Source organism: Pseudomonas eutrophicaquae (assembly GCF_023544715.1).
GTDB lineage: Bacteria > Pseudomonadota > Gammaproteobacteria > Pseudomonadales > Pseudomonadaceae > Geopseudomonas.
This window is the reverse complement of record NZ_JAMJEZ010000010.1, coordinates 56,732-105,336: the sequence shown is the minus strand read 5'-3', so window position 1 is coordinate 105,336 and position 48,605 is coordinate 56,732. Positions and strand designations below refer to the sequence as shown.

42 protein-coding genes, 2 tRNA genes and 1 pseudogene (1 of these 45 cut by a window edge) are annotated in these 48,605 nt (G+C 65.5%); 24 read left to right on the top strand and 21 right to left on the bottom strand.

Annotated elements, in window-relative coordinates; all coding sequences use genetic code 11:
* Positions 1-123: 123 nt before the first annotated feature.
* The 8 genes and pseudogenes from MXC11_RS06880 (at position 124) to MXC11_RS06845 (ending at position 5,222) form a co-directional block, all read left to right on the top strand.
* Positions 124-199: transfer RNA gene (locus MXC11_RS06880), tRNA-Gln, on the top strand.
* A 97-nt stretch (positions 200-296) separates the two neighbouring features.
* Complete coding sequence (locus MXC11_RS06875) at positions 297-1,238, top strand: ribose-phosphate pyrophosphokinase (protein WP_250006918.1); 942 nt, start codon at positions 297-299, stop codon at positions 1,236-1,238.
* A gap of 105 nt (positions 1,239-1,343) precedes the next feature.
* Positions 1,344-1,631, top strand: a pseudogene (gene rplY, locus MXC11_RS06870) (50S ribosomal protein L25); the annotation flags it as partial.
* 42 nt (positions 1,632-1,673) lie between these two features.
* A complete protein-coding gene (gene pth / locus MXC11_RS06865; RefSeq protein WP_250006916.1) occupies positions 1,674-2,258 on the top strand; it encodes an aminoacyl-tRNA hydrolase in 585 nt (194 codons plus the stop codon).
* Between the two features lie 45 nt (positions 2,259-2,303).
* A complete protein-coding gene (gene ychF, locus MXC11_RS06860) occupies positions 2,304-3,404 on the top strand; it encodes a redox-regulated ATPase YchF (protein WP_250006914.1) in 1,101 nt (366 codons plus the stop codon).
* Between the two features lie 137 nt (positions 3,405-3,541).
* Positions 3,542-4,081, top strand: coding sequence for a deoxyribodipyrimidine photo-lyase (locus MXC11_RS06855; protein ID WP_250006912.1), 540 nt, complete (start codon positions 3,542-3,544; stop codon positions 4,079-4,081).
* A gap of 42 nt (positions 4,082-4,123) precedes the next feature.
* Positions 4,124-5,056 (top strand): FAD-binding domain-containing protein, encoded by a 933-nt coding sequence (locus tag MXC11_RS06850; RefSeq protein ID WP_250006910.1) that lies wholly within the window; start codon positions 4,124-4,126, stop codon positions 5,054-5,056.
* 89 nt (positions 5,057-5,145) lie between these two features.
* Positions 5,146-5,222 (top strand) — tRNA-Met (locus MXC11_RS06845).
* 309 nt (positions 5,223-5,531) lie between these two features.
* Here the strand turns inward: MXC11_RS06845 and MXC11_RS06840 are convergent.
* The 6 genes from MXC11_RS06840 to bioB form a co-directional block, all read right to left on the bottom strand.
* The gene (locus tag MXC11_RS06840; protein ID WP_250006908.1) at positions 5,532-7,337 is read right to left on the bottom strand and encodes an acyl-CoA dehydrogenase C-terminal domain-containing protein; all 1,806 of its coding nucleotides are present in this window, start codon (positions 7,335-7,337) and stop codon (positions 5,532-5,534) included.
* Positions 7,338-7,426: 89 nt separating this feature from the next.
* Complete coding sequence (bioD, locus tag MXC11_RS06835; RefSeq protein ID WP_250006906.1) at positions 7,427-8,110, bottom strand: dethiobiotin synthase; 684 nt, start codon at positions 8,108-8,110, stop codon at positions 7,427-7,429.
* A 50-nt stretch (positions 8,111-8,160) separates the two neighbouring features.
* Positions 8,161-8,958: a malonyl-ACP O-methyltransferase BioC gene (gene bioC / locus MXC11_RS06830; protein WP_250006904.1), complete on the bottom strand. Its 798-nt coding sequence runs from the start codon at positions 8,956-8,958 to the stop codon at positions 8,161-8,163.
* 68 nt (positions 8,959-9,026) lie between these two features.
* Positions 9,027-9,749, bottom strand: a complete 723-nt coding sequence (locus MXC11_RS06825; protein ID WP_250006902.1) for an alpha/beta fold hydrolase — start codon at positions 9,747-9,749, stop codon at positions 9,027-9,029.
* A gap of 2 nt (positions 9,750-9,751) precedes the next feature.
* A complete protein-coding gene (gene bioF / locus MXC11_RS06820) occupies positions 9,752-10,924 on the bottom strand; it encodes an 8-amino-7-oxononanoate synthase (RefSeq protein WP_250006900.1) in 1,173 nt (390 codons plus the stop codon).
* 126 nt (positions 10,925-11,050) lie between these two features.
* Complete coding sequence (gene bioB, locus MXC11_RS06815) at positions 11,051-12,106, bottom strand: biotin synthase BioB (protein ID WP_250006898.1); 1,056 nt, start codon at positions 12,104-12,106, stop codon at positions 11,051-11,053.
* Positions 12,107-12,207: 101 nt separating this feature from the next.
* Here bioB and MXC11_RS06810 point away from each other — a divergent pair, with 101 nt between their 5' ends.
* From MXC11_RS06810 to MXC11_RS06780, 7 genes are all read left to right on the top strand, one after another.
* The gene (locus MXC11_RS06810; protein ID WP_284060420.1) at positions 12,208-12,969 is read left to right on the top strand and encodes a ComF family protein; all 762 of its coding nucleotides are present in this window, start codon (positions 12,208-12,210) and stop codon (positions 12,967-12,969) included.
* Positions 12,970-13,042: 73 nt separating this feature from the next.
* Complete coding sequence (locus tag MXC11_RS06805) at positions 13,043-14,023, top strand: serine/threonine protein kinase (protein ID WP_250006896.1); 981 nt, start codon at positions 13,043-13,045, stop codon at positions 14,021-14,023.
* 52 nt (positions 14,024-14,075) lie between these two features.
* Complete coding sequence (gene rarD / locus MXC11_RS06800) at positions 14,076-14,960, top strand: EamA family transporter RarD (protein ID WP_250006894.1); 885 nt, start codon at positions 14,076-14,078, stop codon at positions 14,958-14,960.
* Positions 14,961-15,631: 671 nt separating this feature from the next.
* A complete protein-coding gene (locus MXC11_RS06795) occupies positions 15,632-17,809 on the top strand; it encodes a malate synthase G (RefSeq protein ID WP_250006892.1) in 2,178 nt (725 codons plus the stop codon).
* Between the two features lie 195 nt (positions 17,810-18,004).
* Positions 18,005-18,553, top strand: coding sequence for a glutathione peroxidase (locus MXC11_RS06790; RefSeq protein ID WP_250006890.1), 549 nt, complete (start codon positions 18,005-18,007; stop codon positions 18,551-18,553).
* Between the two features lie 90 nt (positions 18,554-18,643).
* Positions 18,644-20,578 (top strand): putative nucleotidyltransferase substrate binding domain-containing protein, encoded by a 1,935-nt coding sequence (locus tag MXC11_RS06785; protein WP_250006889.1) that lies wholly within the window; start codon positions 18,644-18,646, stop codon positions 20,576-20,578.
* 14 nt (positions 20,579-20,592) lie between these two features.
* A complete protein-coding gene (locus tag MXC11_RS06780; protein WP_250006922.1) occupies positions 20,593-21,294 on the top strand; it encodes a 3'-5' exonuclease in 702 nt (233 codons plus the stop codon).
* A 41-nt stretch (positions 21,295-21,335) separates the two neighbouring features.
* On the opposite strand, the gene MXC11_RS06775 is transcribed toward MXC11_RS06780, so the two are convergent.
* The 4 genes from MXC11_RS06775 to MXC11_RS06760 form a co-directional block, all read right to left on the bottom strand.
* Positions 21,336-23,156, bottom strand: coding sequence for a DUF294 nucleotidyltransferase-like domain-containing protein (locus MXC11_RS06775; RefSeq protein WP_250006887.1), 1,821 nt, complete (start codon positions 23,154-23,156; stop codon positions 21,336-21,338).
* A 146-nt stretch (positions 23,157-23,302) separates the two neighbouring features.
* Entirely contained in the window at positions 23,303-23,827 is a 525-nt protein-coding gene (locus MXC11_RS06770; RefSeq protein ID WP_250006885.1) for a hypothetical protein, read from the bottom strand.
* A gap of 98 nt (positions 23,828-23,925) precedes the next feature.
* Positions 23,926-25,695, bottom strand: coding sequence for a sodium:solute symporter family protein (locus MXC11_RS06765; RefSeq protein ID WP_250006883.1), 1,770 nt, complete (start codon positions 25,693-25,695; stop codon positions 23,926-23,928).
* Between the two features lie 6 nt (positions 25,696-25,701).
* The gene (locus tag MXC11_RS06760) at positions 25,702-25,962 is read right to left on the bottom strand and encodes a DUF4212 domain-containing protein (RefSeq protein ID WP_250006881.1); all 261 of its coding nucleotides are present in this window, start codon (positions 25,960-25,962) and stop codon (positions 25,702-25,704) included.
* Between the two features lie 477 nt (positions 25,963-26,439).
* Between MXC11_RS06760 and dbpA the strand changes: the two genes are divergently transcribed.
* Positions 26,440-27,825, top strand: a complete 1,386-nt coding sequence (gene dbpA, locus MXC11_RS06755) for an ATP-dependent RNA helicase DbpA (protein WP_250006920.1) — start codon at positions 26,440-26,442, stop codon at positions 27,823-27,825.
* 134 nt (positions 27,826-27,959) lie between these two features.
* Positions 27,960-28,886, top strand: a complete 927-nt coding sequence (locus MXC11_RS06750; RefSeq protein ID WP_250006878.1) for a p-hydroxyphenylacetate 3-hydroxylase reductase component — start codon at positions 27,960-27,962, stop codon at positions 28,884-28,886.
* A 45-nt stretch (positions 28,887-28,931) separates the two neighbouring features.
* On the opposite strand, the gene MXC11_RS06745 is transcribed toward MXC11_RS06750, so the two are convergent.
* Positions 28,932-29,435 carry a M48 metallopeptidase family protein gene (locus tag MXC11_RS06745; protein WP_250006870.1) on the bottom strand — a complete coding sequence of 168 codons (504 nt, stop codon included), beginning with the start codon at positions 29,433-29,435 and terminating at the stop codon, positions 28,932-28,934.
* A gap of 170 nt (positions 29,436-29,605) precedes the next feature.
* Here MXC11_RS06745 and MXC11_RS06740 point away from each other — a divergent pair, with 170 nt between their 5' ends.
* Positions 29,606-31,378 carry a sensor domain-containing diguanylate cyclase gene (locus tag MXC11_RS06740; protein WP_250006868.1) on the top strand — a complete coding sequence of 591 codons (1,773 nt, stop codon included), beginning with the start codon at positions 29,606-29,608 and terminating at the stop codon, positions 31,376-31,378.
* A 108-nt stretch (positions 31,379-31,486) separates the two neighbouring features.
* On the opposite strand, the gene fba is transcribed toward MXC11_RS06740, so the two are convergent.
* From fba to tkt, 4 genes are all read right to left on the bottom strand, one after another.
* A complete protein-coding gene (fba, locus tag MXC11_RS06735) occupies positions 31,487-32,551 on the bottom strand; it encodes a class II fructose-bisphosphate aldolase (protein WP_250006866.1) in 1,065 nt (354 codons plus the stop codon).
* Positions 32,552-32,626: 75 nt separating this feature from the next.
* Positions 32,627-33,787, bottom strand: a complete 1,161-nt coding sequence (locus MXC11_RS06730) for a phosphoglycerate kinase (protein ID WP_250006864.1) — start codon at positions 33,785-33,787, stop codon at positions 32,627-32,629.
* A 25-nt stretch (positions 33,788-33,812) separates the two neighbouring features.
* Positions 33,813-34,859 (bottom strand): erythrose-4-phosphate dehydrogenase, encoded by a 1,047-nt coding sequence (epd, locus tag MXC11_RS06725; protein ID WP_250006862.1) that lies wholly within the window; start codon positions 34,857-34,859, stop codon positions 33,813-33,815.
* Positions 34,860-34,997: 138 nt separating this feature from the next.
* Positions 34,998-36,998, bottom strand: a complete 2,001-nt coding sequence (tkt, locus tag MXC11_RS06720; RefSeq protein ID WP_250006860.1) for a transketolase — start codon at positions 36,996-36,998, stop codon at positions 34,998-35,000.
* Positions 36,999-37,209: 211 nt separating this feature from the next.
* On the opposite strand from tkt, the gene MXC11_RS06715 reads away from it, so the two are divergent.
* From MXC11_RS06715 to katG, 3 genes are all read left to right on the top strand, one after another.
* On the top strand, positions 37,210-38,211 hold the full coding sequence (locus MXC11_RS06715; protein ID WP_250006858.1) for an ArsR/SmtB family transcription factor: 1,002 nt from the start codon (positions 37,210-37,212) through the stop codon (positions 38,209-38,211).
* 47 nt (positions 38,212-38,258) lie between these two features.
* Entirely contained in the window at positions 38,259-39,449 is a 1,191-nt protein-coding gene (metK, locus tag MXC11_RS06710) for a methionine adenosyltransferase (protein ID WP_250006856.1), read from the top strand.
* 289 nt (positions 39,450-39,738) lie between these two features.
* Positions 39,739-41,910 carry a catalase/peroxidase HPI gene (gene katG, locus MXC11_RS06705; RefSeq protein WP_250006854.1) on the top strand — a complete coding sequence of 724 codons (2,172 nt, stop codon included), beginning with the start codon at positions 39,739-39,741 and terminating at the stop codon, positions 41,908-41,910.
* Between the two features lie 100 nt (positions 41,911-42,010).
* On the opposite strand, the gene MXC11_RS06700 is transcribed toward katG, so the two are convergent.
* Both MXC11_RS06700 and MXC11_RS06695 read right to left on the bottom strand, forming a co-directional pair.
* Entirely contained in the window at positions 42,011-42,817 is an 807-nt protein-coding gene (locus tag MXC11_RS06700; RefSeq protein WP_250006852.1) for a TlpA family protein disulfide reductase, read from the bottom strand.
* A gap of 142 nt (positions 42,818-42,959) precedes the next feature.
* Positions 42,960-43,151: a hypothetical protein gene (locus MXC11_RS06695; protein ID WP_250006850.1), complete on the bottom strand. Its 192-nt coding sequence runs from the start codon at positions 43,149-43,151 to the stop codon at positions 42,960-42,962.
* A 182-nt stretch (positions 43,152-43,333) separates the two neighbouring features.
* Here MXC11_RS06695 and MXC11_RS06690 point away from each other — a divergent pair, with 182 nt between their 5' ends.
* Positions 43,334-43,801 (top strand): YiiD C-terminal domain-containing protein, encoded by a 468-nt coding sequence (locus MXC11_RS06690; protein WP_250006848.1) that lies wholly within the window; start codon positions 43,334-43,336, stop codon positions 43,799-43,801.
* Between the two features lies 1 nt (position 43,802).
* Here the strand turns inward: MXC11_RS06690 and cysQ are convergent, their stop codons facing one another.
* Together cysQ and nudE are read right to left on the bottom strand one after the other, a co-directional pair.
* Positions 43,803-44,630: a 3'(2'),5'-bisphosphate nucleotidase CysQ gene (gene cysQ, locus MXC11_RS06685; protein ID WP_250006846.1), complete on the bottom strand. Its 828-nt coding sequence runs from the start codon at positions 44,628-44,630 to the stop codon at positions 43,803-43,805.
* The gene (nudE, locus tag MXC11_RS06680) at positions 44,627-45,193 is read right to left on the bottom strand and encodes an ADP compounds hydrolase NudE (protein ID WP_250006845.1); all 567 of its coding nucleotides are present in this window, start codon (positions 45,191-45,193) and stop codon (positions 44,627-44,629) included. The genes cysQ and nudE overlap by 4 nt, the downstream gene beginning before the upstream one ends.
* Positions 45,194-45,289: 96 nt before the next feature.
* Between nudE and yrfG the strand changes: the two genes are divergently transcribed.
* Positions 45,290-46,012, top strand: a complete 723-nt coding sequence (gene yrfG, locus MXC11_RS06675) for a GMP/IMP nucleotidase (RefSeq protein WP_250006843.1) — start codon at positions 45,290-45,292, stop codon at positions 46,010-46,012.
* 85 nt (positions 46,013-46,097) lie between these two features.
* Positions 46,098-46,520, top strand: a complete 423-nt coding sequence (locus MXC11_RS06670) for a hypothetical protein (protein WP_250006841.1) — start codon at positions 46,098-46,100, stop codon at positions 46,518-46,520.
* A 66-nt stretch (positions 46,521-46,586) separates the two neighbouring features.
* On the opposite strand, the gene MXC11_RS06665 is transcribed toward MXC11_RS06670, so the two are convergent.
* Positions 46,587-47,189, bottom strand: a complete 603-nt coding sequence (locus MXC11_RS06665) for a nitroreductase family protein (protein ID WP_250006839.1) — start codon at positions 47,187-47,189, stop codon at positions 46,587-46,589.
* A 71-nt stretch (positions 47,190-47,260) separates the two neighbouring features.
* Positions 47,261-48,605: the 3' portion of a phosphoenolpyruvate carboxykinase gene (locus MXC11_RS06660; RefSeq protein ID WP_250006837.1), read on the bottom strand. 200 nt of this gene lie beyond the right edge of the window; the window shows 1,345 of its 1,545 coding nt (coding positions 201-1,545); its start codon lies beyond the right edge, outside the window; its stop codon occupies positions 47,261-47,263.

Below are 48,605 nucleotides of genomic sequence, written 5' to 3'. Positions count from 1 at the left end.
GGGGCGTCGCCAAGTTGGTAAGGCAGCAGGTTTTGATCCTGCCATGCGTTGGTTCGAGTCCAGCCGCCCCTGCCATAACCCTCACTTGAGGGCCCGTACAGCACATGCAGCACCCAACATCACAGGGGCGTCGCCAAGTTGGTAAGGCAGCAGGTTTTGATCCTGCCATGCGTTGGTTCGAGTCCAGCCGCCCCTGCCATATTTCATAAAAACCTTTGTGGTTTTGCGATACAGATCGCGAGGTCACAAAGGTTTTTGTTCATCCAGGGTTCACCCTCAGCCGGCAGGAACTGCGCGTGTCCAAGATGATGGTCTTCACGGGGAACGCCAACCCCGATCTCGCTCGCCGTGTCGTGCGTCAGTTGCACATCCCCCTCGGCGACGTCTCTGTCGGCAAATTCTCCGACGGCGAAATCAGTGTCGAAATCAACGAAAACGTCCGCGGCAAGGACGTTTTTCTGATTCAGCCGACCTGTGCACCGACCAATGACAACCTGATGGAGCTGGTGGTGATGGCCGATGCCTTCCGCCGCTCCTCGGCCAGCCGGATCACCGCGGTGATCCCCTACTTCGGCTATGCCCGTCAGGATCGTCGCCCGCGCTCCGCCCGTGTGGCGATCAGCGCCAAGGTGGTAGCTGACATGCTGACCGTGGTCGGCGTTGACCGCGTACTCACTGTCGATCTGCATGCCGACCAGATCCAGGGCTTCTTCGATGTGCCGGTAGACAACATCTACGGCTCGCCGACCCTGGTGGACGACATCCAAGATCAGCGCTTTGAGAACCTGATCGTGGTCTCCCCCGATATCGGCGGCGTGGTGCGCGCCCGCGCCGTGGCCAAGAGCCTCGGAGTGGATCTGGCCATCATCGACAAGCGCCGCCCGAAGGCCAATGTCTCCGAGGTGATGCACATCATCGGTGACGTCGAAGGCCGCACCTGCGTGCTGGTTGATGACATGGTCGATACCGCTGGCACCCTGTGCCAGGCTGCCAGCGCCCTGAAAAAGCATGGCGCCTCGCGCGTCTACGCCTACTGCACCCACCCGGTGCTGTCGGGCCGCGCCATCGAAAACATCGAAAACTCCGAGCTGGACGAGCTGGTGGTGACCAACACCATCCCGCTGTCAGCCGCAGCACAGGCCTGCGAGCGTATCCGCCAGCTGGATATCGGCCCGATGGTGGCTGAAGCGGTGCGCCGGATCAGCAACGAAGAATCCATCAGCGCGATGTTCCGTTAAGGAATACGCGCCGATACCTGCACCCGGCACCCGCCGGGTGCGCAACAACCGTCTGCCGCCTGGTCGCAAGTGCGACAGATGCGATTGTCACTCTGGAGAAAAACCATGACCAACTTCACCATGAATGCCCAAGCGCGTTCCGACCTGGGGAAAGGTGCGAGCCGCCGCCTGCGTCGTAACGCCAACCTGGTTCCGGCCGTTGTCTACGGCGGCGAGCAGGCTCCCCAGTCCATCAGCATGGAAGCCCGCGAAGTCGTCAAGCTGCTGGACGACCAGGCCGTGTTCGCCAACACCGTGGCCCTGAACATCGACGGCACCGTGCAGAACGTACGCATCAAGGCTGTGCAGCGTCACCCGTCCAAGGGTTTCGCCATGCACATGGACTTCGTCCGCGCCTGATCCGGGCACGCTGACGCGCCCGCGAGAGCCCCTGTCGTGACCGCCCTGCAACTGATCGTTGGCCTCGGTAACCCCGGCCCCGAATACGCGCAGACCCGGCATAACGCAGGGGCTCTTTTCGTTGAACGCCTGGCCGCGCGCGAAGGTGCGCGCCTGGCGCTCGACAAGAAATACTTCGGCCTGACCGGCAGCTTTCGCCATCAGGGCCGCGATGTTCGCCTGCTGATCCCCACCACCTACATGAACCGCAGTGGTCAGGCGGTGGCGGCACTGGCCAACTTCTTCCGTATCGAGCCTGCGGCCATTCTGGTGGCCCACGATGAGCTCGACATGCCCCCCGGCATCGCCAAGCTCAAGCAGGGCGGCGGGCACGGCGGGCACAACGGGCTCAGGGACATCATCGCCCAGCTCGGCAACCAGAACACCTTCCATCGCCTGCGCCTTGGCATCGGCCACCCCGGGGACAAGAACTTGGTCTCAGGCTTTGTGCTCGGCCGGGCGCCGCGCAGCGAACAGGACAAGCTCGAGACCAGCATCGACTTCGCCCTCGATGTGCTGCCGGACATGCTGGCCGGCGACTGGATCAAGGCGATGCAGAAGCTGCACAGCCAGAAGGCCTGACGCCTTCCCCTTTTTGATCGACTTCATCTGCGCGAGGGATACACCATGGGATTCAACTGCGGCATCGTCGGCCTGCCCAACGTCGGCAAGTCCACCCTGTTCAACGCCCTGACCAAGTCTGGCATCGCCGCGGAGAACTTCCCGTTCTGCACCATCGAGCCGAACAGCGGCATCGTGCCGATGCCCGACCCGCGCCTCGATGCGCTGGCGGCCATCGTCAAGCCGGAGAAGGTCATCCCGACCACCATGGAGTTCGTCGACATCGCCGGTCTGGTCGCCGGTGCTTCCAAGGGCGAGGGCCTGGGCAACAAGTTCTTGGCCAACATCCGCGAAACCGATGCCATCGCCCATGTGGTGCGCTGCTTCGAGGACGATAACGTCATCCACGTTGCCAACAGCGTCGATCCCAAGCGCGACATCGAGATCATCGATCTTGAGTTGATCATGGCCGACCTCGACAGCTGCGAGAAGCAGCTGCAGAAAGTCACCCGCAACGCCAAGGGCGGCGACAAAGAGGCGCTGGCGCAGAAGGCGATCCTGGAACAGCTGATTCCGCACTTCACAGAAGGCAAGCCGGCGCGCTCGCTGATGAAGGGCATGGACAGCGAGCAGAAGCGCGTGGTCCGCGGCTTCCACCTGCTGACCAGCAAGCCGGTGATGTACATCGCCAACGTCGCCGAGGATGGCTTTGACAACAACCCGCATCTGGATGTGGTCAAGGCGATTGCCGAGGAAGAAGGCGCGATCGTGGTGCCGGTGTGCAACAAGATCGAGGCCGAGATCGCCGAATTGGATGATCTGGAAGAGATGCAGATGTTCCTCGAAACCATGGGCATGGATGAACCCGGCCTCAACCGGGTGATCCGCGCTGGCTACGCCCTCCTCAACCTGCAGACCTACTTCACTGCCGGGGTCAAGGAAGTGCGCGCCTGGACCGTCAAGGTCGGCGCTACCGCGCCGCAGGCGGCCGGGGTGATCCATACCGACTTCGAGAAAGGTTTCATCCGCGCCGAAGTCGTCGCCTATGAAGACTTTATCCAGTTCAAGGGCGAGTCCGGCGCCAAAGAAGCCGGCAAATGGCGTCTCGAAGGGAAAGAGTACATCGTCAAAGATGGCGATGTGATGCACTTCCGCTTCAACGTCTAAGCCAGCGCGCTGCTCACTGCGCTGCTCTGCCAAGCCCTCCCCTCGCGGAGGGCTTTTTCGTGGTGGCGTACCAGCCTCTCCCCGGCACGGGATCGTTCATGGCAGGATAGGCCTTCCTCTCCCGCCTCCGTCCTGCCATGCAACTGCTGTGGTTCAAGCGCGACCTGCGTCTGCACGATCACCCGGCCCTGCACAGCGCCTGTATGCAGGGGCCGGTGCTGCCGCTGTATGTGATCGAGCCGGAATACTGGCAGCAGCCGGACACCTCCCAGCGTCAGTGGGCATTCATTGCCGAGTCGCTGCTGGAGCTAGACCGCGACCTGCGCGCCCGTGGCCAGGGCCTGCTGCTGCAGCGCGGTGACATGCTGAGCGTACTGACGCACCTGCACCGGCGCTTTGCCTTCACCGCCCTGCATGCCCATGAGGAGACCGGCAATCACTGGACCTGGCAGCGCGACAAGGCAGTCGCCCGCTGGTGCTGCGAGCATGGCGTGGCGTTTATCGAGCATCGCCAGTTCGGCGTCTTCCGCCCCCTGAGCAACCGCGATCACTGGGCCGCCCAATGGGAAGCACTGATGGCGCAGCCCTGCCTGCCGGCACCCGCACGCCTGGAAACGATCTGCCGCCCCGCACCACTGCCCGCCGATCTGCCGAGCCACCCTTACGGGCAGGATTAGAGACTCTGTCCGCGTCGCCAAACCGGTGGACGACGCAGCGGCGTGCGTCTGCTGGCCAGTTTTCTCGGTGAGCGCGGCCGGCGCTATCACGGCAGCCGCGGCGCTCCGGATGCCGCCAGCCAGCATGGCACACGCCTGTCCGCACACCTGGCCTACGGCTGCCTGAGCCTGCGCGAGGTGGTACAGGCCACCCGCCGGGTGCGTCAGCAGGCCAGTGATCCACGCTGGATACGCAGCCTCGAGGCGTTTCTGTCGCGCCTGTACTGGCACTGCCATTTCATGCAGAAACTGGAGGATCAGCCGGATATCGAATGGCGCAACCTGCAGCGCAGTCTGGACGGCCTGCGTGAGGATCCGCCCAATCCACAGCGCCTGGCGGCCTGGCGCGAGGGGCGTACCGGCTATCCGTTGGTGGATGCCTGCATGCGCAGCCTGACGGCCTGCGGCTGGCTGAACTTTCGCATGCGGGCGCTGCTGATGTCGTTCGCCAGCTACTTGCTCAACCTGCACTGGCAGCAACCCGGTCAGCATCTGGCGCGGCTGTTTACCGATTACGAGCCGGGCATCCACTGGAGTCAGGTGCAGATGCAGTCCGGCACCACCGGCATCAACGCCTGGCGCATCTACAACCCGCTGCGCCAGTCGCTGAGCCATGATCCGCACGGGCATTTCATCCGCCGCTGGGTACCGGAGCTGCGCCGGGTGCCCGATGCCTGGATCCATGAGCCGTGGAAGATGCCCAAGGCCGTGCAGACCCAGCATGGCTGCCGGATCGGTACGGACTACCCGGCGCCGCTCATAGATCATCAGCAGGCAGCACGCCAGGCGCGGCAGGCACTGCGCGAGCACCTGGCGAAACATCGGCTAGAAGCGGGCGAGGAGCGCCAGCAGATTCGCCAGCGCCACGCCAGTCGCAGCCGCAAACCTAGACTCCGACGGCCGCCGAACACGCAGCAGCTGCACTTCGAATTCTGACGCAGGGCAGCAAGGCGTTGAATGGCCTGAATATTTTTACCTCAAGCGGTTGACAGCACCCACGACCAAGAGAATAATGCGCGCCACTTGGCTACGTAGCTCAGTTGGTTAGAGCACGGCATTCATAATGCTGGGGTCCGGGGTTCAAGTCCCTGCGTAGCCACCATTTTCATAGCCCCCGTCAGATGACGGGGGCTTTTTTTCGTCTGCAAAAAACCGATTACTGACGGCAGCTACACGAGCAGTACCGGGCATAAAAAAAGCCCCGCATCCAAGATGCGGGGCTTTGCAGATCGTGTCCTGAGGTCCTTTTCACTCCACCTTCCTGGTGGATTCCCTGTTTTCCGTTCTCTGCCCCTGAGCGTCCTGCGTCGTGACCAGATGCACACAGACTACGCACTCCCCCTCAGGGAGAACAGAGCGTTTCTCCACCTCTCGTTGTAAGCCGTGACTTACAACAAGGTCGCTTGCTGACTCAGTTCCCAAGATCAAATTCATCCGCCGCCAGCGCCATCAGACTGCCAGCGCCGGCCTGGATGCAGGCCAAGTGCGTGCGGGTGCGCGGCAAGATGCGCTGGAAGTAGAAGCGCGCGGTGTGCAGCTTGGCGCGGTAGAAGGCCTGCTCGCCGCTGCCAGCAGCCAATTTCTCTTGCGCCAGACGCGCCATGTCGGCCCAGAAGTAGGCCAGGCAGGCGTAGCCGGAGTACATCAGGTAATCCACCGCCGCGGCGCCGACCTCCTCGCGATCCTGCATGGCCTGCATGCCGATCTGCAGGGTCAGCTCGCCCCACTCCTTGTTGAGCTGCGCCAGCGGCGCGACGAACTCGGCAAGCGCCGCGTCGCCCTCGTGGGCCTTGCAGAAGCGGTGCACCACCTTGGTGAAGGTCTTGAGCGTCTCGCCCTGGGTCATCAGTACCTTGCGGCCGAGCAGGTCGAGGGCCTGGATGCCGGTGGTGCCCTCGTAGATGGTGGCGATGCGGCTGTCGCGGGCGTTCTGCTCCATACCCCATTCGGCGATGTAGCCGTGGCCGCCGAACACCTGCATGCCCAGATTGGCACTCTCCACCCCCGTCTCGGTGGCGAACGCCTTGGCGATCGGAGTAATGAAGGCCAGCAAAGTGTCAGCCTCCTGCTTCGCCGCCTCGTCGTCGCTGTAGCGCACCACGTCGACCAGCTTGGCCGCGTAGTAGATCAGCGCGCGATTGCCCTCGGCGAAGGCCTTGATGGTCAGCAGCATGCGCCGCACATCGGGGTGGATGATGATCGGATCGGCCGGTTTGTCCGGCGCCTTCGGCCCGCTCAGCGCGCGCATCTGCAGGCGCTCGCGGGCGTAGCGCACCGCGCCCTGCAGGGCCACCTCGGCATGCGCCAGCCCCTGCAGCGCAGTACCGATGCGTGCGGTGTTCATGAAGGTGAACATGCACTTGAGGCCTTCGTTGGCCGGGCCGATCAGGAAGCCTGTGGCGCCGTCGAAGTTCATCACGCAGGTGGTGTTGCCGTGGATGCCCATCTTGTGTTCCAGCGAACCGCAGGACAGCGCGTTGCGCGCGCCGAGGCCGCCGTTAGCCGCCGGCAGGAATTTGGGTACGATGAACAGCGAGATTCCCTTGGTGCCAGGCGGTGCGTCGGGCAGGCGGGCGAGGACGATATGCACGATATTCTCCGCCAGATCGTGCTCGCCAGCGGAGATGAAGATCTTGGTGCCGCTGACTGTGTAACTACCATCCATCTGCGGCTCGGCGCGGGTGCGCAGCAGACCGAGGTCGGAGCCGCAGTGCGGCTCGGTCAGGCACATGGTGCCAGTCCACTCGCCGCTGACCAGTTTGGGCAGATAGGTGGCCTTCTGCGCTTGCGTGCCGTGCGCCGACAGGGTGTTCATCGCACCGTGGGCCAGCCCCGGATACATGCCCCAAGCCCAGTTGGCCTCTCCAACCAGCTCGCTGACCACCAGGCCCAGCGACTCCGGCAGACCCTGGCCGCCGTGCTCCGGTTCGTGGGCAAGGCTCGGCATGCCCAGCTCGACGTACTGGCGATAGGCCTCCTTGAAGCCGGTCGGAGTCTTCACCCCCTCAGCTGACCAGCTGCAGCCCTCGCGGTCGCCGACCGGATTCAGCGGCGCCAGCACCTCAGCGCAGAACTGCGCGGTCTGCTCGAGGATCGCATCGACCACGTCGGGGGTGGCGTCCTGACAGGCCGCCAGGCTCTGGTAGTGCTCCTGGTAGCCGAGCAGCTCGTCGCGCACGAAGCGCAGGTCGCGCAGGGGTGCCTTGTAGTCGGGCATGGTCATCATCCTCTGAGTCCGCGTAAGCCATGTCCTGACAGTAGGACTGATCCGCCCTGACGGCAAGCCGGTGAAGGTGTAGGCGTGTTTCAGCCCAGCAGCGCCGCCAGATCCAGATGTGTCGCCACCGCCGCAGGCGTGGCCGCAGCCAGATGTGGCACCTGGCCCAGACAGGGCGCCGGCAGGCGTTCGGCCAGGGTGGCGAGATTGTCGTCGAGCCGCGAGGTGGCCGGATCGACCACATTGGCCACCCAGCCGGTCAGCTGCAGGCCGTCGCGCACGATCGCCTCGGCGCTCAGCAGTGCATGGTTGATGCAGCCCAGACGCACGCCGACCACCAAAATCACCGGCAAGCGCAGGGCCACGGCCAGATCAGCCAGACTCTCACTGCCGGCCAGCGGCACCCGCCAGCCGCCGGCGCCCTCGACCAGCGTGAACTCGGCGCCACGCGCCAGCACCTGCTGCACAGGCGGCAGCAGGCGGGCGACCGTCAGCTCGACGCCAACCTCGCGCGCCGCCAGGTGCGGGGCGATCGCCGGGGCGAAGGCGAACGGATTGACCTCGGCGTAGTCCAGCGTCAGCGAGCACTCGCCAAGCAGCGCCAGGGCGTCGCCGTTGCGCAGACCCTCGGCGGTCATGACGCAGTCGGAAGCCACCGGCTTGGCCGCTGCGGTGGACAGCCCGCGCCTCCGCGCAGCGTGCAGCAGGCCAGCGGCCACGGTGGTCTTGCCGATCTCGGTGTCGGTGCCGGTGATGAAAAAGGCGGCGCTCATGCGGACGCTCCACGTCTTGAAAGTCGTAGGGTGGATAACGGCGCAGCCTTTCAGGCACGGCGCCGCAGCACCCCATACACCACCTGCCAGCTGGCTGGCAGGCCGTGAGGGTTGCGAAAGTGCTCGTAAGCTGCGACTAGCGCCTTCACCCGCGCGCGGCCGGTGAGTCCGCCGGGGCGGCCGGGGTTGAGGTTGTGCGCGCCGAGCGCCTTGAGTTCATGGGTCAGCTGGCGCAGGTCAGCGTAGTGCAGCATGCGGCGCTCCGTAGTCAGCTCCAGCACCTCAAGGCCGCTGGCGGCACACAGCGCCTGATAATCCACGAAGTGGCGGAAGCGGTTGACGTGGACCAACCCGTCCACCGCCTGCCAGCTGTCACGCAGCTCCTGCAGGGTGCCGACGCACAGGCTGCTGAAGGCGAATACCCCGCCCGGCTGCAGGACGCGGCGCGCCTCGGCAAGCACCGCGGCGAAGTCCGCACACCACTGCAGGGCCAGGCTGGAGAAGATCAGCTGCTGGCTGTTGCAGGCCAGCGGCAGGTGCTCGGCATCGCCGCAGACGAACTGGCTGGCGCCGCCCAGCGGCCGGGCGTGGCGCAGCATGCCTTCGGCGATGTCCACGGCGGTGCCGCACCCCTCGGGGAAGCGTGCGGCCAGGGCGCGGCTGAAATGCCCGGTGCCGCTGCCGAGATCGAGCCAGCGCGCCGGCGCCAGCTCGGCCGGCAGGCGCGCCAGCAGCTCGGCGCCGACCGCGCGCTGCAGCGCGGCGACGCTGTCATAGCTGGCCGCGGCGCGCGAGAAGGAAGCGGCGACCTGGCGCTTGTCGGGCAGCACGGCCTGCGGGTCAGTCATGGTCCATCCTCGCGACCGTGGACAGCGCCCTGCACGCTAAAGGGCTGCCCATTCGGGAGCCTGCAATATCAGTCATCCCCGGCCTCGCGGACGAATTCGCCGATCAGCGCGGCCAGTGCCTGCGGCTGCTCAAGCACCAAGGCATGGCCGCAGCCTTCCAGCACATCCACTTCACCGGCCGGCAGCAGCGCCAGCAGGTCTGCGGCAGCGCTGGCCGGCAGCAGCTGGTCGTGTTCGGCGAGCAGGTGCAGCTGTGGCCCAGTGAAGCCGGCCAGCGCGGCACGGTTGTCCAGCGCGGCGAGCAGGTCGAGGCCAGCGAGCAGCCGCGCCGGCTCGGCCTCCGGCAGGCCGCGCTGCAGCTGGCGACCCAGCGCACGGGGGTCGGCGCTGCCTTCGGCGCAGAGGATGGCGAAGCGCTTGAGGGTGGTGGTGGCATTCACCGAGCAGCCGGTGCGGAAGGCGGCGAAGGTCAGCGGGTCCATGGCCTGCGGCCAGTCGTCGCGGGCGACAAAGCAGGCGTTGCTGGCCAGGGTCAGCAGGCCCCGGCAGCGCGCGCCACGCCGTGCGGCCAGCGCGGTGGCGAGCATGCCGCCCAGCGACCAGCCGCCCAGCCAGCCGTCGGCGGGCAGGCGCGCATCCAGCTCGTTTAGCCAGGCCTCGGGATCGGCGGAGTCCAGCGCCGGCAGCTCGGCCAGCTCGGTGGGCAGGCCCTGGGCGTTGAGCGCCTCGACCAGCGGTTGCAGGGCGGCCGGGCCGAGGCCCCAGCCGGGCAGCAGGATCAGTCGGTTCATGGTCATTCCTCGGCAGGGGGCAACAGCGCCTGGCACTCGCCCAGCGCCTCGAGCAGTCGCTCGAGCTGGGCGAAGCTGTGTGCGGCGGACAGGGTGATGCGCAGCCGCGCAGTGCCGGCCGGTACGGTCGGCGGGCGGATCGCGCCCACCAGCAGGCCGCGCGCGCGCAGCAGGCGGGAAAACTCCACGGCGCGCGCGCTGTCGCCGATCAGCAGCGGCTGGATCGGCGTCGGGCTGTCCATCAGACTCAGACCCCGCTCGGCGGCACCGGCGCGAAAACGCGCAATCAGCGCATTCAGATGCTCGCGGCGCCAGCCTTCGCTGCGCAGCAGCTCGAGACTCTTCAGCGTGGCGCAGGCCAGCGCCGGCGGCTGGCTGGTGGTGTAGATGTACGGGCGGGCGAACTGGATCAGCGTCTCGATCAGCGCCTCGCTGCCGGCAACGAAGGCACCGGCAGTGCCGAACGCCTTGCCGAGGGTGCCGACCAGCACCGGCACCTCGTCGATACCCAAGCCAAAGTGCTCGACGATGCCGCCGCCGGTCGCGCCCAGCGCGCCGCAGCCGTGGGCGTCGTCGACCATCAGCCAGGCGCCCTTCTGCTGCGCCGCAGCGCACAGCGCCGGCAGGTCGGCGAGGTCACCGTCCATGCTGAACACGCCGTCGGTGACCACCAGGCTGTTGCCGCTGGCCTTGACCAGGCGGCTGGCGAGACTCGCCGCGTCGTTGTGCAGGTAACGCGAGAAGCGCGCGCCGCAGAGCAGACCAGCATCCAGCAGCGAGGCGTGGTTGAGGCGGTCCTCCAGCACGCTGTCGCCCTGGCCGACCAGCGCGGTGACCGCGGCGAGGTTGGCCATGTAGCCGGTGGAGAACAGCAGCGCGCGCGGCCGGCCGGTGAACTCGGCGAGCGCCTCCTCGAGTTCATGGTGCGGCTGGCTGTGGCCGACCACCAGGTGCGAGGCGCCGCCGCCGACGCCCCATTGTTCCGCGCCCTGCTGCAGCGCACGGATCACCTCGGGGTGGCTGGCCAGGCCGAGGTAGTCGTTGGAGCAGAAGGCCAGCAGCGGCTGGCCGTCGACCACCACCTCGGGGCCCTGCGGGCTCTGCAGCAGCGGGCGCTGGCGGAACAGGTTGTCGGCGCGGCGGGTGGCGAGACGGGCGGCGAGGTCGAAGGTCATGGGCATTCGCAGGGCTGGATGGGCGTCTCCCCTCTCCCCGCTGGGGAGAGGGGCCGGGGGTGAGGGGCATGACACACCACCCTCACCCCAACCCTCTCCCGCCGGCGGGAGAGGGCGTGTCGTGCATCAGGCCGAAGCGGCGGCGTCGTGGAACAGCGCGCTGTTGCGCTGCTCGACCAGCGCCTGCTCGATGGCGGCCTGGTGTACCTCGTCGGCGTGCTCCTCGCGCGCTTCCGGCTTGATGCCGAGGCGCTGGAACAGGCGCATGTCGCGCTCGGCCTCGGGGTTGCCGGTGGTCAAGAGCTTCTCGCCGTAGAAGATCGAGTTGGCGCCGGCGAGAAAAGCCAGCGCCTGCATCTGCTCGTTCATCTGCTCGCGGCCGGCGGACAGGCGCACGTGCGACTGCGGCATGAGGATGCGCGCCACCGCCAGGGTGCGAATGAAGTCGAACGGATCGACGTCCTCGGCGTTCGCCAGCGGGGTACCCTCGACCTTGACCAGCATGTTGATCGGCACCGACTCCGGGTGCTCGGGCAGGTTGGCCAGCTGGATCAAGAGGCCCAGACGGTCGTCCAGCGACTCGCCCATGCCGAGGATGCCGCCGGAGCAGATCTTCATCCCCGCCTCGCGCACGTAGCCGAGGGTCTGCAGGCGTTCCGCATACGTCCGCGTGGTGATGATGTTGCCGTAGAACTCCGGCGAGGTGTCGAGGTTGTGGTTGTAGTAGTCGAGGCCGGCGTCGGCCAGCGCCATGGTCTGCTCGGCGTCGAGGGTGCCGAGGGTCATGCAGGTCTCAAGCCCCAGCGCCTTGACGCCCCTGACCATCTCCAGCACGTAGGGCATGTCCTTGGCCGACGGATGCTTCCAGGCGGCGCCCATGCAGAAGCGCGTCGAGCCGATGGCCTTGGCCTCGGCGGCGGCCTTGAGCACCTTCTGCACCTCCATCAACTTTTCCTTGTCGAGGCCGGTGTTGTAGTGGCCGGACTGCGGGCAGTACTTGCAGTCTTCCGGGCAGGCGCCGGTCTTGATCGACAGCAGGGTGGAGACCTGCACTTCGTTGGCGTTGAAGTGCTGGCGATGCACACCTTGGGCCTGGAAGATCAGGTCGTTGAACGGCTGATTGAACAGAGCGCGGACCTCGTCGAGGGTCCAGTCGTGACGCAGAGCAAGACGTGCATTCATCGGGCGGGTTCCTGAAGTGGCGGGCTGCTAGAGTGGCCGGCAGCCGCAATGCCGGCATCTTTGAAAGACGACCGCTCATTTGTCAACGCAGGGACAGCACATTGGTCAACAGGTGGTTAAAAAGCATTCAATCAAGCCACTGGCCACGCTGGATTCGCCCACCACGCTGCCTGCTCTGCGCCCTGCCCGCCGACACCGCGCACGCGCTGTGCACCGGCTGCCAGCATGATTTGCCCTGGCTCGGTCGACACTGTGCGATCTGCGCCGAACCGCTGGCCGATACCCCCGATACGCCGACCCTGTGCGGCCGCTGCCAGCTGCGCACCCCGGCCTTCAGCCGGGTCGAAACGCCCTGGCGCTATGCCTTTCCGCTCGACAGCCTGATCATCCGCTTCAAGCATCAGCAGGCTTGGCCGCTGGGCCGCCTGCTGGCCATGCAGCTCGCTGAGCACCTGCAACATGCCTGGCAGAACGGCCTGCCCCGCCCAGAGTGCCTGCTGCCGGTGCCGCTGGCCGAGGCCCGCCTGCGCCGGCGCGGCTTCAATCAGGCCGCACTGCTTGCCCAGTGGCTGGGCACGGCTTGCGCGCTGCCGGTGGACACCGACAACCTGCAACGGGTCCGCGACACCACCGCCCAGCAGCAACTGGATGCCGCCGCGCGCCAGCTCAACCTGCGCCAGGCCTTTCGTCTGCAACGCCCGGCGGCCGTGGCCGGCGCTCATCTGGCGCTGGTCGATGACGTACTGACCACTGGTGCCACCGCCGACACGCTGGCAAGTCTGCTGCGCGCGGCCGGCGCGGCGCGGGTCGATGTCTACTGCCTGGCACGCACGCCCGCCAACCCGGCCCGCACCGCGGACTGAGCCGGCCACACAAGAACCTCCGCGCAGGGCACGGAACATGGCAGACTCGCCCACCGTGCCGAGGAGCCTTGCCATGTCCCACCCCTTCGATCTGCTCACCCCCGACTGTGTCCTCGATGCGGTAGAACGCCTTGGATTGTGCACCGATGCACGGATCATGGCGCTCAACAGCTTTGAAAATCGGGTCTATCAGGTGGGCATCGAAGATCAGGCACCGCTGATCGCCAAGTTCTACCGCCCAGGCCGCTGGAGTGCGGCGGCGATCCGCGAGGAGCACGCCTTCGCCTTCGAGCTGGCCGAGCAGGAAATCCCCGTGGTGGCGCCGATCCAGCGCGATGGCGAGAGCCTGTTCGAGCACGCGGGCTTCTACTTCGCGCTGTTCCCGCGCCGCGGCGGGCACGCCCCGGAGCCGGGTGATCTGGAGCAGCTGTACCGCTTCGGCCAGCTGCTCGGCCGCCTGCATGCGGTGGGGCGCCGCCGGCCGTTTGTGCAGCGCGAGACACTGAATGTGGCCGGTTTCGGCCATGCCGCGCTGGCCGCCGTAGCGGCGAGCGGCTTTCTCCCCGAACGCCTGCATGCAGCCTACCGCGCGCGCGCGGGCGAGCTGCTGGCGCGTCTGGATGCGCTGTTTGCGCGCGTTGACTACACGCCGATCCGCCTGCATGGCGACTGCCATCCCGGCAACCTGCTGCTGCGCGACGGGCAATTTCATATTGTCGATCTGGACGACTGCCGGATGGGGCCGGCGGTGCAGGATCTGTGGATGCTGCTGAGCGGCAACCGCGAGGAGCGCACCCGCCAGCTCGGCGAACTGCTCGAGGGCTATCAGGAGTTCAACGATTTTGCGCCCCGCGAGCTGGCGCTGATCGAAGGGTTGCGCAGCCTGCGCCTGCTCCACTACAGCGCGTGGCTCGCGCAGCGCTGGGATGATCCGGCCTTCCCGGCCAGCTTCCCCTGGTTCACCGCTGCAGGCTACTGGGACGAGCAGATCAATCTGCTCGATGAACAGCTCGCCGCCCTCGAGCAGCCGCCGCTGCAGCTACAGCCGTGGTGAAGGCTCTAGAATGCTGCATCGATGCGTTGCGCATCCTGTATCTGGAGTCCGCATGAGCAGCACCAATACCCACCGGGGCCTGGTCCTCGGCTTGATGGCCTACGTCATCTGGGGTCTGTTTCCGTTGTATTTCAAGGCGCTTGCGGCGATCCCGGCGCTGGAAATCATTGTCCACCGGGTCATCTGGTCGGCGCTGTTTGCCAGCCTGTTGCTGCTGGTCTGGAAGCATCCGGGCTGGTGGCAGGCGCTGCGCGCCCATCCGCGCCGGCTGGCCATTCTCGCCGCCAGCGGGGCGCTGATCGCGCTGAACTGGCTGATCTATGTCTGGGCGGTGAACAACGGCCGGATGCTGGAGACCAGCCTCGGCTACTACATCAACCCGCTGCTCAATGTGCTGCTGGCCATGCTGCTGCTCGGTGAGCGGCTGCGCCCGCTGCAGTGGGTCGCCGTGTTGCTGGCGGGGGCCGGGGTGGCTCAGCAGGTCTGGCAGCTGGGCAGCCTGCCGTGGGTCTCGCTGCTGCTGGCGCTGAGCTTCAGCTGTTATGGCCTGATCCGCAAACAGGCACCGGTGGCGGCCCTGCCGGGGCTGGCGGTGGAGACCTGGCTGATGTTGCCAGCGGCACTGGCCTGGCTCGCGCTACAGCCCTCATCCCCAGGCAACGTGGCGGGTTTCTGGGACAGCCAAGAGGCGCTCTGGCTGATCGCCGCAGGCCCGGTAACACTGATTCCGCTGATCTGCTTCAACGCCGCCGCCCGCCACCTGCCGTATGCCACGCTGGGCTTTTTGCAGTACCTGACGCCGACCCTGGTGCTGCTGCAGGCGGTGCTGCTGTTCGGTGAAGCGCTGCAGGGGCCGCAATTGCTGGCGTTTGCCTGCATCTGGCTGGGTCTGCTGGTGTTCAGCCTCGACAGCCTGCGCCTGCTGCGCCGCACTTGATCATTTATTGAGCAGAGCGCTGCAGACCATGCAGGACGCGGCCTGCAGCGCTCTGCCCCGAGCTTGTCCACAGGCTGATCCCCCAGGGCGGTGGAAAAGCGCGTGTTTTTCGCCCGCCGCCTAACTGATCATATTTTGCACAATCGTCTGCAGACCAGACAGTCCGTGGCCTGCAGCCAGCTACGCGCAGTTTGTCCACACCCTCATCCATCCGGGCAGTGGACAACTGCATCTCGCCACCGCGCACTTACCCACAGCAGATGACCGGCAAACTGCGCAATAAATGATCAATCATCGGCAAGCCGCGCCCCGCCTGAGCTGCAGCCAAGGCTCCAGAGCTTATCCACAACCCCATGCAGTGCCTGCGTGCATAACCCGGGCAAGGCTGTTCATTTTTCGCACAAAAGCCTGCAGACCACGCGGCACTAAGGCTGCAGCCAACTGCCCAAGGCTTGTCCACAGCCCGCTCCACGCCAAACGGGGACAAAATCGGGCGCGATTCTGCCGGCTGTGCATAACCCATCAACCTCGCCGACAGTCCACGACTTTTGTCGAAGGCCGCCGGCCACCGCGTACCTTTGTCATGGAGCATCATGTAGTATGCAAAAGTCCAGACTACATAAAAGGGTAATCGCGCGCAGGCGCGCCGCCCAAGCAGAGTGAGGCAAGCAATGACCGAACGCGTACAAGTCGGTGGCCTGCAGGTCGCCAAAGCCCTCTATGACTTCGTCAGCAACGAAGCCATTCCCGGCACCGGTGTCAGTGCCGAGGCATTCTGGAGCGGCGCTGATGCCGTGATCCACGATCTGGCGCCGAAGAACCGTGCCCTGCTGGCCAAGCGCGACGACCTGCAAGCCAAGATCGACGCCTGGCACCAGGCCCGCGCCGGTCAGGCTCACGATGCCGTGAGCTATAAAGCCTTCCTGCAGGAAATCGGCTACCTGCTGCCGGAGCCGGAAGACTTCCAGGCCACTACCGAGAACGTCGACGACGAGATCGCCCGCATGGCCGGCCCGCAGTTGGTGGTGCCGGTGATGAACGCGCGCTTCGCCCTCAACGCCGCTAACGCCCGCTGGGGCTCGCTATACGACGCCCTGTATGGCACCGACGCCATCCCGGAAACCGACGGCGCCGAGAAAGGCGCCGGCTACAACCCGGTCCGCGGCGCCAAGGTCATCACCTTCGCCCGCGCCTTCCTCGACGAAGCAGCGCCGCTGGCCGGCGCTTCCCATACTGACGCCACCGGCTACGCCATCGACGGCGGCAAGCTGGTCGTCAGCCTGGCAAACGGCAGCAGCACCGGCCTGAAGAATCCGGCCCAGCTGATCGGCTTCCAGGGTGACGCCGCCGCGCCGAAGGCCGTGCTGCTGAAGAACCACGGCATCCACTTCGAGATCCAGATCGACCCGAGCAGCATGATCGGCAAGACCGACAAGGCCGGTGTGAAGGACGTGCTGATGGAAGCCGCGCTGACCACCATCATGGACTGCGAGGACTCGGTCGCCGCGGTCGATGCCGAAGACAAGGTCATCGCCTACAAGAACTGGCTGGGCCTGATGAAGGGCGACCTGGCCGAGGAAGTGGCCAAGGGCGGCACCACCTTCACCCGCACCATGAACCCGGACCGTGTCTACACTGCGGCCAATGGCGGCGAGCTGACCCTGCACGGTCGTTCCCTGCTGTTCGTGCGTAACGTCGGTCACCTGATGACCAACGACGCCATCCTCGACAAGGACGGCAACGAGGTGCCGGAAGGCATCATGGACGGCCTGGTCACCAGCCTGATCGCCATCCATAACCTGAGCGGCAACACCAGCCGCAAGAACAGCCGCACCGGCAGCGTCTACATCGTCAAGCCGAAGATGCACGGCCCGGAAGAAGTCGCCTTCGCCAACGAGCTGTTCGACCGCGTCGAGGACGTGCTGGGCCTGGCCCGCAACACCCTCAAGGTCGGCATCATGGACGAGGAGCGCCGCACCACCGTCAACCTCAAGGCGTGCATCAAGGCCGCCCGCGAGCGCGTGGTGTTCATCAACACCGGCTTCCTCGACCGTACCGGTGACGAGCTGCACACCTCGATGGAAGCCGGCGCGTTCATTCGCAAGGGCGACATCAAGAACGCCGCCTGGATCAAGGCCTACGAGAACTGGAACGTCGACAATGGCCTCTCCACCGGCCTGTCCGGTCGCGCGCAGATCGGCAAGGGCATGTGGGCCATGCCCGACCTGATGGCCGGCATGCTCGAGCAGAAGATCGTCCACCCGATGGCCGGCGCCAACACCGCCTGGGTACCGTCGCCGACCGCTGCTGCCCTGCACGCCCTGCACTACCACAAGGTCGACGTGTTCGCCCGCCAGCAGGAGCTGGCCAAGCGCGAGCGCGCCTCGCTGGACGACATTCTGACCATCCCGCTGGCGCCGAGCACCGACTGGTCGGCCACCGAGATCCAGAACGAGCTGGACAACAACGCCCAGGGCATCCTCGGCTACGTGGTGCGCTGGATCGACCAGGGCGTCGGCTGCTCCAAGGTGCCGGACATCAACGACATCGGCCTGATGGAAGACCGCGCCACCCTGCGCATCTCCAGCCAGCACATCGCCAACTGGCTGCGCCACGGCGTGTGCAGCGCCGAGCAGGTCGTCGAGACCTTCAAGCGCATGGCCCTGGTGGTGGATCGTCAGAACGCCAATGACCCGCTGTACAAGCCGATGGCGCCGAACTTCGACGACAACATCGCCTTCCAGGCGGCGCTGGAGCTGTGCCTTGAAGGCACCAAGCAGCCCAATGGCTACACCGAGCCGGTGCTGCACCGCCGTCGCCGCGAATTCAAGGCGCGCAACGCCCAGTAAGACGATCGGCTCTGCTGATCCGGGAGCGCCCTGCGCTCCCACCCCACAACGCGCTGCTCTCCCCCGGGAGGCAGCGCGTTGTCCGTTATGCGCCAGCCCATGCCGGACTTGCCCAATCGCCGATTGCCAGCCTCGCCACAGAGGGTTAGCGTGGCGGGATGGGTACCTGACAGCCCCATCCTTGCGGAGACCGCCATGCGTCGCTTACGTTTTCTTCTCGGCCTGCCCCTGCTGTTCGCCGGTATCGGCACCCTGCAGGCCGCCGACACCCTGAGCCTTGAGGGCAGCCTGCCCCCGCTGCGCGGCAAGCAGCCAATCGATCTGCAACAGTTCGCCGGCAAGCCGCTGGTGGTGGTCAACACCGCCAGTCACTGCGGCTTCACCGGCCAGTTCGAGGGCCTGGAAGCGCTCTATCAGCGCTACAAGGGCCAGGGACTCGAGATCCTCGGCGTCCCCTCCGACGACTTCCGCCAGGAAGCGGACAGCGCCGAGGAGACGGCCACCGTCTGCTTCGTCAATTACGGCGTCACCTTCACTATGGCCGCCGCCCAGCCGGTAACCGGCATGACGGCCATTCCGCTGTTTCGCGAGCTGGCGGCCCAGAGCGGCCCGCCGCGCTGGAACTTCTACAAGTACGTGATCGACCGCAATGGCAAGGTGATCGGCAGCTTCTCCAGCCTGACCCGCCCGGACGACGCCAAGCTGATTGCCGCCGTGGAGCAGGCCATCGCCTCAAAGCCCTGACCCTGACGCATGGCCGACCTGTCGCAGATCCGCGCCTGCGGCAGGTCTTGCCGCTACACTGCTCACAAGGCATTTGCAGAGAATAAAAGCATGAGCAAACACGACGGCTTTGCAGAAGTCGGCAAGACAGCCGTGATGCAGAACATTCAGGGCACCATGCAGTTTTTGCTGCGCTACGCGCCCTTCAACCAGATGGAGCTCAGCCATCTGGCGCAGATGGTCGAACAGTGCCGGCTGCGCTTCTATGCCGCCGGCGATCCGGTGATCGGCCCGGATGATGGGCGCATCGAATACATCTACATCGTCAAGCAGGGGCTGGTGCTCGGCCAGCGGCCCAGCCTGACCGGCGAGGGCATGGAAACCACCCAGGAAATCGCCCCCGGCGAGTGCTTCCCGGTGGCGGCGATGGTCAGCGAGCGGGCGACCCGTACCCACTACATGGCAGCCGAGGACACCTTCTGCCTGCTGCTCAGCCGCAGCGCCTTTGCGCACACCTACCGCCAGTCCGAGGCGTTTCGCGACTTTGCCCTGCGCGGGGTCAGCAGCCTGATGGGCCAGGTGCAGCAACAGGTACAGCTGCAGGCCGCCGAGACACTCGGCGCGCAGTATTCGCTGGAAACCCGTCTGAACATCCTCGCCGCGCCCAACCCGATCACCTGCCGGCGCGGCATCCGCCTGCGCGAGGCGGTCAGGCTGATGCACGAGCATCACATCGGCAGCCTGGTGATGGTCGATGAGCGCCAGTATCCGATCGGCATCTTCACCTTGCGCGACCTGCGCCGGGTGATTGCCGATGGAAGCGGCGACCTAGAGCAGCCACTCGATGAGCTGATGACCCGCGACCCGGTGCATCTGCCCCCCACCGCCACCGCGTTCGATGCCGCGCTGACCATGACCCAGCGCCAGATCGCGCATATCTGCGTGGTGGAAATGGGCCGTCTGGTCGGCGTGCTGTCCGAGCGGGATCTGTTCTCGCTGCAGCGGGTCGATCTGGTGCATCTGGCGCGCACCATCAGCTCGGCCAGCCGGGTCGAGGTGCTGGTCGGACTGCGCGAACAGATCGCCCACCTGATCGACAACATGCTGGCCCACGGCGCCAACCCGGCGCAGCTGACCAACATCATCACCCTGCTTAATGATCAGACCGTGGTCCGGGTGATCGAGCTGATGATTGCCGAACACGGCGATCCCGGCGTGCCGTTCACCTGGCTGGTGTTCGGCAGCGAGGGACGCTGCGAGCAGACCCTCTACACCGATCAGGACAACGGCATCCTCTTTGAAGCCGACTCGGTCGAGGAAGCGGAAAAGATCCGCCAGCGACTGCTGCCACTAGCGCGCAAGATCAACGAGGCACTGGATCGCTGCGGTTTTTCGCTGTGCAAGGGCAACATCATGGCCAGCAACCCGGACCTGTGCCTGTCACGCCGCGAATGGCTACGCCGCTTCAGCGGCATCATCCAGAGTCCGACGGCGGAAAACCTGCTGCACTCGACCATCTACTTTGACCTGCGCCCGGCCTGGGGGCCGACCGAGGGCTATCAGCAGCTCAGCGAGGCGCTGCTGAAGATGATTGCCGACAACCCGCTGTTCCAGCGCATGATGGCCAGCAATGCCCTGCGGCATCCGCCGCCCATCGGTCGCCTGCGCGACTTCATCGTCGCCAGCCGCGGCGCCGACAAGGACACCCTCGATCTCAAGGTCGAAGGTGTGATGCCCTTTGTCGAGGGACTGCGCATCCTGGCGCTGGCCAACGGCATCCAGGAAAGCAACACCCTGGAGCGGCTCAAGCTGCTGGGTGAGCGCGATGTGCTCAAGGCCAAGGATGTCGGCTCATATGAAGAGGCTTATCACTTCATTCAGCTGATGCGCATGCAGCTGCATCAGCGCCAGCAGCGGGACGGGCAGCCCCTGAGCAACCGCCTCGACCCCGACACCCTCAATGAACTGGACCGGCGCATCCTGCGCGAATCCTTCCGTCAGGCCCAGCGTCTGCAATCGATCCTGAGCGTGCGGTATCAACTATGAGCCTGTTCAGTCATATGCTCGACCATCTGCGGCGTCACAGCCTGGAGCTCGACGAGCCGCAGCGCCGGCGTCTGGCGGCGCTGCCGGAGGCCCCCGCACTGGACGGCCTGCTGCGCGAGCAGCGCTTCGTGGTGCTGGACCTTGAGACCACCGGCCTCAACCTCAACCGTGACATCGTGATCTCGATCGGCGCGGTGACCATCGAGGCCGGCAGCATCGACATGGCCCGCCAGTTCGAATGCACCCTGCGCCGCGAGGTCAAGGTCAACGAGGCGGTGCTGATCCACGGTATCGCCCCGAGCGAGCTGGCCCGGGGCGAGCCGCCGGTCGAGGCGCTGCTGAGCTTCATGGAGTTTGCCGCCGACAGCGTGATGCTGGCCTTTCACGCCCCCTTCGACCAGCGCATGCTGGCGCGGGCGCTGAAGAAGGAGCTGGGCTATACCCTGGAGCACCCCTTCCTGGACGTGGCGGATCTGGCCCCGATGTTATTCCCGGAAGTGCTGACCCGCCGTGGCGGGCTGGATCACTGGATGCAGCACTTTGGCATCGACATCGCCCAGCGCCATCACGCCTCGGCCGATGCCATGGCCACGGCAGAGATTGCCCTGATCCTCTTTAACCGCGCCCAGCGCATGGGCATCGAGCGGGTGGGCGAGCTGGCGGATCGGGTGCGCTACTGGCAACGCACCCGACAGGCGGCGCTCAACTCGATCTGAGCGGCGGATGGTCTGTGCCGGAGCGGGCACAGGCCATTGCCTTACGTGCTGATGTGGTAACGCAGCGCAAACAGCTTCTTGAAGTCCTTGACGATGTGCAGGGCATCGCGCAGCAACTCGCGCTCCAGCTTGTTGAGCTTCTGCAGATCCAGTGCATTGGGGCTACGCGCCAGATCCGGCTCCGCCCTGCCCAGTCGCTCGATCTGCTGGGCCAGACGCAGCTGGATGAAGATCGACAGCGCCTCCCCCAGGTTGTCGCCCATGCCCTTCTCCAACCGGCCCATCTCCACCAGCGCCTCAATGCGCTTGAAGGTGTTGGTCTCAAGGATGCGCTGCTCCAGCGCCATGGTGCGCACCCCGTGCACGATCGGGAAGATGCCGCCTTTCTTGATGTCCAGCAGCTCCTTGTCGCGCAGGTTGCCGAACAGGGTCAGTGGGGTGTCGAAGTTCAGCGCCGCACGGGCAAAGTGCGAGAAAAAGATGTCGTTACTCTGCACGCTGCGCAAGAAGGCATTACGCGCCACCTTGAACAGGGCGATATTGCCGGCAATCGGCTTGCTGTCCACCGCAATCGCCAGGTTCATCACCGCCGTACCGTCGCAGCGCTGGCTCCACTGGGTCAGCTTGCCCGCCCACTGCTCGATGCTATTCACCCACTCGGGGTTGGAAACCATGATGTTGCCCGGGCAGGGCGGAAAACCAAAGCTGATCAGCGTCTCGCTGAAGCGGCGCATGGTGTCCTGCAATTCAGGCCAGACCAGCCCATCGCGCACCAGCAGGGCGTTGTCCTGATCGGTCTTCATGATCTGCTCGCCACGCCCCTCCGAGCCCATCACCAGCAGGCAGACATGCGGGCGCATGTCCCGGGGGATGATCAGATCGAACAGTTTGGCGATGATCCGCCCGTTCATGGCCGCCAACAGCTCCATGGTGAAGCGGATCTTCACCCCGGTGGAAATCAGCGCGCGGATCAGGTCGTTGAGCCCCAAGGCCGCCTCGCGCAGTTCCTCAAGGCTGTTGGCCCGCTCGACGCGCAGGCCGATGACGTGGGAATGGCTGGAGAAATGGCTGAGCACATCGGTCAGCTCGACCACGCCGACCAGGTGCTGCTGATCCATCACCACCACCCGCTCGATCTGGTGCTGGGTCATGCGGATCAGCGCATTGAACAGGTAATCATCCGGCGGGGCGGAAATCAGTCGGTAACTGGCAATGTCGGCCACATCCCGCTCCAGTGCCAGGCCCTGCAGCACCACGGCATCCAGCAGGTCCGTGCCGGTGACCATCCCGTAGCGGTTGCGGCGTTTTACCAGCAGGCAGTCGGCCTTGTGCTCACGCATCAGGCGGGTCGCTGCATGCAGGCTGGTGCCCTCTTCGACCACCAGTGGCTCGCGGATCAATCCGTCACTGATTCTGGCCAGCATGAACTCGGCCATGTCCTGGCTCTGGCCCTGCTGATCGACGATCTCCCGCTTGGCGCCGAGGTTTTGCTGGAAGTAGTCGGCAAAGCGCGGGTTGCTGGCCATCAGCTCCAGCAGCAGCGCGGTGGGCAGCAGGTGGCAGACGGTCTCCTCGACCGCGATGAAGTGGTGGATGGCCAGCCCGTTGAGGGCCGACCAGCCGCCGAAGTAGTCCTCGTCGCGGTAATGCACAAAGACTTGAGCCGCCTCGGCGGCTGTATCATCACGCTCAGCCACCCGCCCGTGGGCGATCACGAAGACCCCCAGCGGTGGCTGACCGGCGGCGATGATCGTCTCGCCCGGGGCAAAGTGCCGAAGGCTCAACTGCTGGTTAAGCAGCGCCTGCTCGGCCGCATCCAGCAGGCTGAACGGCAGGTTTTCCATCTTGAACACAGCGGACATCACGCACCCCCGGGCATCACGGACAGCGGGCGCCGGCGGGCGGCAAAGCTGCCTCGGCACCGGCCCACTGTTCCGGCTCATGTGTCCGTTTCATTTAAGCCGCAAAGTGCTCAGGCGTCACGCCAGGTGGGCGGGCGCGTGGTGATTCAGCGCTCACCCTCGCCCATGCAGAGGGTCTGATACAGCGGCGAGTCTTCTGGTAGGCGGGTCAGGGTCTCGAAACGCGCCTCGCCCTCGTCATTGAGCTGGAACATCGCCTGTTCGCTGCACAGCAGCTGATAACGGGCGTTGGTCACCGTCGACATCAGGTGATGCTTCTCGAAGCGGTACAGCACAAAACGCGCCACCCGTCCCTGAGGAGTCTCTTGCACCTGAGCATTGGCGTTGTCCAGCACGGTATAGATCAGCGGCATCGGGAACTGCAGGGTCCAGGGACGCCAGAGCATGTCGCCCTCCTCACTGGACACCACGACGGAGCCGGCGGGCAGACGGGTCTGCGTGGCATCGAACCAGGTGTATTCGTAGTGAATGGTGTAACCGAGCATGCCCAGCCCGGCAAATACCGGAATGATCCACTTCGGCAACCGCCGGCGGGTCAGCGAACGCAGAATCAGGGCAACCCCTGCGCCCGCCAGGGCCGAGCAGAGCGCGGCAATCAGATGCCAGATCATGTACAGACTCCTTAAAAGACATCGGGCTTCCAGTTGGAAGCCCGATGTGTGTTTCAACAGCGATGCGGATGGGATATCCGGACTGTCTGGATTATCACTTAGTGATCCAGTGCAGCACCAGCGCCCTTCGGAGTACGCACGCTTTCCACCAGATCCTGCACAGCCTTCGGCGGAGCCTCGGAGGACAGGGATACGGCGTAGGCCACGATGAAGTTGATGATCGCACCCACCGAGCCGAAGGCTTGCGGGGAGATACCGAACAGCCACTCATCAGGCACGTTGTTGAAGGTGTTGGTGCCCGGGATGAAGAACCAGCCGAGGTACAGGAAGATGTACACGATGGTGATGACCAGACCCACCAACATGCCGGCGATGGCACCCTTGTCGTTCACGCGCTTGGAGAAGATACCCATCATCAGGACCGGGAACAGGGTCGCAGCGGCCAGGCCGAAGGCCAGTGCTACTACCTGAGCCGCGAAGCCCGGAGGATTGAGACCCAGCCAAGTGGCTACCAGGATCGAGACCGCCATGGAGATACGCGCCGCCTTCATTTCGTTGGCTTCGCTGATCTTCGGATTGATCAGGGTCTTGATCAGGTCATGGCTCACGACAGAGGAGATGGCCAGCAGCAGACCGGCAGCGGTGGAGAGTGCAGCAGCGATGGCGCCCGCAGCAATCAGACCGATGACCCAGGACGGCAGGTTGGCGATTTCCGGGTTGGCCAGCACGATGATGTCGTTGTTGACGGTCAGCTCGTTGCCGTTCCAGCCACGCTCAGTCGCGGTTGCCTTGAAGGTAGCGTTGGCATCGTTATAGAACTGCACACGGCCATCAGCGTTCTTGTCTTCCCACTTGATCAGGCCGGTTTCTTCCCAGGTCTTGACCCACTCAGGACGCTCTTCATAAGCCAGAGCCGGAGCCTCGGTACCTTGCGGGTACACGGTGGTCATCAGGTTCAGGCGCGCCATGGAGGCCACAGCCGGAGCGGTGAGGTACAGCAGGGCGATGAAGATCAGGGTCCAGCCAGCGGACCAGCGTGCATCAGCCACCTTCGGTACGGTGAAGAAGCGGATGATTACGTGCGGCAGACCAGCGGTACCGATCATCAGCGACAGGGTGAACAGGATCATGTTCAACTTGTTGGTGGTATCGGCGGTGTAGGCAGCAAAGCCCAGGTCGGTCACCACGGCATCCAGCTTGGCCAGCAGCGGCTCGCCGGAACCTGTGTGATCACCCAGCATGCCGAACATCGGGATCGGGTTGCCAGTCAGGTTGAAGGCAATGAACACGGCCGGGATGGTGTAGGCAATGATCAGCACGACGTACTGAGCCACCTGGGTGTAGGTGATGCCCTTCATGCCGCCGAAGACCGCGTAAGCGAACACCACGGCAGCGGCAATCCAGATACCGGCCGAGTTGCTGACTTCGAGGAAGCGGGAGAAGGCAATACCGGCACCAGCCATCTGACCGATCACGTAGGTCACGGAAATCAGGATCAGGCAGATGACAGCGACCAGACGCGCGCCACGACTGTAGAAGCGATCACCGATAAAGTCCGGTACGGTGAACTTTCCGAACTTGCGCAGGTAGGGCGCCAGCAGCATGGCCAGCAGCACGTAACCACCGGTCCAGCCCATCAGGTAGACCGAGGTGGAGTAACCGCCGGCGGCGATCAGGCCCGCCATGGAAATGAAGGAAGCCGCCGACATCCAGTCAGCTGCGGTCGCCATACCGTTGGTCACGGGATGGACGCCGCCGCCTGCGACGTAGAACTCTTTGGTAGACCCGGCACGGGCCCAGACTGCGATGCCGAAGTAGAGTGCGAAGGACGCCCCTACGAACAGCATATTGATTACAAATTGGCTCATGCTGGATTACTCCTCAACGCCGAATGCTTTGTCCAGCTTGTTCAGCCGCCACGCGTAGTGGAAGATGATCAAGATGAACGTAATGATCGAACCCTGTTGAGCAAACCAGAAGCCCAGGTCGGCCCCGCCTACCGAAATGCCCATCAGCATCGGACGCAGGATGATGCCGAAGCCGAATGAAACCAGAGCCCATACCACAAGGCTCCAGGTGATCAGGCTAACGTTAGCCTTCCAGTACGCAGCGGCATTGGCTTTGTCGTCTACCATCGCTGTTCTCCGTTTTGTTTTTATTGCGAAGTGAAAGAATTTCACACAATTTAATCTACCAGCCCGCCTCCTTAAAAAGAAAGCCCCGACTTTAGTCTGACGGTTAGGCGCCGCCCGCTACGCAAGCGCTCTGCCAAGGGCCTAAGCGATGAATCGGCAGGGGGAAGCGGCCGCTCACCCGCGCGCTCTGCCACGCCCGCTTTGCCCAGGTTTCGCTGGCCCAGAGCGCCCTGCGCCCTTGCGCGAATACCGCACACAAAATTCGGGATGTGCTGCACGCGAAAACCGAGCAACTTTAAGTTAATAAATAAAAATAAAAATTTATTTAATTAAGACGGAAAATAAAGCTCAAGAAACATGCATAAATTTTAATTTAATTTAACCAAGCGGATTGAAAAGCAAAGTTTCCTGAGCAACTGTGACATGCCGTACTCCGGCAGCAGCCTGTTACACTGGCCGCCCTCCTCCTTCGCGCAGATGTGCCCCGTGACCGACGCTTTCTCCACCCTGCCCCTGCCCGCCAGCCTGCTGGACAGCCTCGCAGCACTTGACTACCAAAGCATGACTCCGATCCAGGCCGCCAGCCTGCCAGCGATCCTGGCCGGCCATGACCTGATCGCCCAGGCCAGCACCGGCAGCGGCAAGACCTGCGCGTTTGCCCTCGGCCTGCTCGCCCCCCTCAATCCGCGCTACTTTGGCTGCCAGGCTCTGGTGCTGTGCCCGACGCGCGAGCTGGCTGATCAGGTCGCCCGGGAGATTCGTCTGCTGGCCCGTGGGCTGGGCAATATCAAGGTACTGACCCTCTGTGGCGGCGTACCCTTTGGTCCGCAGATCGGCTCGCTAGAGCACGGCGCCCATGTGGTGGTCGGCACGCCCGGTCGGGTGCTGGAGCACCTGAACCGTGGCTCGCTGAATCTGGACGGCTTGAACCGTCTGGTCCTCGATGAAGCCGATCGCATGCTCGACATGGGCTTCGTCGAGGCGATCAGCGCGATCATCGAGCGCACCCCGACACGGCGGCAGACCCTGCTGTTCTCGGCCACCTACCCTGAGGGCATCGAGCAACTGGCGGCGCGCTTCCTGCGTCAGCCGCAGCGTATCGAGGTCGCCAGCCAGCATGACCAGAGCGTCATCGAACAACGTTTTTATGAAGTAGACCCGGCCCAGCGCCTGGAAGCCGTCGCCCGCCTGCTGCTGCATTTTCGACCGGCGTCCAGCGTAGCCTTCTGCCAGACCCGCGCGCAGTGCCAGGAACTGGCTGACCTACTTAATGTCCGCAAGATCTCAGCCCTCGCCCTGCATGGCGATCTGGAGCAGCGTGAGCGCGATCAGGTGCTGGCGATGTTCGCCAATCAGAGTTGCCGCGTACTGGTGGCCACCGATGTGGCGGCCCGCGGGTTGGATGTCGAGGGCGTGGAGGCGGTGATCAATGTCGAGCTGCCGCGCGATCCGGCCGTACATGTGCATCGTATCGGCCGCAGCGGTCGCGCCGGCGCCAATGGGCTGGCCCTGTCACTGGTCGCCCCCTCCGAGGCGGGTCGCGCCAATGCCATCGAAGCCCTGCAGGGGGCGCCGCTGCACTGGGGCAATCTGGCCCTGCTCAAGAGCCGTGACGACGAGCGCCTGCTGCCGACCATGACTACCCTGTGCCTCAATGGCGGGCGCAAGGACAAGCTGCGCCCGGGGGATCTGCTCGGCGCCCTGACCGGTGAAGGCGGCTTGCCGGGCAGTGCGATCGGCAAGATCGCCCTGCATGACTACAACGCCTATGTCGCGGTCGAAAGCAGCCGGGCGCGTGAGGCGCTGCAGCGCCTGAGCGAGCGCAAGGTCAAGGGTCGCCACTTCAAGACGCGCATCCTCTGAGCCCACCGCGACCACGCCGCACTGTGCGCTGACACCATGCTGCAGTGCTGGCCCCACCTATACCCAGCCGCTAGACTGGCCGCCCGCGCCGGCTGCCTGCCGGCGGCGCCGACCCGACAGGAGCCCTTTCGCGCATGACGACTCGCACCTTCGACGCCCACGACTTTCGCCGCGCACTTGGCAACTTTGCCACCGGCATCACCATCATCACCGCCCGTGGCGCCGATGGCGAGCTGACCGGCGTCACCGCCAACAGCTTCAACTCGGTGTCTCTGGACCCGCCGCTGATTCTCTGGAGCCTCGACAAGCGCTCGTCCAGCAATGTGGTTTTCGAGCAGGCTAGCCACTTTGCGGTGAACATCCTCGCCGCCGAGCAGATCGACCTGTCCAACCACTTCGCCCGCTCCCACCCGGACAAATTCGCCGGCATCGCTCACGACAGCGGTCTGGGCGGCGCCCCGCTGCTGCCGGGCTGTGCGGCACGCCTGCAGTGCGAGAGCTTCCAGCGGCTGGATGGCGGTGATCACTGGATTCTGGTCGGCAAGGTCGTGGATTTCGACGACCAGGGCCGCGACCCGCTGCTCTATCACCGCGGCGCCTACTCGCTGCTGATGCCTCATCCGCAAACGCCCCGCCACCATGCCGCTGACCCGAGCAAGGGCGAAAGCCGGCTGGACAGCCACCTGCTCTACCTGATGCTGCAGGCCGTCAACGCCTACCAGACCAGCTACGGGCCGCGTCAGCAGGCCAGCGGCCTGGAAACCAGCGAGGCGCGAGTGCTGATGGTGCTGGATGAAAACCCCGGTCTCGACCTCGCCGGCCTGCAGCATGAAGCCGCGATGCCGGCCAGCGAGATCGAAGAAGCCATGACCAGCCTCGCCCAGCGCGGCCTGCTGGAGCGCAGTCCCGGCCACTGCGCGCTGACGGCCCCAGGGCAACAACAGGTCGAGCAGCTCTGGGCCATTGTGCACGCGCAGGAAGAGGCAGTGTTTGCCGGAATCGAGCGCAGTGATCTGGAGATCTTCAAGCGCGTGCTGCGTCAGGTGATCGCCGCGCACTGAGCCATAGCGGCGCACAGCCGGGCAGCTCCGGCTGGGCGCCGCGCCTCAGACGACGCCCGTCTGCATATCCCGCCAGGTCAGGTACAGGCGCAGATCGAATTCGCGCTGCTGATAGCCCGGCAGCATGTGCTCGCAAAGCTGGTAGAAGGCCTTGTTGTGCTCGGCCTCGCGCAGGTGCGCCAGCTCATGCACCACAATCATCTCGAGAAACTCGGGTGCCGCGTCGCGGAACAATCCGGCGATGCGAACTTCCTTCTTGGCCTTGAGCTTGCTGCCCTGCACCCGCGAGATCGCGGTGTGCAACCCCAGGGCATTGCGCAGCACATCGAGCTTACTGTCATAGAGCACCTTGTCGATCCCCGGCGCATTGCGCAGGTACTGCTGCTTGCGCTCCATCACATAGGCGTACAGCGCCCGGTCGCTCTGCACCGGATGGCGCGCGGGGTAGCGCTGGCTCAGGTAGTCACCGAGGCGCTCGCGGGCGATCAGTTGGCGCACCTGCTCCTGCAGGTGCGCGGGATAGGCGGCGAGGTATTTGAGCGGGGTCATGGGCATCGGGGGCGGCAGCTGATCGGCGCATTCTACCCGGCCGCCACGCCATCAGGCAGACTCGGTCTGCTGCTGCAACGGACCTTGTAGCGCGCGACTAGACTACAGGCTACCGTTGTTCCTTCCGCACCTAACACATCGCCTCCCCGCCACCGTCGAGTTCACTGGATATGCTGACTTCCGCGCCCCCTGACGCCGCCAGCCCGCAGATCGCGACCTGCAGATCGCCCGACACTCCGCACGAGGTGACGGACGAGCGCTTTGACAGCCTGACTCGCCTGGCCAGAAGCCACTTCGCCGTCGCCACGGCGCTCATCATGCCGTTCGATGCAGGCCGCCAGTGGCCCTGCGCATCCACCAGCGTGCCTGATGGGGCAATGTCCGGCGACGGGATGCTGGTGGTGGCCGATACCCACGCCGATGAGTGCTTCCACCACCACCCACTGCTCATCGAGCATCCGTGGATGCGCTTCTATGCCGGCTGCCCACTGCTCGCCGCCGACGGACACACGCTCGGGGTGTTTGTCCTGCTCGACGACCAGCCGCGCGAACTGGATGACCAGCAGCGCGAATTCCTCCGCGACCTTGCCCGCCTGGCCGCTGCCGGCGTGGAAAGCGATCGTGCGAACGTGCAACTGCAGGCAGATGCCGCCGCCCTGCGGGACCGCGAACACAGAATGGCGCTGGCCATCGCCGGCAGTGGCACCGGGGTCTGGGATCGCAATGTACAGACCGGGGAAATTCACTACTCCAGCGGCTGGAAGGCAATTCTCGGTTATACGGATGCCGAGATCGGCAATCGCATCGAAGACAGCTACCAGCGCATCCATCCCGACGACCTGGCCCGCGTGCAGGCCACAATCCAGGCGCACCTCCAGGGCGAGACGGAAAGCTATGCAGTGGAGCACCGCATCCGCTGCAAGGATGGACACTACAAATGGATCTCCAGCCGCGGCAAGGTGGTCAGCCGCGACCGCGAGGGCCGGCCGCTGCGCATGATCGGCACGACCACCGACATCACCGCCATGCACGCGCTGTCAGAGCGGCTGCAGCAGTCCGTCGATCTGCTCACCAACCTGACCAACGAGGTTCCCGGTCTGGTCTTCCAGTACCAGCGACTGCCGACGGGCGAGTCGCTGTTCCCCTATGCCAGCGCCGGCATCCAGGCCATCTACGAGATCACTGCGGAGCAGGTTGCCGCCAGCGACGCACTGATCAACGCGCTCATCCACCCGAATGATCTGCCGGCCTACCGGGCTGCCCTCGACGCCTCGGCCGCCAGCCTGACGCCCTGGGACCTGGAGTACCGCGTCCAGCTGCCCAGACAGGGCCTGCGCTGGCGGCACGGCGCCGCGCAGCCACGCCGGCTGAAAGACGGCAGCATTCTGTGGCACGGCTTCATCACCGACGTGACCGAGCGCAAGCGCATCGAGGCCGAACTGCTGGAGTTCGCCACCACCGACTTCCTCACCCAGCTGCCCAATCGGCGCCACCTGATGAGCCAGATCGAGGCCGAGCTGGCGCATATGCAGCGCAGTGCCGACCACTGCACTGCCGTGCTGATGTGCGACCTAGACCACTTCAAGTCGATCAACGACCAGTGGGGACATGCCACCGGCGACTTGGCGCTCCGGCATTTCGCTGGCATCCTGCGTGCCCAGCTGCGCAAGAGCGACATGGCCGGCCGGATCGGTGGCGAGGAGTTTGCCGTACTCCTCCGCGGGGCGAACCTCGCCGAGGCTATGGCCTTTGCCCGGCGCGTGCAGCAGCAACTGGCGCAAGCGCCGCTGCAGCACGGCGAGCAGTGCATCGCCATGACCCTCAGCATCGGCGTCGCCGTGCTGATGGCCAGCGATACCAGCGTCGATGCCGCGCTCTCGCGCAGCGACATGGCGCTCTACCGGGCCAAGTCGAGCGGCCGCAACCGAATTGAGTGCCTGTGATCCACGCCGCGCGCCTCCCGCCCCTGGGCGAGCGCAGCGAAACCCCACACAGCACAAGGCCCGCACGCGGCGGGCCTTGTGGGACCAACTGAAGCGAATGCGCTTAAATCAGTTGACCTTGGCGGCCAGCTCGCCGCGAGCGTAGCGCTGGTACATGTCTTCCAGGGAGATCGGCTTGATCTTGGAGGCATTGCCGGCGGTGCCGAAGGCTTCGTAGCGGGCGATGCAGATGTCGCGCATGGCTTCGATGGTCTTGGCGAAGAACTTGCGCGGGTCGAACTCGCTGGGGTGCTCGGCCATCATCCGGCGCATGGCGCCGGTGGAGGCCAGGCGCAGGTCGGTGTCGATGTTGACCTTGCGTACACCGTACTTGATGCCCTCGACGATCTCCTCGACCGGCACGCCGTAGGTTTCCTTGATGTCGCCACCGTACTGGTTGATGATCGCCAGCCACTCCTGCGGCACCGAGCTGGAGCCGTGCATCACCAGGTGGGTGTTGGGGATGCGCTTGTGGATTTCCTTGATGCGATCGATGGCGAGGATGTCGCCGGTCGGCGGCTTGGTGAACTTGTAGGCGCCGTGGCTGGTGCCGATGGCAATCGCCAGGGCGTCGACCTGAGTGGCCTTGACGAAGGCCGCCGCCTCTTCCGGATCGGTGAGCATCTGGCTGTGGTCGAGGGTGCCCTCGGCGCCGATGCCGTCTTCCTCACCGGCCTGACCGGTTTCCAGACTGCCCAGGCAACCCAGCTCGCCCTCGACAGAGACGCCGCAGGCGTGGGCGAATGCCACGGTCTGCTGGGTCACGCGCACGTTGTAGTCGTAGTCGGCCGGGGTCTTGCCGTCCTCGCGCAGCGAGCCGTCCATCATCACCGAGGAAAAGCCCAGCTGGATCGAGCGCTGGCAGACGTCCGGGCTGGTGCCGTGGTCCTGGTGCATGCACACCGGGATGTGCGGGAATTCCTCGATGGCGGCGAGGATCAGGTGGCGCAGGAACGGCGCACCGGCGTACTTGCGCGCACCGGCGGAGGCCTGGACGATCACCGGGGAGTCGGTCTTGTCAGCCGCTTCCATGATGGCGCGCATCTGCTCGAGGTTGTTGACGTTGAAGGCCGGCACGCCGTAGCCGTATTCGGCGGCGTGATCCAGCATCTGGCGCATGCTGATAAGTGCCATCTGTAGTGCTCCCAGTCAGGGTCGTTTGATCGGTGCCCGGCCAGCCGCTGTGGCCAGCCGGGCTCAGGGGTCGGATTAGTGCGCGCGTTCCTGCAGTACGGCCACGGCCGGTAGCACCTTGCCCTCGACGAACTCGAGGAAGGCGCCGCCGCCGGTGGAGATGTAGGAGATCTGCTCACCCACGCCGTACTTGTCGATAGCCGCCAGGGTATCGCCGCCGCCGGCGATGGAGAACGCCGGGCTTTGTGCGATGGCCTGGGCCAGGGCCTGGGTGCCGTTGCCGAACTGGTCGAATTCGAATACACCAACCGGGCCGTTCCACAGGATGGTCTGCGAGGATTTCAGCATCTCGGCGAACATCGCCGCGGTCTGCGGGCCGATGTCGAGGATCATGTCATCGTCGGCAACCTCGCTGATCAGCTTGACGGTGGCCTCAGCGGACTCGGCGAACTCCTTGGCAACCACCACATCAACCGGCAGCGGCACGGAAACCTTGGCGGCGATGGCGCGGGCGGTGTCCAGCAGCTCCGCCTCATGCAGCGATTTGCCGACCTTGTAGCCGGCCGCGGCGAGGAAGGTGTTGGCGATGCCGCCACCGACGATCAGCGAGTCGCAGATCTCGGCCAGCGAGTTGAGCACGTCGAGCTTGGTGGAGACCTTGGAGCCGGCGACGATGGCCACCATCGGGCGCTGCGGCTTGTCCAGCGCCTTGCCCAGCGCGTCCAGCTCGGCGGCCAGCAGTGGGCCGGCACAGGCGACCTTGGCGAATTTGGCGACGCCATGGGTCGAGCCCTCGGCACGGTGCGCGGTGCCGAAGGCGTCCATGACGAACACATCGCACAGCGCGGCGTACTGCTGGGCCAGCTCGTCGCTGTTCTTCTTCTCGCCCTTGTTGAAGCGCACGTTCTCGAACAACACGATCTCGCCCGGCTGCAGCTCGACGCCGCCCAGGTAATCCTGAACCAGCGGCACCTCGCGGCCGAGGGCCTTGGACAGGTAGTCGGCGACCGGCTGGAGGCTGTTCTCGGCAGAGAACTCGCCCTCAGTCGGGCGCCCCAGGTGCGAGCAGACCATCACCGCGGCGCCCTTCTCCAGGGCTAGCTTGATGGTCGGCAGGGACGCGAGAATGCGCGCATCGCTCTTCACCACGCCGTCTTTTACCGGCACGTTGAGGTCTTCGCGGATCAGCACGCGCTTACCGGCGAGGTCGAGGTCGGTCATCTTCAACACGGTCATGGGAGAGTCCTTCAGGGCAGTTGAGTTAGCGGTTGAGCGCAGCGGCGTCCAGCCAGTGGCTGGCGACGTCGAGCATGCGGTTGGCAAAGCCCCATTCGTTGTCGAACCAGGCCAGCAGCGTGACCAGCCGTGGGCCGGAAACCAGGGTCTGGCTGCCATCGACAATCGCCGAATGGGGGTCGTGATTGAAGTCGCAACTGGCGTGGGGCAGCTCGGTGTAGGCGACCAGCCCCTTGAGCGGCCCCGCCTCCGTGGCCTCGCGCAGCACCCGGTTGATCTCGGTGGCTGTGGTGTCGCGGCGGGTCTGCAGGGTGATGTCCAGGCAGGAGACATTGACCGTCGGCACGCGGATCGCCTTGGCCTGCACGCGCCCGGCCAGCTCCGGGAGCAGGCGCTCGATGCCGCGCGCAAGGCCGGTGGAAACCGGAATCACAGACTGGAACGCCGAGCGGGTGCGGCGCAGGTCTTCGTGGTGGTAGGCGTCGATCACCGGCTGGTCGTTCATCGCCGAATGGATGGTGGTGATGGTCACGTAATCCAGACCGATCGCCGCATCCAGCACGCTCAGTAGCGGCACGCTGCAGTTGGTGGTGCAGGAGGCGTTGGAGACCAGCCGCTCGGCGCCGGTCAGACGCTGCTGGTTGATCCCGTAGACGATGGTGGCATCCACATCGCGCTCGCTGGCCATCGGCTGGGAGAACAGCACCCGCGGTGCCCCGGCCGCCAGAAAGCGCTCGGCCTCGCGGCGCGTGTGATAGACCCCGGAGCACTCCAGCACCAGATCAACGCCCAGCGCCGCCCAGTCGATCGCCTCAGGGGTCGCCTCGCGCAGCACCTTCACGCAGCGGCCATTCAGATGCAGCCCCTCGGCGGCCACGCGGACCTCACCGGGAAAACGCCCGTGGGTCGAGTCGAAGCGGGTCAGGTATTCGATGCTGGCCTGATCGGCCAGATCATTGAGGGCGACAATCTCCAGCCCCGCCTGCGCACCGCGCTCATGCAGCGCGCGCAGCACGCAGCGACCGATACGGCCATAACCATTGAGGGCAATGTTGTAGGGGCGGTTGGGCATGACGGCTCTGCGGGTGGTCGCGGCGCTGAAGGCTGCGGAATAAACACCGCGATGCCGCGTCCGATGCTCCAGCGCGCGACATCGCCCAGTGACTGCGGGCGGGTGCAGGGTGCACGGTTACGCCACCCTGCTCACGCCTCAGGCGTCCAGCAGCTCCTCGGCGGTGGCCAGCAGGTTGTCGAGGGTGAAGCCGAACTCCTCGAACAGCTGCGCCGCCGGGGCAGACTCACCGAAGGTGGTCATGCCGATGATGCGGCCCTCAAGACCAACGTACTTGTACCAGAAGTCGGCATGCCCGGCCTCGATGGCGATGCGCGCGCTGACCTCCAGCGGCAGCACGGCCTGCTTGTAGGCGGCGTCCTGCTGGTCGAACACGGTGGTCGAGGGCATCGATACCACGCGCACGCGGCGACCCTGCTCGCTGAGCTTGTCGAAGGCCTGCACCGCCAGGCCGACTTCCGAGCCAGTGGCGATCAGGATCAGCTCCGGCTCACCGCTGCAGTCCTTGAGCACGTAGCCGCCGCGGGCGATGTCGGCGATCTGCTGCTCGGAGCGCGGCTGATGGTTGAGGTTCTGGCGGCTGAACACTAGCGCCGACGGGCCGTCGTTGCGCTCGATGGCGTATTTCCAGGCCACGGCGGACTCCACCGCATCGCACGGCCGCCAGCAATCGAGATTCGGCGTGCCGCGCAGGCTGGTCAGCTGCTCGATCGGCTGGTGGGTCGGGCCGTCTTCGCCCAGACCAATCGAATCGTGGGTGAACACATAGAGCACCCGCTGCTTCATTAGCGCCGACATGCGCACCGCGTTGCGCGCGTATTCCATGAAGATCAGGAAGGTCGCGCCGTAGGGAATGAAGCCGCCGTGCAGGGCGACGCCGTTCATGATCGCCGCCATGCCGAACTCGCGCACGCCGTAGTGCACGTAGTTGCCGCCGGCATCGTCATGGGCCAGGCCCTTGCAGCCCTTCCACAGGGTCAGGTTGGAACCGGCCAGATCCGCCGAACCGCCGAGGAACTCGGGCAGCAGCGGGCCGAAGGCGTTGAGGGTGTCCTGGCTGGCTTTACGGCTGGCGATGGTCGCGCCCTTGGCGGCCACGTCGGCGACATAGGCGGCGGCCTTCTCGGCGAAGTCAGCCGGCAGCTCACCGGCTAGGCGGCGCTGGAACTCGGCGGCCAGTTCCGGGAACCCGGCGGCGTAGGCAGCGAACTTCTCGTTCCACGCCGCCTCATTGGCAGCGCCAGCGTCCTTGGCGTCCCACTCGGCGTAGATGTCAGCGGGGATCTCGAACGGGCCATGGTTCCAGCCGAGCTGGGCGCGGGTCGCGGCGATCTCGGCATCGCCCAGCGGCGCGCCGTGGCACTCTTCCTTGCCCTGCTTGTTCGGCGAGCCGAAGCCGATCACGGTCTTGCAGCAGATCAGCGTCGGGCGCTCGGTTTCGGCGCGGGCGGTCTCGATGGCCATCTTGATCTCGTCGGCATCGTGGCCATTGACGTTGCGGATCACCTGCCAGCCGTAGGCCTCGAAGCGCGCCGGGGTGTCGTCGGTGAACCAGCCCTCGACCTCACCGTCGATGGAGATGCCGTTGTCGTCGTAGAAGGCGACCAGCTTGCCGAGGCCAAGGGTTCCGGCCAGCGAGCAGACCTCATGGGAGATGCCTTCCATCATGCAGCCGTCGCCAAGGAAGGCGTAGGTGAAGTGGTCAACGATGGTGTGGCCTTCGCGGTTGAACTGCGCGCCCAGCACTTTCTCGGCCAGCGCGAAGCCCACCGCGTTGGCGATACCCTGGCCGAGCGGGCCGGTGGTGGTCTCCACACCCGGGGTGTAGCCGTATTCCGGGTGACCCGGGGTCTTGCTGTGCAGCTGGCGGAACTGCTTGAGGTCATCGATCGACAGGTCGTAGCCGGAGAGGTGCAGCAGCGAGTAGATCAGCATCGAGCCGTGGCCGTTGGACAACACGAAGCGGTCGCGGTCAGCCCACTGCGGGTTCTGCGGGTTGTGCTTGAGGAAGTCACGCCACAGCACTTCGGCGATGTCCGCCATGCCCATCGGTGCGCCGGGATGGCCGCTGTTGGCTTTCTGCACGGCATCCATGCTGAGGGCGCGAATGGCATTGGCTCGGTCACGACGGCTGGGCATCGCTGATCTCCTGCAAGGGGGGCTGATCGAAAAAGGTGGCCATTTTCGCCCAGCCACGGGGGAACGGGCAATCACGGATGGCCAATCGGCCGCAATTGGTCGCCCAGAGACCGCACGCATACGGCCACGGCGACCGGCCATCCGCCAATATCAAAACTTTTTGATATTGCAATTGTGTGCCCAGGCCACCCCGACTAGAATCCGCGCCATCATGAATGCCCCGCACGCCCTCACCCGCCCCGATCCCAGCGAACAGCTCGCCAGCCTGTGCAAGGCCGGTGGCGACGTGCTGCGTCTGCAGATCCTGCGGGTCTTGGCCAGTGACTCGTTCGGCGTGCTGGAGCTCGCGCAGATCTTTGCCATGCGCCAGTCCGGCATCAGCCATCACCTCAAGGTACTGAGCCAGGCCGGCCTGCTCGCCACCCGCCGCGAGGGCACAGCGATTTTCTACCGCCGCGCGCTGGCCGGCAGCGGTGAGCCGGGCAGCCTGCTGCACGCCGCACTGCTCGCCGAAGCCGACGCCCTGCCGCTGCACCCGGCGGTGCAGCAGCGCATCGCCGAGGTCCAGGCGCAGCGCAGCGCCGCAGCCCGCGACTTTTTCGCCCGCACCCTGGCGCGCTTTCGCGCCCAGCAGGACCTGATCGCCGGCCTCGTCCAGTACCGCGACAGCGTGCTGGCCCTGCTCGATGCGCTGCCCTTTGCCGCCGAGGCCACAGCGCTGGAAGTCGGCCCCGGCGATGGAGGCTTTCTGCCCGATCTCGCGCGGCGCTTTGCCCGCGTGCAGGCGCTGGACAACAACCCGGCGATGCTCGAACTGGCCCGCCAGCGCTGCCGCGAAGAAGGTCTGGAGAATGTCGAGCTGATCCTCGCCGATGCGCTGCAAGCGGCGCCTGAGGCGGCCGACTGCGTGGTGCTGAACATGGTGCTGCATCACTTCAGCGAGCCGGCCGCCGCGCTGCAGCAACTGGCCCGCCAGGTGCGCCCCGGCGGCAGCCTGCTGCTCACCGAGCTGTGCAGCCATCATCAGGACTGGGCCCGCGAGGCCTGTGGCGATCTGTGGCTGGGCTTTGATCAGGACACCCTGAGCGACTGGGCGCAGCGCGCCGGCCTGCTGGCCGGGGAAAGCCTGTACATCGGCCTGCGCAACGGCTTTCAGCTGCAGGTGCGGCATTTCACCCGCCCGCAGCCTTTCACCATGACACCCTCTGCATGACACGGCCGAGAGGCCGACTCACCCAACGGTAATTAAGGAACCGATCGATGAGCGAATATTCCGTCTTCACCTCCGAGTCCGTGTCCGAAGGCCATCCGGACAAGATCGCCGACCAGATCTCCGATGCGGTCCTCGATGCGATCATCGCCGAGGACAAGTACGCCCGCGTGGCCTGCGAAACCATGGTCAAGACCGGTGTGGCGATCGTCGCCGGTGAAGTCACCACCAGCGCCTGGGTCGATCTGGAGCAACTGGTGCGCGATGTGATCTGCGACATCGGTTACACCAGCTCGGAAGTCGGCTTTGACGGCGCGACCTGCGGCATCATCAACATCATTGGCAAGCAGTCGCCGGACATCAATCAGGGCGTCGATCGGGCCAAGCCGGAAGACCAGGGCGCGGGCGATCAGGGCCTGATGTTCGGCTACGCCAGCAACGAGACCGACGTGCTGATGCCGGCGCCGATCTGCTTCTCGCACCGTCTGGTCGAGCGTCAGGCCGAGGCGCGCAAGAGCGGCCTGCTGCCGTGGCTGCGTCCGGATGCCAAGAGCCAGGTCACCTGCCGCTACGAGAACGGCAAGGTGGTCGGCATCGACGCGGTGGTGCTGTCCACCCAGCACAACCCGGAGATCAGCCAGAGCGACCTCAAGGAAGCGGTGATGGAGCTGATCATCAAGCACACCCTGCCGGCCGAGCTGCTGCATGCCGGCACCCAGTTCCACATCAACCCGACCGGCAAGTTCGTGATCGGCGGCCCGGTGGGCGACTGCGGCCTGACCGGGCGCAAGATCATCGTCGACTCCTACGGTGGCATGGCCCGCCACGGTGGCGGCGCCTTCTCCGGCAAGGACCCGTCCAAGGTTGACCGCTCGGCCGCCTACGCCGGTCGCTACGTGGCCAAGAACATCGTTGCCGCCGGGCTGGCCGAGCGCTGCGAGATCCAGGTGTCCTACGCCATCGGCGTCGCCCAGCCGACCTCCATCTCGATCAACACCTTCGGCACCCACAAGATTGCCGAAGACAAGATCATCCAGCTGGTGCGCGAAGTGTTCGACCTGCGCCCCTACGCGATCACCAAGATGCTCGACCTGCTGCACCCGATGTACCGCGCCACCGCGGCCTATGGCCACTTCGGCCGCACCCCGCAGCAGGTGACTGTCGGCAACGACACCTTCACCACCTTCACCTGGGAGCAGACCGACAAGGTCGAGGCGCTGCGCGCCGCCGCCGGCCTGTAAGGCATACGGCGCCGCCAGGCGCCCCGCTGCCCTGCCAAGCCCCTGCCAGCCCCCCGGCTGACAGGGGCTTTTTCGTTGAGGCGCACAGACAGTGCGCAGCCTGGCCGCACGCGGGCAGCGTTTTTTCTGCATGGCGGCGATAGGGGAAACTCAATTGAAAACACTTCTTGCCTTGCTATGCTCCATCAGCAGGCACAGAGTGCTGACCGACGCTCTGCCCGAGAACGTCCGCCGCGCGGAGGTTCCCGAACAGATCGTTACACCGATACGTCCTCAATGGAGCTGGATCATGAGTGAGCAGAAGATCAATAACGCCGGCAAGTGCCCCGTCATGCACGGCGCCAACTCGACCAACGAAAAATCGCCGATGGCGTGGTGGCCGAATGCCCTCAATCTCGACATCCTCCACCAGCACGACAGCAAGACCAACCCGCTGCAGGGCTTCAACTACCGCGAAGAGGTGAAGAAGCTCGACGTCGCCGCGCTCAAGCGCGACCTCACCGCGCTGATGACCGAAAGCCAGGAATGGTGGCCGGCCGACTGGGGCCACTACGGCGGCCTGATGATCCGCATGGCTTGGCACGCGGCCGGCTCCTACCGGATCGCCGATGGGCGTGGCGGTGCCGGCACCGGTAACCAGCGCTTTGCGCCGCTCAACTCCTGGCCGGATAACGCCAACCTCGACAAGGCCCGCCGCCTGCTGTGGCCGATCAAGAAGAAGTACGGCAACCGTCTCAGCTGGGCTGACCTGCTGATTCTGGCCGGTAACGTCGCCTATGAGTCGATGGGCCTGAAGACCTACGGCTTCGCCTTCGGCCGCGAGGATATCTGGCACCCGGAAAAAGACATCTACTGGGGCTCCGAGAAGGAGTGGCTGGCCAAGAGCGGCAGCGAAGGCAGCCGCTACAGTGGCGAGCGCGACCTGGAAAACCCGCTGGCCGCAGTAATGATGGGCCTGATCTACGTCAACCCGGAAGGCGTGGACGGCAACCCCGATCCGCTCAAGACCGCCCATGACGTGCGCATCACCTTCGCCCGCATGGCGATGAACGATGAGGAAACCGTCGCCCTGACCGCCGGTGGTCACACCGTCGGCAAATGCCACGGCAACGGCAATGCCGCCAACCTCGGCCCGGCCCCGGAAGGCGCCGACATCGAGGAGCAGGGTCTTGGCTGGATGAACCACACGACCCGTGGCATCGGCCGCGACACCGTGACCAGCGGCATCGAAGGCGCCTGGACCACCAATCCGATCCAGTGGGACAACGGCTACTTCAAACTGCTCTTGGGTTATGAGTGGGAGCTGAAGAAGAGCCCGGCCGGCGCCTGGCAGTGGGAGCCGATCAACATCCGCGAGGAAGACAAGCCGGTGGATGTGGAAGATCCGAGCATCCGCTACAACCCGATCATGACCGATGCCGACATGGCCATGAAAATGGACCCGGAGTACCGCAAGATCTCCGAGCGTTTCGCCAATGATCAGGCCTACTTCTCCGAAGTCTTCGCGCGTGCCTGGTTCAAGCTGACCCACCGCGACATGGGCCCGAAGACCCGCTACATCGGCCCGGAAGTCCCGGCTGAGGATCTGATCTGGCAAGACCCGGTGCCGGCAGGCAATACCGGTTACGACGTGGCCGCTGTCAAGGCGAAGATCGCCGCCGCGGGCCTTTCGGTCAGCGAGCTGGTCAGCACCGCCTGGGACAGCGCCCGCACCTTCCGCGGCTCCGATTATCGCGGTGGTGCCAACGGTGCGCGCATCCGCCTGGCGCCGCAGAAGGACTGGGAAGGCAACGAGCCGGCCCGTCTGGCCAAGGTGCTGGCAGTGTATGACGCGATCGCCGCCGAAACCGGGGCCAGCGTCGCCGATGTGATCGTGCTGGGTGGTAACGTCGGCCTCGAGCAGGCCATCAAGGCGGCCGGGCTGGCGGTCGAGGTGCCGTTCGCACCGGGTCGTGGCGATGCCACCCAAGCGCAGACGGATGTCGAGTCCTTCGAGGTGCTCGAGCCGCTGGCCGATGGCTTCCGCAACTGGCTGAAGAAGGACTACGTGGTCCAGCCGGAAGAGCTGCTGCTCGACCGTGCCCAGCTGATGGGCTTGACCGCCGCAGAGATGACCGTGCTGATCGGCGGCCTGCGGGTGCTGGGCACCAACTACGGTGGCAGCGCGCATGGCGTATTCACCGACCGGGTTGGCGTGCTGAGCAACGACTTCTTCGTCAACCTGACCGACATGGCCTACAGCTGGAAGCCGACTGGGCGTAACAGCTACGCCATCGTCGAGCGCGCCAGCGGCGCCACCAAGTGGACCGCCACCCGCGTCGATCTGGTGCTGGGTTCCAACTCGATCCTGCGCGCTTACGCCGAGGTGTATGCCCAGGACGATAACCAGGAGAAGTTCGTCCGTGACTTTGTCGCGGCCTGGACCAAGGTGATGAACGCCGATCGCTTCGATCTGGCCTGATCACCCAGGCCACCCTGCCTCGTGCGGGGTGGTCGTCAGGGCTCATCCACAGCGCCGATACAGCAAGACTGTATCGGCGCTGTGCATTTATAGGCTGGTCTCAGCGCGGCGCAGGGCGCACGACCTGCAGCGCTTGGGCCAGACTGGCCGCCGATAGCTCCCCCAGATGGGTGCCGCGCAGACGTCCGTGCGCATCGTAGAACAAGGTGGTGGGCAGCGAGCGCGAGCCGGCCAGCGCGCCCAGGGCCGCCGAGGCATCAAACAGCAATCCATCCAGCGCCAGCCCCTGCGCACGCAGGTACGCCTGCACGGTCTCGGGCGCCTCGCCTTGATTGACGAACAGAAAACGCACCCCGGACTCCCGCTGCTGGGCCTGCGCGAGGACCGGCATCTCACGCCGGCACGGCGGGCACCAGGTGGCCCAGAGATTGATCACCAGCGGCTGGCCCTGCAAGGACTGCAGCTCGACCCCCTGCCCCTGTGCATCCCGCAAGGTAAGGGCCGGCAACTGCTGGCTGCGCTCCAGCGCCTGCAGCACTGCCGTGCCGCCACCCCAGATCCCCAGCCCGACCAGCAGCGCCAGCCCGAGCGGACGGCGCAGTGCCGCCGAGCGCCCGCCATAGCATGCCGCCGCCAGCACGCCGGGCCAGGGCGTGAAGCCCCCATCGCGCAGATCAAGGACCGCCCACCAGGGCTGTCCGCCAAAGTGCTCGCGGTATTCCCAGACAAACGCCGCCCGGGCCACCAGCAGCGCCAGCAGCCACAGACCGAACAGCAGGTTGTCAGGCGCCGGCAGCCCCTGACGGCGCGCCAGCCAGCTCGCCGCCACACTGGCCAGCAGCAGACTGACGATCAACAGCAGATGGGAGGTGGCCAGCACCAGCGGGCCAAGGGAAAGAGTGAGCATGGGGATATCCTGTCGCCGCGCCGGCCGCGCAGCACAGCCCCGGCGGGGCGCGATCCAGCGCGGCTGACCGGGCGCAGGGTAACCGGCGAGCCACTGGCAGGCCAGCAGAGCAGCAAGATCTGCGGGCCCATCGCAGCGCCCGTCAGTGTGCCTGCTCCCACTGGCGGGCATCGCGCAGGCTGGCGCTGGCCACATAGCGCGCCTGCCCACCGACCTCTTCCAGCTCGGTCAGCCCGGCCAGCTCGCGCACCACCCGGTAGCGTTTGCCCACCTGCTTGTCGTGCAGCGGATAGAGTTCGGCGAGCAGACGCGCCAGCTCGGTAATACTGGACATGGATACACCTGATTTTCAGCAAGGATGGCAGCTATTTACCGCCTCGCCATGACAATTTGACGATGCCGCTACCGCCGCAGGCGATACCCGCGATTTGCACTGCAACGCGCCTTGCGCCGATGATGAGCGGGCAGTGACGGACACCCCGCCTGCCCCTTCACCCCGTTGCCGAGGACTCTACCGTGACCTGCGACCATCGCCCGCTCGAAACCCTCCTGCATGACGCCATCCCGCTGACCCGCGCCATGGGGCTCAAGGTGCTCGGCTGGCAGGACCACGAACTGCGCCTGAGCGTGCCGCTGGCCCCGAACATCAACCACACCGGCAGCATGTTCGGCGGCAGCCTGTACAGCAGCGTGGTGCTGGCCGGCTGGGGCTGGCTGACACTGCGCCTGCGCGAGGCGGGCATCGAGGATGGGGTGATCGTCATCAAGGGCGGGCAGATCGACTACCCGCTGCCGGTCATCGCCGATGCGCAGGCGGTTTGCGCCGCGCCGCCCGAGGATGAATGGCGGCGCTTTGAGGCGCTGTACCGGCGCCGTGGTCTGGCGCGCCTGTATCTGGACAGCCGCATCGTCGATGCCGAGGGCGCCGTGGCGGTGACCTTGCGCGGCGAATACGTGCTGCAGCGTCAGGGCACGCCGGCCTGAATCAGTCGAGGGCGCGCGCCAGTTGCAGCAGCGCGCCTCGCCAGGCACAGGCGCTGGGCAAGGCAAGAAAATGCGGATTGAGGTGATCGCCAAGCGGCGGATAGCACAGCGGTTGCCCGGCCAGATCCAGCACCTCGCCTCCCGCGCCCTCCAGCACGCCTTGCGCCGCGGCGGTGTCCCACTGCGAGGTGAGTGCCAGCCGCGGATAGCAGTCGGCCTGGCCTTCCGCCAGCAGGCAGAATTTCAGCGAGCTGCCGACACTGCTGAGCTGCAGATCGCCAAAACGCTCGGCCAGCCCGCCGAGCAGGCGCTCCTGAGCGGGGCTGCTGTGGCGCCGGCTGGCCACCACGGTAAAGGCTTCCTCCGGCGCCAGACGCACGCGGATCGGCCGCACCGCACCCGCCTCAAGGCACCACGCACCGAGTCCGGCACCGCCGTAGTAGCACCGGCCCTGCGCCGGCACACCGACCACACCGAACACCACCCGCCCGTGCTCGATCAGTGCCACATTGACGGTGAACTCCGGGCTCCCGGCGATGAACTCCTTGGTGCCATCCAGCGGATCGACCAGCCACCAGCGCTGCCAGTGCTCGCGCACCGCCTGGCCAATCGCGCAATCCTCCTCGGACAAGAGATGCACCTCGGGCGCCAGCCGGGCCAGGCCGCTGGCCAGCAGACGATGGGCGGCCAGATCGGCGGCGGTCACCGGCGAAGCATCAGCCTTGAGGGTGATGTCCAGCGCGCCACGCCAGAACGGCAGGATCGCCTCGCCCGCCTGCTGCACCAGCTCAATGACCGCGGACAACCACGGATGCGGCAACGTATTCATGGCTGATACTCGCCGCGCTGGCTGAGCAGATCGCGCACCAGATAGAGCGCCGCCAGCGCACGCCCCTCGGTAAAGTTGTCGCTCAGCGCCAGCTGGCTCAGCTCGCGAAGATTCAGGCGCTCGACCCGGATCGGCTCCGGCTCATCACCGGGCAGCGACGAGGGGTACAGATCGCGCGCCAGCACCACCTGAATCCGCTGATTCATGTAGCCCGGCGACAGCGACAGCTCGGTGAGGTGCTCCAGGGTGCGGGCGGCAAAACCGGCCTCCTCCTGCAACTCGCGGTTGGCAGCGGCAAGGATATCCTCGCCCGGCTCGACCAGCCCCTTGGGCAGCGACAGCTCGTAACTGTCGGTGCCGCCACAGTACTCCTCGATCAGCAGCACCGTCTCGGCATCCTCCATCGCCACCACCATCACCGCGCCATAACCCATGCCGCGACTGACCAGCCGCTCGTAGGTGCGCTCGACACCGTTGGCAAAGCGCAACTGCAGCTCCTCGACCGTAAACAGACGGCTCTTGGCAACGATGGCGCGGGCAAGTACAGCGGGTTTCTGGCGCATAGATGGACTCCTCAGCATGGCCGACACGTTATCATAACGGACCTTTATTTCGACGCCCGGCGGCCGGTGGGCTGCCCCCAGAGCGAGCCCTCTCCCATGCCTACGCTGCCCTGGTCCCAGATCGATACCGTCCTGCTCGACATGGACGGCACCCTGCTCGATCTGCACTTTGACAACCAGTTCTGGCTGCACCATCTGCCACAACGCTACGCCGACAAGCACGCCATCACGCTGGATGCCGCACTGGCCGAACTGCTGCCGCTGTTCCAGCAACATGCTGGGCAGCTGAGCTGGTACTGCCTGGATTTCTGGACCCGCGAACTAGACCTGCCGGTGCGCGCCTTGAAGGACGAAATCGCCCACCTGATTGCCCTGCGCCCGGATGCTGACCGCTTCCTCGCCGCCCTGCGCGCCGCCGGCAAGCGCGTGGCGCTGATCACCAACGCGCACCGCGACTCGCTGTCGCTGAAGATGGAGCGCATCGAGCTCGCCCCCTACTTCGACCGGCTGATCAGCTCCCACGACTACGGCTTCCCCAAGGAGGATCAGCAGTTCTGGTTCGCCCTGCAGCAGGACTTCGGCTTTGATCCGGCGCGTAGCCTGTTCATCGACGACAGCCTGCCAATCCTGCGCAGCGCCCGCGACTACGGCATCGCCTACCTGCTCGGCGTGCGCCAGCCGGACAGCCGCGGCCCGCTGAAGAACACTGAGGAGTTTGCCGCCATCGAGCATTACCACACGCTGCTGGCAGACCTGGCGGGCGGCGAGGCCGAGAACGCAGCAGCGTCGTCATCGACGCTGAACCTCGGCGAAAATTAAAAACCTTCGCCGCCGATGGAACCGGCCAGCAGCGCCGCAGGTCAATGACAGGCAGCTTTTCTTGATGACCACGGAGTGACCTGTCATGAAATACCCTTCCCTGCTCCTGCTGGCCCTGAGCCTGTCCAGCGCCCCGGCGATGGCCGACGGTGATACCCGCAGCGCGATTACCGGCGCCCTGGGCGGCGTGCTGGGTTCGGTGGTCGGCCAGCAAATCGGCGGCAGTACCGGTGCCACCATCGGGGCCGGCGTCGGCGGCGCGGCCGCCGGTGCGGTCGGTGCCAATCGGGGCAGCCGTACCGAGGCGGCGATTGGCGGGGGCCTCGGCGGCGCCGGGGGTCAGGTGGTCGGTCGCCAGGTCGGCGGCAATACCGGCGGCCTGGTCGGTGCGGCTATCGGTGCTGCACTGGGCAGCGGCGTCGGCAACAACATTGGCGATCGCAACACCCGCGACGAGCAGCGCCGCGAATGGCGCGAAAACCGCCGGGCCCGCTACTGGCGTGACTGATCCTGCAGAAACCACAAGGGCACCCTCGGGTGCCCTTGTTTGTTGGCGCTACCGCAACCGGCCCGCTCAGAAGCGGTTGCGGATCACCACCTCATCAAAAGGCAGCTTGCCGATGCGCGGCTGGGCCGGAATCGCCGCCTTGCCGATCGCCAGCATCAGGCTGATGCAGTGATCACTCGGCAGGTTGATCAGCTCGGCCACCTTGTCAAAGTCAAAACCATCCATCGGGCAGCTGTCATAACCCATGCCACGGGCGGCCAGCATCAGGCTCTGCGCGGCGATGCCGCAGCTGCGCATCGCCTCGTCACGCTGTACCTGCGGCGCATCGCGGTAGTAGGCGTCGATGGCCGGCACGAGGAAATCACGCGCCGCCTGCGGTGCATCAGCCCAGACCCGCGCAGCCTGCTTCTGCCAGCTGGCCAGGTCAGCGCACAGCACCACCAGCAGGCTGGCATCGGTGACCTGGGCCTGATCCCAGGCCAGGGTGCGAATCTCGCGGCGCAGAGCCGGCTCCTCGACCACGACAAAGCGCCAGTGCTGCAGGTTGAAGGCGGTCGGCGACAGCAGCGCCAGCTCCAGCAGCTCGCGCTGCTCAGCCTCGCTCATCACATGGCTGGCATCGTAATGCTTGACCGCACGGCGGCTGCGCAGGGCTTCAAGGGTATCCATGACTTTCTCCTTACGGGGAACAGAATGACAGAAGCCGCCCAAAGGCGGCTTCTGCAGACAGCGCGGTTCGCTTACAGCTGCGGACCGGCCTGACGGATGGCCTCGGAAACCTCGAACTTCTCGAAGTTCTCGATGAACAGCTTGGCCAGGGCGCGGGCCGCCTTGTCGTACTCGGCGCCGTCCGCCCAGGTGTTGCGCGGGTTGAGCAGCTGGCTGTCCACGCCCTCGACAGCCTTCGGCACGTCCAGGTTGATGATCGGCAGGTGCTCGGTCTCGGCACCGACCAGCGCACCGCTCTGGATCGCGGCGATCACGGCGCGGGTGGTCGGGATGCTGAAGCGCTTGCCGACGCCATAGCCACCGCCGGTCCAGCCGGTGTTGACCAGGTAGACCTTGGAGCCGAAGGCCTTGATGCGCTTGATCAGCAGTTCAGCGTACTCGCCAGCCGGACGCGGGAAGAACGGCGCACCGAAGCAGGTGGAGAAGGTCGACTTGATACCGCTGCCGCTGCCCATCTCGGTGGAACCGACCAGCGCGGTGTAGCCGGACAGGAAGTGGTAGGCCGCCTGCTCGTTGTTGAGGATCGACACCGGCGGCAATACGCCAGTCAGGTCGCAGGTCAGGAAGATCACCGCGTTCGGCTCACCGCCGAGGTTCTTCTCGGAGCGCTTCTCGACGTGGGTCAGCGGGTAGGCGGCACGGCTGTTCTGGGTCAGGCTGGCATCGGCGTAATCCGGCTGACGGGTGCGCTCGTCGAGCACCACGTTCTCCAGTACGGCGCCGAACTGGATGGCCTTCCAGATCACCGGCTCGTTCTTCTCCGAGAGGTCGATGCACTTGGCGTAGCAGCCGCCCTCGATGTTGAACACCACGCCCTCGCCCCAGCCGTGCTCGTCGTCGCCGATCAGGTAGCGGCTTTCGTCCGCGGACAGGGTGGTCTTGCCGGTGCCGGACAGACCGAAGAACAGGGTAACGTCGCCTTCTTCACCGATGTTGGCCGCGCAGTGCATCGGCAGCACGTCGGCTTCCGGCAGCAGGAAGTTCTGTACCGAGAACATCGACTTCTTCATCTCGCCGGCGTAGCGCATGCCGGCGATCAGCACCTTCTTCTGCTCGAAGTTGATGATCACGCAGCCGTCGGAGTTGGTGCCATCACGCTCCGGCTCGCAGACGAAGGACGGCACGTTGAGGATGCGCCACTCGCCCTTGCCGGCCGGGTTGAAGGTGTCCGGGGTGATGAACAGGCAGCGACCGAACAGGTTGTGCCAGGCGGTCTCGGTGGTCATCTTGACCGGCAGGTAGTGCGCCTCGGCGGAGCCGACGTGCACATGGGAGATGAAGTGCTCGCGCTCACCGATGTAGGCCTCAACGCGCTCCCACAGGGCATCGAACTTGTCGGCCGGGAACGGACGATTG

Bases quoted from the DNA above. Each gene is read 5' to 3' on its own strand.
- cysQ (WP_250006846.1), bottom strand. From the start codon at position 44,630: ATGAATACGTTGCCGCATCCGTGGTTGTCCGCGGTCATTGAGCTGGTG.
- MXC11_RS06840 (WP_250006908.1), bottom strand. From the start codon at position 7,337: ATGCCCGACTACAAGGCACCCCTGCGCGACCTGCGCTTCGTGCGCGAC.
- MXC11_RS06715 (WP_250006858.1), top strand. From the start codon at position 37,210: ATGAATGCCCCGCACGCCCTCACCCGCCCCGATCCCAGCGAACAGCTC.
- metK (WP_250006856.1), top strand. From the start codon at position 38,259: ATGAGCGAATATTCCGTCTTCACCTCCGAGTCCGTGTCCGAAGGCCAT.
- MXC11_RS06695 (WP_250006850.1), bottom strand. From the start codon at position 43,151: ATGTCCAGTATTACCGAGCTGGCGCGTCTGCTCGCCGAACTCTATCCG.
- tkt (WP_250006860.1), bottom strand. From the start codon at position 36,998: ATGCCCAGCCGTCGTGACCGAGCCAATGCCATTCGCGCCCTCAGCATG.
- MXC11_RS06750 (WP_250006878.1), top strand. From the start codon at position 27,960: ATGACGACTCGCACCTTCGACGCCCACGACTTTCGCCGCGCACTTGGC.
- katG (WP_250006854.1), top strand. From the start codon at position 39,739: ATGAGTGAGCAGAAGATCAATAACGCCGGCAAGTGCCCCGTCATGCAC.
- MXC11_RS06775 (WP_250006887.1), bottom strand. From the start codon at position 23,156: ATGTCCGCTGTGTTCAAGATGGAAAACCTGCCGTTCAGCCTGCTGGAT.
- MXC11_RS06780 (WP_250006922.1), top strand. From the start codon at position 20,593: ATGCTCGACCATCTGCGGCGTCACAGCCTGGAGCTCGACGAGCCGCAG.
- ychF (WP_250006914.1), top strand. From the start codon at position 2,304: ATGGGATTCAACTGCGGCATCGTCGGCCTGCCCAACGTCGGCAAGTCC.
- MXC11_RS06745 (WP_250006870.1), bottom strand. From the start codon at position 29,435: ATGACCCCGCTCAAATACCTCGCCGCCTATCCCGCGCACCTGCAGGAG.
- MXC11_RS06795 (WP_250006892.1), top strand. From the start codon at position 15,632: ATGACCGAACGCGTACAAGTCGGTGGCCTGCAGGTCGCCAAAGCCCTC.
- MXC11_RS06825 (WP_250006902.1), bottom strand. From the start codon at position 9,749: ATGAACCGACTGATCCTGCTGCCCGGCTGGGGCCTCGGCCCGGCCGCC.
- MXC11_RS06790 (WP_250006890.1), top strand. From the start codon at position 18,005: ATGCGTCGCTTACGTTTTCTTCTCGGCCTGCCCCTGCTGTTCGCCGGT.
- yrfG (WP_250006843.1), top strand. From the start codon at position 45,290: ATGCCTACGCTGCCCTGGTCCCAGATCGATACCGTCCTGCTCGACATG.
- epd (WP_250006862.1), bottom strand. From the start codon at position 34,859: ATGCCCAACCGCCCCTACAACATTGCCCTCAATGGTTATGGCCGTATC.
- bioF (WP_250006900.1), bottom strand. From the start codon at position 10,924: ATGACCTTCGACCTCGCCGCCCGTCTCGCCACCCGCCGCGCCGACAAC.
- bioC (WP_250006904.1), bottom strand. From the start codon at position 8,958: ATGACTGACCCGCAGGCCGTGCTGCCCGACAAGCGCCAGGTCGCCGCT.
- MXC11_RS06770 (WP_250006885.1), bottom strand. From the start codon at position 23,827: ATGATCTGGCATCTGATTGCCGCGCTCTGCTCGGCCCTGGCGGGCGCA.
- bioD (WP_250006906.1), bottom strand. From the start codon at position 8,110: ATGAGCGCCGCCTTTTTCATCACCGGCACCGACACCGAGATCGGCAAG.
- rarD (WP_250006894.1), top strand. From the start codon at position 14,076: ATGAGCAGCACCAATACCCACCGGGGCCTGGTCCTCGGCTTGATGGCC.
- MXC11_RS06805 (WP_250006896.1), top strand. From the start codon at position 13,043: ATGTCCCACCCCTTCGATCTGCTCACCCCCGACTGTGTCCTCGATGCG.
- bioB (WP_250006898.1), bottom strand. From the start codon at position 12,106: ATGAATGCACGTCTTGCTCTGCGTCACGACTGGACCCTCGACGAGGTC.
- MXC11_RS06665 (WP_250006839.1), bottom strand. From the start codon at position 47,189: ATGGATACCCTTGAAGCCCTGCGCAGCCGCCGTGCGGTCAAGCATTAC.
- MXC11_RS06700 (WP_250006852.1), bottom strand. From the start codon at position 42,817: ATGCTCACTCTTTCCCTTGGCCCGCTGGTGCTGGCCACCTCCCATCTG.
- MXC11_RS06855 (WP_250006912.1), top strand. From the start codon at position 3,542: ATGCAACTGCTGTGGTTCAAGCGCGACCTGCGTCTGCACGATCACCCG.
- MXC11_RS06765 (WP_250006883.1), bottom strand. From the start codon at position 25,695: ATGAGCCAATTTGTAATCAATATGCTGTTCGTAGGGGCGTCCTTCGCA.
- MXC11_RS06670 (WP_250006841.1), top strand. From the start codon at position 46,098: ATGAAATACCCTTCCCTGCTCCTGCTGGCCCTGAGCCTGTCCAGCGCC.
- dbpA (WP_250006920.1), top strand. From the start codon at position 26,440: ATGTGCCCCGTGACCGACGCTTTCTCCACCCTGCCCCTGCCCGCCAGC.
- MXC11_RS06760 (WP_250006881.1), bottom strand. From the start codon at position 25,962: ATGGTAGACGACAAAGCCAATGCCGCTGCGTACTGGAAGGCTAACGTT.
- MXC11_RS06740 (WP_250006868.1), top strand. From the start codon at position 29,606: ATGCTGACTTCCGCGCCCCCTGACGCCGCCAGCCCGCAGATCGCGACC.
- MXC11_RS06785 (WP_250006889.1), top strand. From the start codon at position 18,644: ATGAGCAAACACGACGGCTTTGCAGAAGTCGGCAAGACAGCCGTGATG.
- nudE (WP_250006845.1), bottom strand. From the start codon at position 45,193: ATGCGCCAGAAACCCGCTGTACTTGCCCGCGCCATCGTTGCCAAGAGC.
- MXC11_RS06730 (WP_250006864.1), bottom strand. From the start codon at position 33,787: ATGACCGTGTTGAAGATGACCGACCTCGACCTCGCCGGTAAGCGCGTG.
- fba (WP_250006866.1), bottom strand. From the start codon at position 32,551: ATGGCACTTATCAGCATGCGCCAGATGCTGGATCACGCCGCCGAATAC.